Source organism: Streptomyces radicis (assembly GCF_003626575.1).
In the GTDB taxonomy this organism is placed as follows: Bacteria; Actinomycetota; Actinomycetes; order Streptomycetales; family Streptomycetaceae; genus Streptomyces; species Streptomyces radicis.
The window spans coordinates 1-55,433 of the sequence record NZ_RBDY01000035.1 but is presented as its reverse complement, the minus strand read 5'-3'; the positions used below and the strand labels follow the sequence as shown (position 1 = coordinate 55,433).

Below are 55,433 nucleotides of genomic sequence, written 5' to 3'. Positions count from 1 at the left end.
AGCTACCACGGGCGTTCGTTCTCCTCGGTGGGGATCACGGGCAACTCCGCCTGGTCGCCCACGAGTCTGTCGCCGCTCCAGACCCTGTACGTGCACGGCGGGGTGCGCACGCGCGGGCCGTTCGCCGACCTCGACGACGCGGCGTACATCCGGGCGTGTGTGGCGGATCTGCGCGATGTGCTGGCGCAGACGCGCGGGAACGTGGCGGCGCTCATCGCCGAGCCGGTGCAGGGCGTGGGCGGGTTCACCTCGGGCCCCGACGGGCTGTTCGCCGCGTTCCGCCGCGTCCTGGACGAGCGGGGGATCCTGTGGATCAGCGACGAGGTGCAGACGGGGTGGGGGCGGACAGGGGAGCACTTCTGGGGCTGGCAGGCGCACGCGGGGAACGGGCCGCCCGACGTGCTGACGTTCGCCAAGGGCATCGGCAACGGCATGTCGATCGGTGGCGTGGTGGCGCGCGCCTCGGTGATGAACTGCCTCGACGCGCAGTCGATCTCGACGTTCGGCGGCAGCCCGGTGACGATGGCGGCCGGGCTCGCGAACCTGGAGCACCTGCTGGCCAACGACCTCCAGGGCAACGCACGGCGCGTGGGCGGGCTGCTGATCGAGCGCGTCAGGGCGGTGAGCGCGGGCCTCGACCTCGTGCGGGAGGTGCGCGGGCGCGGGCTGATGATCGGCGTGGATCTTGTGGCGCCCGGCACGGACGACAGCTGTCCGCGGGCCGCCTCGCTCGTGCTCGAGGCGGCGCGTGAGGCCGGGCTGCTGCTCGGCAAGGGCGGCGGGCCGGGCGGGAGCGTGCTGCGGATCGCGCCGCCGCTGAGCCTGACGGTGTCCGAGGCGCAGGAGGGCGCGGAGCTGCTCGGGCGGGCGCTGCGCGAGGCGAGGGCGCGGCTCGACGGCTGACGGCTGACCGTTGGCAGGTGCGCGTTGGCAGGTGCGGGTCAGGGGGCCGGGCGGGGCCCGGGGACGGGTCCCGCCCGGCGCAGGACGGCGGCCACGGCGGGGCCGCGCAGCAGCGTGTGCACGGCCTCGGGCTCGGCGCCCATGGCCGCGGCGACCTCGGCCAGCGGATAGCCCAGGAGGTGGCGCAGGGCGACGGCGTCGTAGGCGTCGGGGGCGAGCGCGGCCCACTCGTCGGGCTGACGGCGGGTGCGGCTGGTCAGCGCCCACCAGGCGTATGCGGCGGGGTTGGGGTGGGCCAGCACCCGGCGCCAGGACGTGAACAGCTCGTCGAAGACCGCCGCGACCGCGGCGTCCGCCTCGGCGGGCGGCAGGTGGAGGCGGGCGTAGCGGAGATAGCGGGGGCAGTGCAGCGTGAGGAACGCCTCGCAGTCCGGCGGGAGTCGGCGGGCGGCCTGCCCGGGGGCGGGGTCCATCGTCGTGATCTCCGGGGCATACGGGTTCGGGTGAGCGGGGCGGGGCGCGCGGGCGTGCGGGGTGGGGTGAAGGGGTGCGCGGGGGCGGTCAGCCGAAGGCGTCCGCGGGGAGCGCGCCGGGCGTGGGGCAGCACACGCCGGGGCGTGCCGCGCCCGGCGGGCGCTCGGTCCCCCACGGGGGAAGATACGCCTCGGGGCGGAAGCCGAGCGCCTGCACGAAGCGGTCGACGACCGTCCGGTGCGGCACCCGCTGCCCGTGCAGCAGCCCGGCGATGTCGGCGGTGCTGAGCTGGCCGTGGCTCGCGGTGCGGATGGACTCCAACGGGGGCCGCTGGGCGGCGAGATGGAGCCCGCGCAGCGCGGCGTGCAGGGCGTCGGGCGTCGCGGGGCGCGGGGCCTCGCCCCTGGCCGCGCGCCACAGCGGGAGCAGATCGGCGGGGTCGCCGTCGCAGACCTCGACGATGCGTCTGGTCAGCGGCCACGAGGGGCGGCGCTTCCCGGCGAGCACGCGGGAGACATAGGAGGGCGAGACCCCGGCGCGGCGGCCGACCTCGCTGAGCGAGCGCCCGCTGGAGCGTTGAAGCGTCGCGAGGGCGCGCGCGAGCGGGAACGCGCCGGGAGGGGGAGCGTTCACGACGGGCTGCTCGGGCTGCCCGGGCGCCGGGTCGGGGTGGCGGGCCAGGGCCTCGCGGCGGCGCATGCGGCGTTCGACGGCGGGCGGCGCCAGGCGGGTGCGCAGCTGGGCGGGGGTGAGGCCGATGGCCTGCGCGATCGCCACCGCCCGCACCCCGCGGGTCCTGGCGTGCTGAACGGCCGCCGCGCGCACGTCCCCCAGGGCGCGCTCCGCCTCGGTGACCAGCCGGAGCAGGGTGAGCGACGCGTCCTTCTGCGGCTCGGCGCCATGGGCGGCGACCACGAGGGCGTGGGCGCGCTGGGCCAGGTCCTCGGAGAGCTGGCGGAGATAGGCGGCGTAGCGCTCGGTGTCGGGCGATGGCGTGAGCCGCCCGGCCCGGTAGGCCGCGTCGCGGCACGGCTTGTCGCAGTACTGCCGGGGGCGCCCGTTGCCGTTGCGGAAGACGGGCCGACGGCATGTGGGGTTTTTGCAGCGAGTCATTCCGGATCCGCTCATTTCGTCGCGGGGGCCGGAGGGGTCACCGGGCGAGGCGACGTGCGGCGGCTCGATAAGCGACCGTTGACCGCGGTGGCACACAGGGGATGGGTTTCAACCATCCGGGGGCGCGGGATGCTACGGTCACGCGAGGTCGGTGCCACGCCGTCGCGCGGGCAGCGTCCATTCGATGGCATACGGCTCGGGGGCATGCCTCTCCTGTGCTCGTGTGGCGTTCGAAGGGGAGGGACCCGGCCAACTGGTTTGGCGACCGGCCGGGTTCCTTCGTTCAGCGGGACGCTACACGTCTACCCATCGTGTACGCCAGCATTACGAGATGTAATCAGGATGATGGCGCGTGACCGCGCTGAATCCTGGCATCGGCTGGCCAATCCCCTTCCGTTAATGATCAAAAGCAGTCGGCGCCTGGCCAACTTCGGTCGGAGCGAGCGCCGTTCGGTCTCGCCACCCCCACTCCTCCGCCTCTCCACCGCCCCCGTGGCACGCGCCACAAGGGTGTTCCTCTTCCCGGGGTTGACGGGTCGCGGGTGTGAGTGTTTACTCACACATAGAAGACTGTGAGTGGTCACTCACACATACCCCAGGGAGCCCCGCCATGACCGCCACCACCGCGCTGGAGATCGTGCTTCCCGGCGCCGTCGAGCCCTCCGAACTCCAGGTCGTCCGCAGGGAGTTGCCCGCGCCAGGGCCCGGCAGGGCCACGCTCGCCGTCGAGGCGTCCGGCGTCTCGTTCGCCGAGCAGCAGATGCGGCGCGGGAAGTACTACGACCAGCCCCCGTTCCCCTTCGTCCCCGGCTACGACCTGGTGGGCACGGTGACCGCGACAGGGCCGGGCGTGGACCCGGGGCTCGTGGGGCGGCGGTTCGCCGCGCTGACCAAGACGGGAGGCTGGGCGAGCCACGCGGTGCTCGACGCCGCCGACCTGGTGCCCGTGCCGGACGGCGTCGACCCGGCCGAGGCCGAAACGTTCGTGGTCAACGGGCTGACCGCCTGGCGGATGCTGCACCGGGTCGCCGGGGTGCGGGCCGGGCAGACGGTCCTGGTGCACGGCGCCAACGGGGGCGTCGGCTCCACCCTCACCCAGCTCGCCGTGCTCGCCGGGATCCGCGTCATCGGCACCGCCTCACCCCGGCACCACGAGGCGATCCGCGCGCTCGGCGCCGACCCCGTGGACTACCGCGACCCCGATCTGCCCGGGCGCGTCAGGGAGTTGGCGCCCGGCGGGGTGGACGCCGTCTTCGACCACGTGGGCGGCCCCGGCATCGTCGACTCCTTCGGGCTGCTCGCCCCCGGCGGAACGCTCGTCTCGTACGGCACCGCGGCCACGCGCGACGAGTCCGGGTCGTCGCGGCTGCCGGTGCTCAAGCTGTTCGCGCGGCTGATGGTGTGGAACGCCCTGCCCAACGGCCACCGCGCGACGTTCTTCAACATCTGGGCGGGCAGCCGCCGCAGGTCCGCCTTCAGGGCGCGGCTCGCCGCGGACCTCGGCGCGGTGCTCGCGCTGCTCGCCGAGGGCAGGCTGACCGCGCAGGTCGCCGCGCGGGTTCCGCTCGAACGGGCGGGCGAGGCCCTGGAGTTGGCCGAGTCGGGGACGGTCACGGGCAAGGTCGTGCTCGTGCCGCCCTCGGCGTCGGCCCGTTGAGACGCCCGGTCCCTCGTTCCGACGCGTCGATGAGCGACCTGGGTTTTTTCCGCCATGAAGAGTGAGTGTTCAGCCACTCATAGACTGGGGGGTGGCCGTGCCGTCCTCCTGGTGACCGCCACCGCCCAGTTCCTCGTGGTGGTCGGCACGGCCGTCGTCAACGTCGCCCTGCCCGCCGTCGCGACGGGCACAGGGTCGGCCACGCGCGCGGCTACCACTCGGCGAACGAGCCGTCCGCGTGGCGCCAGACGGGGTTGCGCCAGCCGTGGGGCGAACGGTCGGCCGCGCGGACGGCCTTCTCGTCGACCTCGACTCCCAGGCCCGGGCGGTCCGTTCGGACCGCGTAGCCGTCCTGGAAGCGGAACGGCTCGATGTCCACCACATGGGAGAGCAGATCGGCCTCCTTGTTGTAGTGGATGCCCAGACTCTGCTCCTGGATCAGGAAGTTGGGCGTGGCGAAGTCGACCTGGAGGCTGGCCGCGAGCGCCAACGGGCCCAGGGGGCAGTGCGGCGCGAGGGAGGCGCCGAACGTCTCGGCGAGCGAGGCGATCCGCCGCGCCTCCGAGATGCCGCCCGCGTGGGAGAGGTCGGGCTGGGCGACGGCGATCCCCGCCTGGAGCGCGGGCAGGAACTCCCCCCGGCTGAACAGGCGTTCGCCGGTGGCGATCGGCACGGGACCCGCGGCCGCGGTGAACCCCGCCAGCAGGTGGCCCTGGTCGGGCAGCAGCGGCTCCTCGACGAACAGCGGGTGCAGCGGCGCCAGTTCGTGCACCAGGCGCCGCGAGCCCGCCGCGCTGAACCGGCCGTGGCAGTCCACCGCCACATCCCGCTCGGGGCCGAGCACCTCGCGCGCCGCGGCCACCCGGCCCACCACGCCCGCGATGTCCGCCGCGCTCGGGTGCGGCGGGACGCGGCCCGCCGCGTTCATCTTGACGGCCGTGAAGCCCGCGGCCAGCTGCGCGGCCACCTCGTCGGCCAGCCGCGACGGATCGTCGCCGCCGACCCACGCGTAGACGCGGGCGCGGTCCCGCACCGGGCCGCCGAGCAGCGCGTACACGGGCGCCCCGTACGCCTTGCCCGCGATGTCCCACAGCGCCTGGTCGAGCCCAGCGACGGCGCTCGAGAGCACGGGGCCGCCGCGGTAGAAGCCCGCCTTGGTCATGATCTGCCAGTGGTCCTCGATGCGCAGCGGGTCCTGGCCGACCAGGTACTCGGCGAGCACGTCGACGGCCGCGCGCACGACGTCGGCCCTGCCCTCCACCACGGGCTCGCCCCAGCCGACGACGCCGTCGTCGGTCTCCACGCGGCAGAAGAGCCAGCGGGGCGGGACCATGAATGTCTCGATGCGGGTGATCTTCATATGTGCCGCTCCTTGTGGGCGTTGTCGAGATCGCGGACGGCCTGGTCGAGCAGGGTCCGCATGGCGGCCTCGGCGGCGTCGGGGTCCGCCGCGGCCACCGCGTCGAGGACGGCCCGATGGCTGGGCACCGGGTCGCCCGAGTGGGCGGAGCCGTGGACGAGTTGGTCGCGCTCGGCGAGCCCGGCCGACAGGACGATCTCCATGCGCCGGAGCAGCTCGTTGCGCGTCGCGGCGAGCAGCGCGCGGTGGAAGGCGAGGTCCGCCTCGACGGCGGGCCCCGGGTCGCCGTGCGGGGCCGCCTCCGCCATCGCGGCCAGGGACGTCTCCAGGGCGCGCAGGTCGGCGGCGTCGCGCCGCTCGGCGGCGAGCCGCGCCGCGGCGGGCTCGATGATGGACCGCACCTCGCCCAGGTCGCGCAGCAGCCCGGTGCCGGGCTCGGCGTCGACACCCGCGGCGAACTGCCAGCGCAGCACGTCGGGATCCAGCAGGTTCCAGTGGGAGCGGGCGCGGATGAACGTGCCGCGCTTCTGCCTGGCGTCCACCATGCCCTTGGCGGCGAGGACCTTGAGCGACTCACGCAGAACGGTGAGGCTCACGCCCAACTCGTCCCGCAGCGCCACGAGATCGAGGGTCGCGCCCTCGGGGACGGCACCGCTGACGACGCGCCGGGCCAGGGCCTCGACGGTCTGGCCGTGCACTCCGCGGCGCGCGTAGGAGCTCATGGCCCAAGCCTTCCCGTGGGAGACCCGGGCGTCAAGATTTATTGTGAATTAACGCGGGCCCTGGGCTCCGGTCATCCCCGGGGACGGGAGGGGTCCCGTGCCCAAGGGCGCAGAGTGCGGGATCATGCCCCCACGCATTCATGGAGGCAGCCCGCGTTGACTTTCTCCCCCGCCTAGAGGTGGGGGGTTCCAGCGGTCGCCCGCTGGGGTTCCTGTTTCATCGACGACCGCCGTGTCCGGGAGGACTCCCGTTGAGGTCTTACACCGTCTCCACAGGCTGCTGCCGCCAGCCCGGCGGCCAGGATGGTGTGTGCCGCGTTCACGTCACGGTCGTGCACCGCGCCGCACTCGCACGTCCACGTCCGGACGTTCAGCGGCATCCTCGCCGCGACCGTGCCGCAGGCCCCGCACAGCCTGGAGCTGGGGAACCAGCGGTCGATCACCACGAGTTCACGCCCGTACCAGGCGCACTTGTACTCCAGCGTGGAACGCAGTTCCGTCCAGGCCGCGTCCGAGACGGCGCGCGCGAGACGGCCGTTCCTCAGCAGGTTGCGGACGGCCTCGCGGTTGTTCGAGCCCTTCGCCTTACGGGACAACTCCCGCTGCGCGCGCGCCAGGCGCACACGGTCACGCCGCTCGTACCGGGGATTGGCGATCTTCTCCCCGGTGGACAGGGTCACCAGCGAGGTGACGCCCGCGTCGACACCGACCGCCGCACCCGTGGCGGGAGCCTCGGTAACGGTGTCCCCGCACAGCAGGGACACGAACCAGCGACCCGCCGCGTCACAGGACACAGTCACGGTGGACGGCTCCACTCCCCCGGGCAGCGGACGCGACCAGCGGATGTCCAGCGGCCCGCTCATCTTCGCCAGCGTCAGCTCCCCCTCACGCCATGCGAAGGCGCTCCGGGTGTACTCGGCCGACGCCCTCGACCTCTTCCGCGACTTGTAGCGCGGGTACCCGGCCAGCCTGGCGAAGAAGCTGGCGAACGCCGTCTGAAGGTGACGCAACGCCTGCTGGAGCGGGACGCAGGACACCTCACCCAGGAAGGCGAACTCCCCGGTCCTCTTCCACTCCGTCAGCGCGGCGGACGACTCCACGTAGGAGACACGACGCTGCTCGCCGTACCAGGCGCGCGTGCGTTCCTCCAACGCCTTGTTGTACACCAGGCGCACACAGCCGAACGTCGGCGACAGCTCCGCCGCCTGCCCGTCCGTGGGGTAGAAGCGGTACCTGAACGCCCGCTTGACCTGCCGCGCCACACCTCACAACCTATCAACTCCCCTGTGAGTAGCGGGTGTCGGCCGGTGAGCGGCGCACGCCGCTCCGCCCCGACGGCGAACCGGCTTTCCCCGCCCCGCTCCGCAGGAGCCTCGTTTCCTCCCCGGCCCGAAGACCGGGGTATCCACGAAGGAAAGTCCAGATGAACAGACCGCGCAGCAGCCTCGCCCATGGCGCCCCACCCGCCCGCCCGGGGACGCTCCACGCCCGCTCCCTCGCCGGAACGGTGACGGGCAGCCCCGAGGCGGGGCGGATCATCCGCTTCGGCCGCGGCGGCGGGCCCGACGCCGACCTGCGCGTGGGCGAGGACGATCCGCGCGTCAGCCGCCGCCACGGCGAGCTCGCCTACCGGCGCGGCCAGTGGTGGCTGCGGAACACCGGACAGCAGCTCCTGCGGCTGCCGCGCGGGCAGATGATGCACGTCAGCACCGAGCCGATCCCGCTGGCGGCCGGCTACACGCCGGTGTTCGTCAAGGGCTCGGGCTTCCGCGAGCACCTGGTGGAGCTGCATGTGACCGACCACGGCGCGGCCGGGTCAGGGTCGCGCCGAGGCATCGAGACGCTGCCGCCCAAGCGTTGGTCGCTCGCCGACGACCAACGGCTGATCCTGGTGGTGCTCGGCCAGGAGTACCTGCGGTACGAGCCGCACCCCCGCCCGTTGACCTACCGCCAGGCCGCGGCCCAACTCAGCTTTCTGTGCCCCGAGGAGAGCTGGGGCGAGAGCAAGATCGCACACCGCGTCGAGAAGGTCCGCACCGCGCTCGAGGCCAGCGGCGACTTCCCCTACGACCTGCGCGAACAGGACCCACGCGGCGCCTCGGACAACACCCTCAAGCACAACCTGCTGCGCGGCCTGGTCGAGTCCACCACCCTGGTCCCCCCTGATCTCGACCTGCTCGACAGGGGGTTGGACGAGTTCTGAGCCGGGTGCGCGACACCGGGTCGCGCTCCGGCAGCGTACAAACGCTGGTACCACGGGCGTTGCTTGAGAAGCCGACCGAGGAGCGGTACGGCCTGGAGATGTGCGCGCGGCCCACGCCCGCGGCGGAGGCCAAGCCGCCCGCGGGCCCGCGGAAGTGCCGCCCCCGGCGCACACGGGAGCAGCACGAGCGGAACGGCGCCCATCGGGCCGTCGCCACGCGGAACCGCCACGGGCGACGCGGCGGTCGTGTGCGGCGTCAGGCGCGGCCGGAGCGGCGGCCCGTCGCCGCCGTGGCGCGGCGCTTCCCCTGGCCGCGCGGGCGGGAGGCGCGGGGCCGTTGCCTCGACGGCTGCACCGCGGGGCTCGACGCGGCGGGGGCCGCCGCGACGGGGAGCGTGACCGGGACGCCCGATGGCGTGCGGGCGCCGGTGATGCGGACCAGCTCGGCGTCGTCGGGGCGCACGGCCGCCGTGTGCGCGCTGATGCCCGCGTCCTTGAGCTGCCGCGTCATCGCGCCGCGCTGGCCCGGCAGGACCAGCGTGACGACGCGGCCCGAGCTGCCCGCCCGCGCGGTGCGGCCGCCGCGGTGCAGATAGTCCTTGTGGTCGGCGGGGGGATCGACGTTGACGACCAGGTCGACGTCGTCGACGTGGATGCCGCGCGCGGCGACGTTCGTGGCGACCAGCACGGTGATGTCGCCCGACTTGAACGCCTCGAGCGTCCGGGTGCGCTGCGGCTGCGACTTGCCGCCGTGCAGGGCCGCGGCCCTGACGCCGCTCGCGAGGAGCCGCTTGGCCAGCCGGTTCGCGGCGTGCTTGGTGCCCAGGAACATGATCACGCGCCCCTTGCGGGCGGCCACCCGCAGGACGAGCGAGGGCTTGTCGTCCTCGGTCACATGGAGCACATGGTGCTCCAGGGTGCTGACGGCGCCGGCGGGGGGATCGACGGAGTGAAGCACGGGGTCGTTGAGGAACTGCCTGGTCAACCGCTCGACATCGCGGTCGAGCGTCGCCGAGAACAGCATCCGCTGGCCGTCCGCCGGGACATGCCGGAGCAGCCGCGTGACCTGGGGGAGAAAGCCCATGTCGGACATCTGGTCCGCCTCGTCGAGAACGGCGATGCGCACGTGGTCGAGGCGGCAGTCCCCGCGTTCCACCAGGTCGTTGAGGCGGCCCGGGGTGGCGACCACGATCTCGGCGCCGTCGCGCAGGGCCTGGCCCTGGCGGCTGATCGCGAGGCCGCCGACGACGGTGGCGACCCTCAGGCGCACGGCCCTGGCGTAGGGGCGCAGCGCCTCGGTGACCTGCTGGGCGAGCTCTCGGGTCGGCACGAGGACCAGGGCGAGCGGCGAACGGGACTCCGCGCGGCTGCCCGCGGTGTTCGCCAGCAGCGGAAGCCCGAAGGCGAGCGTCTTGCCCGAGCCGGTCCGGCCGCGGCCGAGTATGTCGCGCCCGGCGAGCGCGTTGGGGATCGCGGCCGCCTGGACGGGAAAGGGAACGGTGATCCCCTGATGCGTCAACTCGGCCGTCAACGCCGTCGGAAGGCCGATCGCGGCAAAGGTGTGCACCGCGGGGAGAACGGGGGTGGTGCTGGGGCGCAGGCGAATGTCGCCACCGCTTTCTGCGCGTGGTGCGCGCCGACGACGCGGCTCCGAGCGGGCCTGACGGGTCACGGGCGGTGCCTTCCTCTGAGCTGCGCCGGAGATCCCGACGTGGGTGGGCGCGGGCCCGGCCCCCCGCCCACCGGGGGGCGGGGGGCCGGGCCCTTCGGCCGCGTGGTTCAGGCGGAGACGATGTTCTCGGCCTGGGGGCCGCGCTGGCCCTGGGTGATGTCGAACGTCACCCGCTGGCCCTCCTGGAGCTCACGGAAGCCCTGGGCGGCGATGTTCGAGTAGTGGGCGAAGACATCGGGGCCGCCGCCATCCTGCTGGATGAAGCCGAAGCCCTTTTCCGAGTTGAACCACTTGACGGTGCCACTGGCCATGATTTTCTCCTTTGACGGGACAGAAACCGGAATCGGCGGTCGCCCATTCCGTCGTTACCGAAATGACCCCATCCGGAAATGGCCGGTGGAAATACAAATGCGCCTGTCGGTCACTACCGTCAGGCGCACACAAGAATCCATGGGTACCAAAACTGCAACGCGCTCCACGCTAGCACAGAGGGTCGAGGTCCGCGTCGCGGGTGGCGGTCGCGGCGGCCGGGCGGCCGCTCACGGGCCGTTGTCAGTGGGGCCCGTTAGGGTCACCGACCATGACAGGCGCGAGTGGAGTGCGACGGCTGCCCCGGGCGTACCGGGTGTGGCTGGGCGGGGCGCTGGGGTCCCTGCTGGGGGACGCGGTGCTCTACTTCGCGTTGGGGTGGGCCGCCGCCGCCCACGGGGGCGCGGCGGCGGGTCTTGTCCTGACGTCGATCACCCTGCCCCGCACGGCCCTGCTGCTGGTGGGCGGGGCGCTCGGGGACAGGCTCGGGGCGCGGCGGGTGATGATCGCGGGCGATGTGGCGATGATCGCGGTGGCGCTTTCGCTGTGCCTGATGGTGTGGCGGGTCGGGGCACCGCTGTGGCTGCTCGTCGCGACGGGCCTGCTGATAGGCGTCGTCGACGCGTTCTACCTGCCCGCGTCCGGGTCCATGCCGCGCCGCCTGGTGGGCACCGAGCTGCTGCCGAAGGCGCTCGCGCTGCGGCAGACCGGGGCGCAGCTGGTGACGATGGCGGGGGGCGCGCTCGGCGGGCTGCTCGTGGCGGCGGGCGGGCTCGGCGCGGCGGCCGCCTTCGACGCGGTGACCTTCGCGTTCATGCTGGGCGCGCTGATGGCGATACGGCCGACGCGGGCCGAGCCGCGCGCGCCGGGCTCGTCCGGGGTGCTGCGGGACGCGGGGGACGGCGTGCGGGTGGCGTGGCGCGACCCGGTGCTGCGGGCCGCGCTGGCGCTGACGGCGTGCGCGGCCGGCGCGCTGCTGCCCGTGGTCTCGCTCCTCGTGCCGTTGCTCGCGCGGGACCGGGGCTGGGAGGCGGGGACGGCGGGCCTGGTGGTGGGGGCGCAGAGCCTGGGGATCGTGTGCTCGGCGGGCTGGGTGGCGCGCCGGGGCGGGGCCAGGAGGCCCGGTCTTGCCGCGGCGCTCGGCCTGCTGGTCGCGGGCTGCGGCGCCGGGGCCCTGGCGCTCGCGGGCTCGTCCCCCGTCGCCGCCGGGGGCGCGGCGCTGCTGGTGGGGCTGGGGAACGGCCTGTTCGCGGCCCACCTCGCGCCCCTCGTCCTGGCGTCGGCGCCCGACACGCACCTGTCACGGCTCCAGGCGCTGATGGCCCTGGTGCAGAGCGGGGCGCTGCTGCTGATGAACAACGTCCTCGGCGGGCTCGCCCAAGGGGCGGGGCCGACCGCCGCGTTGGGGGCGAGCGCCGCGATACTGACCGTCGCCGCGCTGGCCGCGCTCGCCCACGCGCCCCTGCGCGGGCACCGGGGTCCCGAATCGGGGGACGGGCTCGTGCGGGATCCTGTGCTCCATGCGGCTGCGGCGCCGGAGCGGACCGCCGGGGGCGCGTGATCGGTGCGCGGAGCGACAGGCTTGTCGCGATCCTTGGGTGACTCCTAGGATGAATGCGCTTTCATGGGGCACCTGGGAGGACGGTTGAGGAGCACGCCGACGGTTTACGACGTGGCCGAGCACGCCGGGGTCTCGATCGCCACCGTCTCCCGCGTCTATCGCAGCCCCGCCACCGTGCGGGTCGAGACGCGCGAGAGAGTCCTCGCCGTCGCCAGGGAGCTGGGCTATGTGCCGAGCGGCAGCGCGCGGGGGCTCGCCAGCCGGACGACGGGGGTGCTCGGGCTCTGCTTCCCCGACTTCCACGACACGGAGGCGGAGGGCGCGCCGGACGCCGACGACGCGGAGCTGATGCTCTACGTGGACGAGGTGATACGGGGCATGGAACGCGCCGCCAGGCGGCACGGCTATGCCCTGCTGATCGCCGCGTCGGTGGCGGGCGGTCCAGGGCAGTCGGTCTCGGACATGGCCGGGCGGGTGGACGGCCTCGCGGTGCTCGCCCAGACGGTGCCCGAGGACGAGCTGGACGTGGTGGCGCGGCGGCTGCCCGTCGTCATGCTGGCCAACCCCCCCGACCGGGCCAGGGACCATGTCGAAGTCGCCAATTTCGACGGGCAGTTGGCGCTCACCCGGCATCTGATCAAGGACCATGGGCTGCGCCGCCTCGCGTTCGTGGGCGGCCCCGAGGACTCGCCCGACGGCGAGGCGCGGTTCCGCGGGTACCAGGCGGCGCACCTGGCCGCGGGCCTGCCGCTGCCCGACCGGCCCGACGCCCGGTCCGATCTGACGCAGGCGGGCGGGCGGTTGGCGGCCCAGGCCCTGCTCGACCGGCTGAGCCCGCGGCCCCAGGCGTTGGTGTTCGCCAACGACCAGATGGCCGTGGGCGGCCTGCACGCGCTCGGTGAACGGGGGCTGCGCGCGCCGGACGACATCGCGGTGACCGGCTTCGACGGCATCCCGCTGGGGCGGCTCGTCACCCCGACGCTCACGACCGTGCGGCAGCCGATGGGGCAGCTCGGCGAGCAGGCGGTCGCCCTGCTGCTGGCCCGCCTGGCCGACCACGACCGCCCGCCCGAGGCGCGCGTGCTGGCGACCACGTTGACGCGTCGGGCGAGTTGTGGGTGTGCGGATCGGTGAGTTCCTCGCTGCGCTGGCTTCCGCGCTGTGCGGTTCGGGGGCGGCGGCTACGGGCTGGACGTCCTCCCGTTCGCCGTCTGCCGGGTCTCTGCTTTCGTGGTGGGTGCGGGTCAGGGCTTGCACCTACGGGGGAGGGGGCGTCGGGTGTGCGGCCGTCTCGGTAAACGGTCTCCGTTTGGTTGGCCGGGACCGTACGCCGAACGGGCGCGGCCGCCTCCCTCGTTGACGGCCGCCTGGCCGGTGGTCGGTTGCGGTGGCGCGCACCCTTCGGGCCTGCCCTGGCCGCCCGAAGCGTTTTCAATCCTGGCGCACGATGAGCTTATGTAGCGCGCCGGTGTTTATCTGCGGCTTATGCCGGGGCGGGTGGTCTTTTGAAACGGCGCACACTTTGTGTTGAACAGAACGTGCCGCGTTTCAGAAGAGACCCCGACCCCGGGTAAGCGGCGGATAAGGACCGGCCCGCTACCTGAGCTCAACGTGCGCGCGGTGAACGACGAGAGCGGCGGCCAGGGCAGGCCCGAAGGGTGCGCGCCACCTCAGCCGCCCACGCAGAGGTCGGCCACTTTCAAAGCCGTATCCGCCTGCGCCCGTTTGGCGAACGGTCCCGGCCGACGACGAGACCGACCGGTTACCGGGACGGCCGGTCACCCGACGCCCCCTCCCCCGTAGGTGCCAAGCTCTGACCCGCACCCACCCCGAAAGCAGCGGTCGGCGGACGGCGAACGGGAGGACGTCCAGCCATGAGCCGCCGCCCGGTCAACGCGGCGCGGCCGCACACCCCGTTACCGAAACGCAACCTTTCGAGGACTTGAGGGCCAGCCATACCTGGCGCAGGGTGATGTATGCGCTTACAGAGGCGCGTCTTGATGCTGGAGGAGTGACCGATGAAGCTCACCGTCAGGCAATCCGGTGCTCTCGCTGTCGTGTTGGCGGGGTCCATGGCGCTGTCCGCGTGCGGGGACGGGGCCGAGGAGCAGGTCGGGGCCGAGGAGGAACAGACCCTGACCGTCTGGGCGATGGGCGAGGAGGCGCAGCGACTCGGCGCGATCACCGACACCTACGCGGCCGAGCAGGGCAACGTCACCGTCGAGGTGACGCCCGTCAGCTGGGAGAACGTGCACCAGAAGATGGTCGCCGCCTCGGCCGCGGGCGAGCTGCCCGATGTGATGCAGATGGGCACCACGATGATGGGCGAGTTCGTGGAGCTCGGCGTGCTCGACCCGGTGGACACCGAGCGGTTCGCGGCCGACGACTTCTTCCCCGCCGCCTGGGAGAGCGCCGAGGTGGACGGCGAGGCGTACGGCGTTCCCTGGTATGTCGACACGCGGGTGCTCTACTACCGCACCGACCTCGCCGAGCAGGCCGGGATCACCGAGCCGCCCGCCGACTGGGCGGCGATGCGCGAGCTGGCCGCGGCCTACCGGGAGGAGGGCGTGCGGTGGGGCGCCTCGGTGCAGCCGGGCGGCACGGGCGCGTGGCAGACGCTGCTGCCGATGTACTACTCGGCGGGCGGTCAACTCCTCGACGACGAGGGGAATCCGACGCTCGGCTCCCCCGAAATGGTCGAGACGCTCACGGAGTTCGCCCGGTACTTCGAGGAGGGCCTGGCCAACGACAGCGTGCAGCCCGGCTATGACGTGATCCCCGACTTCGGCAACGGCGACGTGGGGATGTTCGTCTCGGGCCCCTGGATGGTGCGCAACATCGCCGACGGCTTCCCCGACCTGGACGGCTGGGCGGTGGCCCCCGTGCCCGCGGACGAGTCGTCGACGTCGTTCATCGGCGGGGCCAACCTGGTGATCTCGTCGGACAGTCCGCGCAAGGAGGCCGCCGCGGCGCTCATCGAGCACCTGACGTCGCCCGAGCAGCAGCGGCTCTGGTACGAGGAGTCAAGCAGCCTGCCCGCCAACCAAGCCGCGTGGGACGGCGGCGAGTTGGCGGACAGCGACGAACTGCGGGTGATGCGCGGGGCGTTGGAGACCTCGCAGGCCGTGCCCGCGCTGCCCGCTTGGGAGGAGCTCGCCGAGGAGATATCGGGCGCGATGGAGAGCGTGAGCAACGGGAACGCCACCCCGGAGGAGGCGGCGTCCGAACTCCAGTCCGCCGCCGAGGACATCGTGGGCTGAGGGCGCGGACGGATGACGAGCGCCCCCACCACGACCATGACGACGACCGAGTCCCATGCCCCAGGCGGCCTGGCCACGCCCCCGCCCGGCCACCGCCCCGGCGCCGCGCGCGGGCGGCTGACCAGGAAGCACCTCGCGGGTTGGCTGTTCTCCTCGCCGTATCTGATCCTGTTCGCCACCTTCATGGCGATGCCGATCGTGGCCACGCTGCTGATGAGCTTCACCGACTTCGGGCTGCGGGACATCACCGACCCGATGGGCGCGGAGTTCATCGGCCTGGAGAACTACCGGGAGTTGGCCCGGGACGACGAGTTCCGCACGGCCCTGGGCAACACCCTGTACTTCGTCGGCGTGGGGGTCCCGCTGACCGTGCTTGCCGGGCTCGTGGTGGCGGTGCTGCTCAACCGCGGCGTGGGCAGGCTGCGCACCTTCTTCCGGGTGGGCTTCTACGCGCCCGTGGTGACGACGATCGTCGCCGTCGCGGTGGTGTGGCGCTTCGTCCTCGACCCCTATGACGGGCTGATCTCCGGGGTGCTGTCCGAAGTCGGCGTCACCTCACCGGACTTCCTCGGCTCGCAGGCGCTGGCGATGCCGTCGCTGATCGCCATGGCGATCTGGCGGAACCTCGGCATGGGGATGGTGATCTTCCTGGCCGGGCTCCAGTCGATCCCCACCGAGGTGCGCGAGGCGGCGCGGATGGACGGCGCGGGCCCGTTCCAGGAGTTCCGCCGGATCACCGTGCCGCTGCTGCGGCCGACCCTGCTCTATGTCACGGTCATCACGACCATCGGCTATCTCAACGTCTTCGAGGAGCCGTTCGTGATGACCGACGGGGGGCCCGCCGACAGCACGCTGACCGTGTCGCTGCTGATGTACAAGGAGGGCTTCGACTTCTTCCACATGGGCTACGCGAGCGCCATGGCGTATGTCCTGCTGACGATCATCATGGCCGTCACCCTGCTCCAGCTCCGCCTCCTGAGGGACAAGACACGATGAGCCGCCGCGCCGAGACCGTTCGCCGGAGCGCCACCCACGGGCTGCTCTCGCTCGGGTTGCTGCTGATGACGGCGCCCTTCCTGTGGATGGCGCTGTCCGCGTTCAAGACGACCGAGGACCTGGCCGCGCGGCCGCCCGTGTGGCTGCCGATGACGTGGACGCTCGAGCACTTCCGCGACCTGTTCACGGTGCTCGACCTGCCGCAGTACTTCTTGAACTCGGTGGTGGTCGCGACGTTTGTGACCGCGGGGAACCTGCTGTTCTGCTCGATGTTCGGCTACGCGCTGGCCAAGCTCCGATTCTTCGGGCGCAGGCCGCTGTTCGGGCTGGTGCTGGCCGGGCTGATGGTGCCCGCGAACCTGCTGCTCCTGCCGCAGTTCGTGCTGATCAGCCGGATGGAGATGCTCAACTCCTACGCGGGGCTGATCCTTCCGTTCCTCGCGGGGGCGTTCGGGGTGTTCCTGATGCGGCAGTTCATGCTGTCGATCCCCGACGAGCTGCTCGAGGCGGCGCGGATCGACGGCGCGAGCGAGTGGTTCATCTTCTGGCGGATCGTGATGCCGCTCCTCAAGCCCGCGTTGGCGACGTTGGCGATCTTCACGTTCCTCGGCTCGTGGAACAACTTCCTGTGGCCGCTGGTCATCACCAACGACCCCGACAAGTACACGCTCCCCGTGGCCATCGCGACGTTCGCCATCGACCCGACCTCGTCGTCGGGCTCCAACGGCATGCTGATGGCCGGGGCGTTGCTCGTGGTGCTCCCGGTGCTCGGCGTGTTCATCGCGCTCCAGCGGTACTTCACCCAGGGCATCGCCACCGCGGGGCTCAAGTAGCGCGCCGACCCCGCCTGTCCCCCGTCCCCCCGCCGTCCCACGCGCCTCATGTATGCGCATTCACCGAGAGGTTGAGCCCATGACCGTTGACCCCAGGACCACGGAATCCCACGCCGCACGCCTCGACTGGGAGCGGCGCATCGGGCGGCCCAGCGACACCCCGCTGGCCGGAACGGCCTCGCTGCCCGCGCCGGTCGGGGTGGTCGCGCGCGGCGGCGTGGGGCATGTGCTGCTGAGCTGGGACCCGGTGCCCGAGGCGCTGGGCTACCTGGTGCTGCGCTCCGACTCGCGCGAGGGCCCGTTCGAGCCGCTCGACCACCTGGGCGGCGATGTCCTCGCGGTGCCGTATCCGCCGTACGCCGACACCATGACCGAGCCGGGCCGCACCTACTGGTACCGGGTCACCACATGGACCGACGGGGGCGCGGGCGAGCCGTCGGCCGAGCCCGTGAGCGGGCGGGCCGGGGAGCCGGTTGGCGGGCCGCCGAGGCTGCGGGTGGCGGTGGACGCGGCGGCCGATCCCGCCCAACTCCCCGATGTCTGGCGGCGGATGATCGGCGCCGAGCACTTCTCGCTGCTGAGGTGGGACGGCGAGGGCCCCGGGGGCGCGGATGTCGCCGCCGAGTACGCCGAGGCGCTGCGCATCGTGCGCGAGGAGATCGGGGTGCGCACGGTGCGGGCGCATGGCACGTTCCTGCCGGAGAACGTGCGGGTGCGCGAGGACGGCTCGTTCGACTTCGGCGGCCTCGACGTGACGTATGACCGGCTGCTCGCGCTGGGGCTCAGGCCGGTGGTGGAGCTGTCGTTCATGCCGCGTGAGCTGGCCGCGGAGCCTGGCTCGACGGTGTTCCAATATGGGGCGATCAACTCGGTGCCCGCGGACTGGGAGCGCTGGGGCGAGCTGTGCCGGGCGGTGACCGTCCACCTGCGCGAGCGGTATGGCGCGGAGGAGGTGGCGGAGTGGGAGTTCGAGGTGTGGAACGAGGCCAACCTCGAGGTCTTCTGGACCGGGACGCAGGCCGACTACCACCGGCTCTACGAGGTGGCGGCGCGGGCGGTCAAGGGCGTGGACGAGCGGATCAGGGTGGGCGGCCCCGCGTCGGCGGCCGCGGGCTGGGTGGGTCCGCTGCTCGAGCACTGCCGGGCGTTCGACGTGCCGATCGACTTCGTCTCGACCCACACCTATGGCAACGCGCCGCTCGACTTCAGGCCGCAGACGCGGTCGTTCGCCGAGGCCACGGGGCGGGCCGAGCCGGAGATCCTGTGGACCGAGTGGGGGGTGACGCCGACCCACTTCCACCGGGTCAACGACTCGGCGTTCGCGGCGCCCTTTGTGCTGCGCGGTATGAAGGCGGCCCTTTCATCGACGGACGCGCTGGCCTACTGGGTGGCCTCCGACCACTTCGAGGAGCTGGGCTGGCCGCCCCGGCTGTTCCACGGCGGCTTCGGGCTGCTGACCGTGGGGAATCTGCGCAAGCCGCGCTTCTGGGCGCTCGCGCTGCTCACCCGGCTCGCCGGGGTGGGCGGGCGCATCCCGGCCCTGGTCGGCGGGGACGGCGCCGACGCCCTGGTGGAGGCGTTGGCCACCCGGTCCCCCGATGGCGCGACGGTCGAGGCGCTGGTGTGGAACGGCACGCTCGACCAGTCCAAGATCGAGGGCGCCAGGGCGCTCGACCGGATCGCCGACGTGGTGGTCTCGGGCCTGGCCCCCGGCGCGCGGTACGCCGTCACCTCCCGGCGCGTGGACCGGGGGCACGGCGACATCCACGCGGTGTGGCGGGACCTGGACGGCGGTGAGTGGCCGGACGGTGAGCAGTGGGAAAAGCTGCGCGCCGCCGACGAGTTGACGTCCGAGCGGCTGCCCGCCGTGGTGGCGGAGTCGGACGGCTCCGTCATCGTGCCGGTCGACCTGCCGATGCCGGGGATCCGTTCGCTCACGTTCACGCGCCTGTCCTGAGGCGCCCGTTCGCACCTGTCGCGCCACCCGCACCGAAGTCCTTCGTCCCTTCGTCCTCTTGGGAGCCGCACGATGAAACGCCGCACCTTTCTGACCGTCTCGGCCGCCACGTCGGGCGCCGTCGCCCTGGCCGCACCGCCCGCGTCCGCGTCTTCCGCCGCGAGACCGGGCGGGGTGGCAACGCGCCCTGCCGGGCGGGGTGTTGAGGATCAGCTGCGCGGCTGGTTCGCGGACACCTACCGCTCGCTCGAGGCCATGGTGGCCGACAGCGGGCTGCCCTGTGACGCCCTGACGCTCTCGGGCGAGCGGCCGACGCGGTCGGAGAACACCTCGGTGACCAACATCGGCTGCTGGCTGTGGTCCACGGTGGCCGCCGCCGGGCTCGGGGTGATCGGGGAGGAGGAGATGCTGCGGCGCCTGTCGGCCACCGTGGCGACCATCGAGCGGATGGAGCGGCTGCATGGGTTCTGGTTCAACTGGTACAACACGTTCACGGGCGAGGTGCTGGACGAGTGGCCGGGGTCGGGCGACCCGGTGGCGCACCTGCTGTCCACGGTGGACAACGGCTGGCTCGACGTGGGCCTGCGGATCGCCGAGGACGCGGCGGACCCGGCCGACCCGGCGCTGAGGGACCGGATCAGGGCGCTGCGGGCGGGCGTTGACTGGTCCTTCTTCTACGCGCCGTTCGACCCCGAAGAGCCGGTGGCGCGCCCCGGGCACATGCACACGGGCTTCCAGGTGGCGGAGGGAAGGCTCGCGCCTTCGTTCTATGGCGCGCTCAACTCCGAGACGCGCATCGCCAGTTATCTGGGGATCGGCGACGGCACCGTACCGAGCGACCACTACTGGCACATGATGCGCACCCAGGCCCCTGGCGTGGAGCAGGAGATGCCGCCGACGGGTGAGTGGGTGACGGTGGACGGGGTGCGGACGTTCCGCGGTCACTATGTCTACCGGGGCCGCAAGGTCGTGCCGGGCTGGGGCGGTTCGATGTTCGAGGCGCTGATGCCGCCGCTGTTCGTGCCGGACGCGGAGTGGTCGCCGCGGTCGTGGCGGCTCAACCACCGGCGTGTCGTGCTCGGTCACCGCGACCACGGGCTGCTCGACGCGGAGTACGGGTACTGGGGGTTCTCGCCGTGCAACGTGCCCGAGGGCGGCTATCAGGAGTACGGCGTGCAGTGGCTCGGCATGTCGCCGACCGGGTACTGCTCCAACACCGACCGCACCTATGTGCCCCATGGCGAGGAGCTGCCGGATCCTTCGGCGTGGACCAACGGGGTGGCGACGCCGCACGCGTCGTTCCTCGCCCTGCCGTTCGGGGCGCGGGACGCGTTCGAGAATCTGCGGCGGCTCGCGCGCGACTTCGACCTCTATGAGGAGGGCATGGGATTCCGCGACTCCGTGAATGTCCGCACGGGGCGGGTCAGCGACGCGATGCTGTCGCTCGACCAGGGCATGACGGCGGCGGCGCTGGCACAGGTGCTCCGCCCCGGGCTGCTCCAACGGCCGTTCCGCACCGGGCGGTTCGCGCGCAGGCTGCGTCCCGTGCTGGCGCGTGAGGACTTCGGCATCGCGTGAGCGGGACGGAATGACCCGCGGGTTCCGCACTCATGGCCGGAGTTCGGCGTCTACCGAGTCGAGACGGGGCTTCAAGATCTCCGCAACGCCGGGGATCTGCGCGAGCTGCTCGCCCGGTACGGGGCGGTGGACGACGAGGTGGATCGACTGCTCGCCATCCAACGCGAGGCGTCGAGCCGGGAGTGGTGGACGCAGTACAAGGGATCCATGTCGTCGGGGATGCCACGGTTCGTCGGCATCGAGTCCGCCGCCCGGTCGATCCAGGCTTTCCACCCGTGCCTCGTCCTGGGCCTGCTCCAGACCGAGGCGTACGCGCGGGCCCTCTACGAGATCGCCAAGCCCATAGACGACACGACGAACGCCTTCATCGAGAACGGCGTCCAACTCAGGATGAAGCGCAAGGAGTCCCTCCTTGACGAGGACGACCCGCTGAGGCTCTGGGTGATCCTCTACGAGCCAGCCCTTCGCTACATCGTCGGCGGCGACGAAATCATGCGCGAGCAGTATGAGGAAATCACTAGGCTTGCCATGCTGGACCATGTGACCGTGCAGGTGCTCCCGCAGTCCGTGCGGGGGTACCTCCAGGTGCACAACTTCAGCATCCTGTACCTCGATGACCCGCTGCCGACGACCGTCCAGGTCGACAACGCGTGGGGCGCTTCGTCGGTCTCCGACACACCTCAGGAGGTCGCGCAGTTCACGCGGAAGTTCAGCGCCATGGTGGCGTCGTCACTGCCGCCCGAGGACACCCCGAAGCTCCTGCAACGACTATCGCGAGAGATCACGGATTGACCCACGACACCCGCCCACTCCTGGCCTCCGAACTCGCCGACGCTGCCGACTGGTACAAGTCCTCGTACAGCACTGGATCAGGCAACAACTGCGTCGAGACGGCCGACTTGACCCACACCGACCACCGTGCCGTCGCCGTCCGCGACTCCAAGAGGGCCAACGGCCCGGCCCTCCTGGTCTCACCGACGAGTTGGGCCTACTTCATCGACGGCCTCCCGGGCCGCTGACGCCGTGAGCCAACTGGTCCGCGCCCCCCGCCCGGGCGCGGACCAGGGTGACGCCCTCCGCCGCGCAGCGGGGGTCGAGGTCGAGGGGGGCCTCCGCGTCGGTGATCAGGGTCCATTCACCGGCGAAACGGGTCCAGGCGGGGGCGTCGGGGAGCAGCAGCTTGGTGGAGTCGGCGAGCACCACGACGCGCCGGGCCCGCGCGGCGATCCGCTCCTTCACGGCCGTCTCCTCGAGCGTCGGCTCGCCGATGCCACGGGCCGGGTCCACGGCGTCGGCACCGAGGAACGCCACCTCGAACGACAGTCGTTCCAGGGCCAGTTCGGTCAGCGGCCCGACCAGCCCATGGCTCAGCGGGCGGATCAGTCCGCCCAGGATCACCACGTCGCGGTCCACCGCCCCGGCCAGGGCCATGGCCGTCTCAAGACCCCGGGTCACCACGGGGCCGGTGCCCCGGGTGTCGGCCAGGTGCCGGGCCAGGGCGGCACACGTCGTTCCCGCGTCGACGAACACCGCCCCTGAGGCGGGCAGCAACTCCCGTGCCGCCGCGGCGATGTCGGCCTTGGCCGCGCGTCGCAGCAGCGCGCTCTCCCCCACGGGCCGCTCGGTGAACGCCTCGGGCACCACGGCCCCGCCGTAGGTCCGTGCGATCTTGCGGTCGCCCGAGAGCCGCCCCAGGTCGCGCCGGACGGTGGACGGCGAGACGCCGAGCGCCTCGGCCAGCTCCTCGACGCGGGTCACCCCGTCGCGCAGCAGCCGCAGCAGCGCGTCGTGCCGCTCCCTGGTGGACCGCCTGACCGACGTCAACGCGCGTCCCCCGAGGGCGCGTAGGTGCGGCGGATGAGCGGCACCGACGGGACGTGGTCGACGGCGGCGCGGTAGGCCGACAGCATCGTTCCGTGGTCGGCGCGCCCGGTGCCCGCGATGTCGAACGCTGTGCCGTGGTCCACGGAGGTGCGCAGGATCGGCAGGCCGACGGTGACGGAGATCGTGCCGTCGAAGTCGTAGGTCTTGGCGGGGATGTGGCCCTGGTCGTGGAAGTGGGAGAGCACGCCGTCGAAACGCCCTGTGAGGCCCTGGTGGAAGACCGAGTCGGCGGGCACGGGCCCGGTGACGTCGAGCCCTTCGGCGCGCGCGTCCTCGCAGGCCGGGCCGATGTGCTGGATCTCCTCGTCGCCGAACGCGCCGTTCTCGCCGCCGTGGGGGTTGAGCGCGGCGACGGCAAGGCGCGGGGCGGGGGTACCGAAGACACGCAGGGCGGTGGCGGCGTCGCGGATGGAACGCGCCACGTTCTCCCGGGTGATGAGGTCGAGCGCCCTGCGCAGCGACACATGCCGCGTGGTGAAGAAGATTCGCAGCTGGTGGCCCTCGACGGCGGTGTTGCGGACGACGAACATCGTGTCCTGGCGGGTGACCCCGGTCAGCTCACCCAGCATCTCGGTGTGCCCGAGGTGCTTCGAACCCGCCTGCCAGATCGCCTCCTTGTTGATCGGCCCGGTGACCACGCCCGCGACCGCGCCGTCGAGCGCGGCCCGGGTGGCGACCTCGATGGCGGTGACGGCGGCGCGGCCGCCGCGGGCGTCGACGGTGCCGAAGTCGGGGAGGTCGCGGCCGAGTTCGCCGGTGTCGACGATGTCGATCGTGCCCGGGCCCGCGGGCTCGGCGGTGAAGTCGCCGAGAACGCGCACCTCGGCGTCCACGCCCGCCGCCCTGGCTCCGCGGCGCAGCGCCTCGGCGTCGCCGACGGCCACGCCGTGGTGCCCGTCCTCCCCGGCGACGGCGGCCAGGGTGCGGGCGGTGATCTCGGGGCCGATCCCGGCGGGGTCGCCGAGGGTGAGGGCAAGGACGGGGCGGGTCATGCGTTCCTCCCTGGGGTGTCGCGGATTGCTTGCGCTGCGGGGACCCGGCGGTGGGCGGCGGTGGCCATCCGCGCGAGGTGGTCGAGGCAGGCGACGGTGGTGGCGGGGTCGCCGACGAGGCCGCCCTTGGTGACCAGGGGCAGCCCCGCCCATGGCCCGCCGACGGCGGTACCGGCGACGGCGAGCGGCACCAGCTCCTCCTCGACGGCGAGCCCGGCGACGTCGAGTGCGCGCAGCAGGGCGGCGGCCATGTCGCCGCCGGTGGCGAACAGGCCGTCCACGCGGTGCCGTTCGAGCGCGTGGCGCACGGTGGCGGCCAGGGCGGCGGGCAGCCTGGCGGCGTCGGCGGGGGCCAGCTCGACGACGTCGGAGCCGTCGATGACGGTGGCGAGCAGCACCGTTTCGCCGGGGCCCGCCTCGGCGAGCGCGCGGGTCAGGGCGGCCGCGGTGGCCGCCGGGTCGGGCAGCGGCCCTGGCCCCGCGGGCACCGGGCGGACGGTGCGCACGGGCCGCTCGGCGGCGAGGCGCGCGAGCTGGTCGCGCGTGAGGCGGGTGGTGGATCCGGAGACGGCGAGCAGGGGCGCGCCGCCGGGGGCGCGCGCCAGGCCGAGCGCCCCGGCGAGGGCGACCGAGGCGGGCCCCGGGTCGACGGAGAGCCAGACGGGCCCCTCGCCGCCCGATCCGGTCAGGGCGTCCCCCGCGGCGACGGCGGCGGCGGCGGAACGGCGCAGGTGGTCGGTCGTGAGGGCGTCGGCGATCAGCACGTCGACGCCGTCGGCGAGCAGCGTGGCGATCAGGTCGCGCAGCGCGTCGGGGTCGCCGGTGACGGCGGAGAGCGGCAGCCCCGCGGTGGCCAGGTGCGGGGCCTGGGCGGCGAGCAGGGCGGCGATGTCGGACGTGGGGACGGGCGAACGCGGGTCGTCGGCCAGCTCGGTCTCCTCGAGGCGGACGCCGTCGAGGAGTTGGCTGCCCTGCACGGTGTGCCGCCGCGCGCCGGGGTGCGCGGGGGCGCACAGCGCGACGGCCCGGCGCCCTGAGAGGTCGCGCACGGCGCGCAGGGCGGCGGCCGTGGTGGCGCCGACGTTGCCACGCAGGGTGGAGTCGATCCGGTTGCAGACGAGGGACGCGGGCCAGCCGGTGCGGATGGCGTCGGTGACATGCGTGGCGGCGTCGGCGGGCGGGGCGTGTCTGCTGTCGGTGCACACGACGACCGCGTCGAACCGCGCGCCGAACGCCGCCAGCGCGTCCGCGTCGCACCCTGGGCCCGCGGTGACCGCCCGCAGCCCGGCCCGCGCGAACCCCGCGGCGGTGGCGTTGGCGCCCGTCAGGTCGTCGGCGACGACGAGGACGCCCGAGGTGCGGGCGGCGCGGGGGGCGTTCGACCGGCTCACAGGAACAGGCTCCCGACCAGCAGGAGCGGCAGCGAGCCAAGCCACACGGCGGTGGTGATGCCCGACCAGCCGCGGATGGCGGCGGTGCCGTCGAGGCCGGTGAAGCGCGTGACGACCCAGAAGTAGGAGTCGTTGAAGTAGCTCAGCACCATCGAGCCCGCGCAGCAGGCGAGTCCGGCCATCAGCGCGGACAGGCCGAGCCCGTCGAGCAGCGGCGCGGTGACGGACGCGGCGGTGATCATGGCGACCGTGCCCGAGCCCTGGGCGACGCGCACCAGGCTGGCGATGAGGAAGGGCACCAGGACGGCGGGCAGGTTCCATGAGGAGATCGCCTCGGCGAGCTCGTCGCCGACGCCCGTGGCGCGCAGCACCGCGCCGAACGCGCCGCCCGCGCCCGTGATGAGGATGATCAGCCCGGCCGACGACGCGGCCTCGGCCAGCCAGCCGCTGACCGCGCGGCGCGGGGTCCAGCGGGGCAGCAGCAGGTAGACGGCGAGGACGATGCCGACCAGGAGCGCGACGATCGGGTCGCCGACGAAGCTGAGCAGCTCGGCGACGCGGGACGGCTCGTAGTCATCGCCGCCGAGCGCGCCCTGCCGTTCCTGGTCGATGGCGGTCGCGGCGGTGTTGGCGACGATCAGCAGCAGCGGCACCAGGAGGGGCAGGAACGCGAGGAACGCGGAGACGCGGTGCGGGCGTTGGCCCTCGGGCGGCTCGCCGAGCGCGGCGGCGGGGCTCTCGGAGGGGCTCGCGGCGGGGCTCTCGGCGCTCTCGGCCGCGGGGGCGTCGGCCGGGGCGGAGCCGCCGCCCGCTGGGACGGTGACCTCGCCGTAGACCTGGGCCCTGACCTCGGGCGACACATGTGCCTCCAGGCGGGGTCCCATCCAGCGCGCGTAGATCACCACGATCGGGAGCAGCAGCACGGAGTACGCGAGACCGGCCACCAGCAGCCCACCGAGGTCCACGCCGAGGATACCGGCCACACCGAGCGGTCCTGGGGTGGGCGGGACGAGGTGGTGCGTCAGGGTCATGCCACAGCCGAGGGCGAGCGCGAGGGTCACATAACCCGCGCCCTTGCGGCGGGCGATGGAGCGCGCGAGCGGGTTCATGATCACATAGCCCGAGTCACAGAAGACCGGGACGGAGACGACGGCGCCCGAGCCCGCCATGGCCCACGCCTCGCGCCCCTTGCCGAACGCGCGGACGAACGTCCTGGCGAGCGCGTCGGCGGCGCCCGACACCTCGAGGATCTTGCCGATGCCGACGCCGAGGCCGATGACGATGCCGATCGAGCGCATGGTGTCGCCGAACCCGGTCGCGATGTGGTCGACCAAATCGGCGGCGGGGGCGCCCGCGACGAAGCCGGTGACCAACGCCGCGAGGAGCAGGGCTATGAACGCGTCGAGGCGGGTGCGCAGCACGACCACGACGATCGTCGCTATGCCGAGGACGAGAGCCGCAAGTAGCTGAAGATCCACGCTGATCCTCCGGTCCTGCGTGACGAAACGGGGGTGATGAGACGTGTCGAGACATGAGTGGGGACATGAGTCGGGACATGAAAAGACGATGAACGGGCGCCATGATGCCGGGCGGGAGTTGCGCGGAACAAGCAGTGTGCAGCACTTAATTGCGCGAATCGCGCGACTTCGAGGCGCCGCTACCAAAGTCGGCGACCCCGGCGCGCGCTGTCGTTCCAAGGTCGCGATCCGCTCCGCCGCCGGTCACACGGGGTGCGAGGCGCCGTACATTCGTGGGCATGGCCCGCACCGCCCGCGCCCTGACCACCGACGTCTGCGCCTTCCTTTTCGCCGTCGGCTTCTCCGTGCTCAGCGCGGACGCGGTGCTGCGTGGCAGGGACCTGTCGGACGGCTGGCTGCTCGTGGACCAGGCGACGGGCGCGGTCGCCTGCCTGTCCGTCTTCCTGCGCCGCCGCTGGCCCGTGATCCTCGCGCTGGTGCTGCTGGTGGCCGGGACGCGGTCGCACTTCGTGACGGGCGCGACACTTGTCGCGCTGTTCACGGTGGCGACGCACCGCCCGCCGCGGACGACGGCGTGGGTGGCCGCGGTCGTGCTCGCGCCGCTGCCGTTCTTCCTGGTCCAGCGCCCCGACCCGGCGGACCCGAGGACCAGCTCGGCGCTGGTGTTCTTCGCGCTGGTCGCCGGGGCGATCGGGTGGGGCCTGTTCGTGCGCTCGCGGCGGCAGTTGATCGCGTCGCTGCGGGACCGGGCCGAACGGGCGGCGGTCGAGGGGCGGCGGCAGGCGAGGGAGGACATCGCGCGGGAGATGCACGACGTGCTGGCGCACCGTCTGTCGCTGCTGAGCGTGCACGCGGGCGCGCTGGAGTTCAACCCGGGGGCGCCGCCCGCCGAGGTCCAGCGGGCGGCGGGCGTGATCAGGGACAGCGCGCACCAGGCCCTCGAGGACCTGCGGGAGATCATCGACGTGCTGCGCGCGGACGGCGACGCGGTCGGCCAGCCGCAGCCGGTGCTGACCGATCTGGAGCGGCTGGCGCGCGAGTCCCGCACGGCGGGCATGCGGGTCGCGCTGCGCCAGAACGTCGCCGACCCGGCCGCCGCGCCGCCGCTCGCGGGGCGGACGGCGTACCGCGTGGTGCAGGAGGGCCTGACCAACGCCCGCAAGCACGCGCCCGACGAGCCGGTCACGGTCACGGTGAGCGGGGGCCCGGGCGACGGGCTGACCGTGGAGATCCACAACCCCGCCCCCGGCGCGGCCCCCGAACAGGCCGTCCCCGGCGCGGGCATGGGCCTGATCGGCCTGCGCGAGCGCACGGGGCTCGCGGGCGGCCGACTCGAACACACCCTGACCCGCGAGGACTTCCGCCTCACGGCCTGGCTCCCCTGGCCCGCTTCCGCCTAGTGCTCTGACCGGATAGGTTCGCCGGAAGCTCGCGGTGTTCGGCGTGGACGGGCCTCGCCAGCCTTCCGTAGGGTGGTGATCGCATACGGAGGGGGCGGGGTGAACGGCAATCCGCTGTACCACTGGATAGTGCTGGCAGTGTCCACGGCGCTCATGCTGCCGATGCCGGTGGCGATTCTGGCGGGGTGGACACCGCCGTGGATGCGCAAGCGACAGGCCGGCATGCGGTTTCGCGCCTACGGCATTCTGTGTATCTACGCCCTCACGCTCGTCAACGGCATCCCCCGGATCGCCGACGCCTCATTCGAGACGATCATGGTCTGCATGTACGTCGGCTTGGGCTTCACCGCCGCCGCCGCGGTCCTGTTTCTGCTCTCGGCACGCAAGGATTCAGGCGCCCGGACAGCTGGCCCAGTCGAACCTCGAGAAGGCTGAGAGACGGTTTGCCGCGCCTACCGCGTCACGGGGTTGGTCAGGCTACTGGTGTGAGGGGGCGTCCGCCCCGTCGGATGCCTTTCTCGCTGCGGATGCGGGCGCGTTCCTTGCGTTGTGCGGCGAGCACGTTCGGGTGGCGGGCGTTGGCGTTGCGCCAGCGTGGACAGCCATGCAGGGCCCGGGTCCGTGCGGGGTGACTGCGGTGGTTGGAGTTGGCCAGGGTGAACTGCCGCAGTGGACCGAAGTGTGCCTCGATCGGGTCGGCCCAGGAGGCGTAGGTCGGGGTGAAGCACAGCTCGACCTTGTGTCTCTTCGCCCAGCGGCGGATGTCCGCTCCGGTGTGGGCGGAGAGGTTGTCCAGGATGATGTAGATCGGGGCGCCGTCGGGCCGGGCGGCACGGATCGACTTCAACGCGGCCAGGCTGTCGGCGGCGCCCTTGCGGCGGTGGTTGACGCCCCACAACCGGTCGTCACCGACGGAGTAGCAACCGTGGAAGTAGGTGACGCCATGGGCGCGGCGGTAGGTCGCCGGTAGCCGGTCGGGTTTGCCTTGCTTCGCCCAGCAAGAACCTGCGGTCGGCCGGATCCCCAGGGGCCCGAACTCGTCGAAGGCGAAGACCCGTTCCGGGAAGCGTTCCAGCACCTGCTCGATGTGGGCGAGCTTGGCGTCGCGATCGGGATCGGGTGACTCCTTCCAGGTCTTGGTGCGCTGGAAGGTGATGCCGCGGCGCAGGTAGGCGGCGAGCTTGCGGATCGACCAACGGGTGAAGGGCCGGCCGAGCCTGGTCGGGCGGGTGATGGCCGTCTGGACGACGAAGTCCTCGTCGTCACGACCGAGCAGGCGGGGACGGCCTCCCGCCCACTGAGGGTCCAGGCAAGCCAGGCCGATCTCGTTGAACCGGTGGATCACGTCCCGGACGGTGTCCTCATCGGCCTGCACCAGCTTCGCGATCACCGGGACACGGTTCCCGCCGGCGGACGCCAGCAGCATCATCGCCCGCCGGTACCGCACCGGGCTGGTACTGCCCCGGCGCACGATCTGCTGCAGCTTCTGCCCCTCCTGATCGGTCAGTCTGCGCACCCGCACAGGCTCGGCCACCACACCTCCAACGGTCGGAACAGACGTCACCGCCCATCAAACCGCCCCAACCGCCAACCCGGCGAACCTATCCGGTCAGAGCACCTAGGCAGGCCGAACGCCCCACACGGCACGTCGCGTCAGGCGCTCAGGCGGCGCGTTCGCCCCATGGGTCTGCCGACCGGGGCACCGCGAGGGTCCCCCAGACTTCGTCCGGGAGGTACCCCCACCCCAGACTTCGTCCGGGAGGTACCCCCACCCCAGACATCATCCGGGGAAGTACCCCCGCCCCGAACATCGTGGGGAGGTGCACCCACCCCGGACTTCATCCGGACGGTGCACCCACCGCATGAGCCACGATCCGGCGCCCCGGTCGACGGGGGACGCCGAACGACGTGGCCTCGTCCACGAGGACCCGAGCGACAGACCACACACGGCCGAGCCCGCCACAAGCGCCCCGCGGCCAAGCCCACACGCGACCAAGCCCACCGCAAGCGCCCCGCAGCAAGCGACCCGCGACCAAGCCCACCGCAAGCGCCCCGCAGCAAGCGACCCGCGGCCGAGCCCGCGGCAGGCGCTACGCCGCGCGGTCGCACCACAGGGGCTCGACCGCCGTCCACTCGCGCTCCCAACGCGCCGCGCGCCGGCGTGCGAGATGGCGCCGCGCCGCCAGGCGCGCGCCCGCGGCGAGAACGCACACCCCCGCCGTGGTGACCGCGCCCAGCAACGTTGCCCCGGCCCATACCTCCGCGGGTCCGGCGGGGGCGTCCTTGATCCGGCCCTGCTCGTCGAGCCAGATGGTGACGCGCGAGCCCTCGTCGGCGCCGAAGGCGACATGCGTGGCGCCGACGCGGGCCGTGCCGTCGTCGTCCGTCCAGCGCACGGCGGCCAGGCCCTTGCCGCCCGGGCCCACGATGCCGGGAACGGGGGCGCCCGTGACGACCACCGCGGTCGTGGCGCGCAGGTCGTCGCCCTCGTCGAGCATCCCTTCGGCCGCGCCGACCGCCATCGCCGCGCCCGCCAGGGGCGCGCCCACCGCCATCGTCAGGCCGACCGCGAGGCCGACCCACGCCTCCGCCACGTCCGAGCCCCGCCGCAGTGGGTTGCGCCGCCAACGCCACAGCCGGACCGCCTTGTCCATAGCCTCGTCCCCTTCACCGCGCTCTCACTCGGACGAGTACCCGGGTTTCGGCCAGATGTTCAGATCGAAACGGAACAGTTTCCTTTCGGTGGCACGGATGTGGCGGCGCCGATCGCGCGGGCGAGCAGCGGAAGCGAGCACGCGAACTCCCGCCCCCAGTACGGCCAGGCGTGCGTCCCCGGGCCGTAGAGGTTGGCGGTGACGGCCACGCCCCGCGCCCTGGCCTCGGCGACATAGGCGGCGGCCATCTCGCCGAAACCCGCCTCGAGCGCGTCGTGTTCGGCGCCCGGCTCGTCGAGCGGGCCGGGCTCGCCGTTGCCGCTTGACACATAGACGGGGAAGCCGGGCGGGAGGTGGCGCGCCAGCGCGAGGGGGTTGTGGCGCGTCCAGATCTCCTCCTGTGCCACCGGGTCGCCCCACAGGGCCAGCGGGTCGAGGCCGAAGTCGGCGAGGCGGTTCATCACCGCGGCGGGATCGGCCTGGGTGTCGAGGCGCCCGCTGTAGGAGGCGGCGGCGCGGAAGAAGCCGGGGTGGCGGGCCGCGTAGCCGAGGGCGCCGGTGCCGCCCATCGAGTTCCCGGCGACGGCGCGCTCCTCGCCCGCGCCCACCTCGTCGGCCAGCAGCGCGGGGAGTTCGACGAGGTGGAACGTCTCCCAGGCCGGGGGGCCGCCGAGTCCGCCGTTCCACCAGTCGCTGTAGTAGCCGACCGGGCCGCCCTCGGGCATCACGATGAGCGCCTCGGTGTCCGCCGTGACGGCGGCGATGTCGGCGGCCCCGGTCCAGTCGAGCCAGCCGCCCGTCGCGTTGCAGCAGCCGTGCAGCAGGTAGATCACCGGCCAGGTGCGGCCCGGCCGGTCGGCGTGGCCTCGCGGCAGCAGGACCCGGGTGGCGACCTCGGTGCCCAACGCGGGAGAGGCGATGGTCAGATCGAGGACGCGCTCGTCGACGCGCTCGCGCGTCACCACGGTCGCGCCCCCCGCCGATGACCCCGCGGCGGCGGGCTGGGCCGCGACGGCGATGAGGGCGGCGAGCACCGAGCAGACGGCGGCGCGACGGGCGCGGAGGCCGCCGCCGAGGGGGCCGAGGAGAGAAGGAGACATCTCATCGACGTGCCCTGCGGAGGGTCAACCATGCACCGGAACAAGCCATTCCGCCCCAAAGCGGCAGCCCGGCGCGCCCCGGCGAACGCGCCCCGTTCACGCCCGTCCCGTTCGCGCCCGTTCCGTTTGTGCCCGTTCGGTGCGGAAGGGGCCGCCCGCGCAACCCGAGGGGATCCCACGGGGTCACTTGGGACACCCGCGTTGCCGTTCATCTTCGATTCACCTGCGAGGCACCTCATGCGTCACCCCCGTGTCGCGGCCGCCGCCCTGGTCGGCGCCCTGTTCTCCGCCACCCTGTTCGCCGCAGGGCCCGCCCTGGCCGCCGCGCCGTCCGGCGGGGGCATCGGTCCTGGCGGCGACCTCGACGCCGAGAGCTGCGCGGAGTTCACCCGCTACGGCCCGCTGGACATCGAGCTGACCGGGATCCCAGAACCCGTGGTGGCGGGCGAGTGGACGGAGTTCACCTACCGCGTCACCAACACCTACGACCACCCCGTGGACCGCCTCTACGCCTTTGTCGAGCTGGGAGCCTACGACACCTCGGGCGGCGCGGACATCGCCGTGAAGGCCCAGCGGTTCGCCCACGGCGCCTGGCGCCCGCTCGGCGCAATCCCCGAAGCGGACCCGGAAGAGGGCCCGCACTTCCCCTACCTCGGGCGGACCGGCGCCCTCGACCCCGGCGAGTCCGCCGAGGCCAGGCTGCGGATCCGGGTCCACGGGGGCGCGCCCGAGGGCGCCCTTGGCACCGCGGGGCTCGCGGCCACATGGGCCGACGACGCGACCGGGGTGTGCGAGAGCACGGTGACCGACCTGGAGTTCGACGTCGCCGCCGCGGGCTGACCGCCCACGCGCGGCGCGGGCCCCGGGTCGCCGCCGCGCCCCGGGGCCCTGACGCCTCACGCCGCGCGGCTCAGGAGCGCGCGGGCGGCGTGGTCCTGGCCACCTGCTCGGGGTCGGTGACCGCGACCGGGGCCACGATCTCGTCGATCCGCTCGAGCAGCCCCGCGTCCAGCTTCACGCCCGCGGCCTTGGCGTTCTCGCCGACCTGCTCGGGCCTCGACGCGCCGACGATCGCGGAGGAGACGTTGGGGTTCTGGAGCACCCACGCGATCGCGAGCTGGGCCAGGCTGAGCCCGGCCTCGTCGGCGAGCGGGCGGAGCCGCTGCACCGCATCGAGGACGTCGTCGCGAAGGAAGCGCGAGATCATGTTGGCGCCGCCCTTCTCGTCCGTGGCGCGCGAGCCCGCGGGCGGCTGCTGGCCGGGCAGGTACTTGCCGGTCAGCACGCCCTGGGCGATCGGCGACCAGACGATCTGGCCGAGGCCGAGCTCCTCCGAGGTCGGGATGACCTCGCTCTCGATGACCCGCCACAGCATCGAGTACTGCGGCTGGCTCGAGACCAGCGGGATCCGCAGCTCGGTGGCGAGGGCGTGGCCCCGGCGGATCTGGTCGGCGGTCCACTCCGAGACGCCGATGTAGTGCGCCTTGCCCGCGTGGACGATGTCGGCGAACGCCGTCATCGTCTCCTCGAGCGGCGTGGACACGTCGAAACGGTGCGCCTGGTACAGGTCGACATGGTCGGTCTGGAGCCTGCGCAGCGAGTTGTCGATGGACTCCATGATGTGCTTGCGGGAGAGCCCGCGGTCGTTCTTGCCGGGGCCCGTGGGCCAGAAGACCTTGGTGAAGATCTCGAGTCCCTCCCGGCGCTCGCCCTTCAACGCCCGGCCGAGCACGGACTCGGCGCGGGTCTCCGCGTAGACGTCGGCGGTGTCGAAGGTGGTGATCCCGGCGTCGAGGGCCGCCCGCACACTGGCCGTGGCGGCGTCCTCCTCCACCTGCGAGCCGTGGGTGAGCCAGTTCCCGTAGGAGATTTCACTGATGAGAAGACCACTACGGCCCAGAAAACGATGCTCCATGAGGACAGGACCCTACGCCCGATTCGGTGATTCTCCTCATGGGCCGTCCGCATGCCGGATGCCCCACCCCTCGACGGGCGCCCGGCCGATGACATGGGTGAACGGTCCCGGCGCGGCCAGGTGACGCACGGGTGCCCACCCCGTTCGCCCGGTGACCGCCGGTGCCGCGGGCTCGGGCGCGAGGGCCGTCGTGCCGCGGGTCGAGGAGGCGATCGGCCCGCGCGCGGCCCTCGGGTCCGCCGTTTAACGTCGTCGGTAGCGGAGGGTCCTCCGCTCATCGAACGTATCGGCGGGCCGCCCCGGGCACCCCAGGGGAGACGAGAGGGAACATGACTGCCACCACCCCCATCACCACGCCGTTCGGGGCGGATTCAACGGCCGCCGAGGTCATCGCCGGGGTCGATCTGCACGGGCGCCGTGCGGTGGTGACCGGCGCGGCGTCCGGGATCGGGATCGAGACGGCGCGGGCGCTCGCGGACGCGGGCGCCGAGGTCGTCCTCGCGGTGCGGGACACCGCCGCGGGGCGGCGGACGGCCGAGGACATCACGGCCACCACGGGGAACGACCGCCTCGTCGTCGCGCCGCTCGACCTGGCCGACCTGCCGTCGATCTCGTCGTTCACGGCCGCGTGGGAGGGGCCGTTGGACATCCTGGTGAACAACGCGGGGGTCATGGCGATGCCGGAGACGCGCACGCCGCGCGGGTGGGAGATGCAGTTCGCGACCAACCACCTGGGCCACTTCGCGCTGGCCACCGGGCTGCACGGGGCGCTCGCCGACGCGCGCGACGCGCGGGTCGTCTCGGTCAGCTCGTCGGGGCACCTGCGGTCACCCGTGGTGTTCGAGGACATCGATTTCCGCGAGCGGCGCTACGACCCGTGGCTGGCGTACGGGCAGTCGAAGACCGCGAACGTGCTGTTCGCGGTGGAGGGGGCCAAGCGCTGGGGGAAGGACGGGATCACCGTCAACGCCCTGATGCCCGGCGGGATCAGTACCAATCTGGGCCGGTACCTCTCCGATGAGGAGATCGAACGCGCCAGGCGCTCGCAGTCGTCCGACGGGGAGGCGCCCACGTTGAAGACACCCGAGCAGGGGGCCGCGACCTCGGTGCTGCTCGCCGCGTCGCCGCTGCTCGACGGGGTGACGGGCCGGTACTTCGAGGACTGCAACGAGGCGGGGCTCAACCAGCCGGGCTCGCGCCGTGGCGTCGCGCCGTTCGCGATCGACCCCGAGGCGGCGGCGCGGCTGTGGGAGGTGTCGGAGCGGCGCGTGACGGAGTGACGCGGGTGCCGGTCTCCCCGCCCACCCGGGTCCGCGGGCGCGGGTGGGCGGGGGCGGACCGTTCGGCCTCGGTCAGCTGAACGCCGCCTCGACGTCGGCGCGTTCGGCCGCGTCGGGGTAGCGGTTGGCGCAGTCGACGCCGCCGGTCGAGCCGGACATCAGGCTGGAGCAGGGGCCCGGCTTGATGTCGGGCAGGCCCAGGATGTGGCCGAGCTCGTGCGCGGCGATGCGGATGGTGTCATAGCCGTCATCGACGGCTTGACGGCCCATCCAGACGATGCCGTTGCCCAGACTGGTGGTCAGGGCGCGGGGCCAGCCGTCGTCGGCGACGATGGTGATGTTGGCGTCCGCGCCGGGGGCGGCGGGTTCGAGGCGGACGCTGGTCACGCTCTCGTTCCACACGGCGGCGCCGCTGTGGACGGCGTCGGTGAGCTCGGCGCTGCCGCTCGCGTCATAGGTGAGAACGGTGGCCTGTGTGGGGGTGGGGGTGGGGGTGGGTGCCGCGCCCGCCGTGGTCTGGGTGCCCACCAGCGTCAGCGTCACCAGGAGCATGGTCAGCAGCGCACGCGCGGCGTTTCGCAGTGTCATCGATCGGCCTCCCGGCCTTGTGTGGGGGAAGTACCCCCCGATCATGCCCATGTCATCGCGCGTCACGCATGGCCCCGCGCGCGAGGGCACGCGGGGCGCGAGGGGCGCGGGCGGGGGCGCGGGGGGCGCGGGCGGGCCGCGGCGCGCGGCGTCAGGACGCGGAGGCCAGCTCCTCGTACTCCGCGTCGGAGAGCTCCAACGTGGCCGCCGCGGTGTTCTCCTCCAGGTGCGCGACCGACGAGGTGCCGGGGATGGGCAGCAGCGCGGGGGAGCGCCGCAGGAGCCAGGCCAGCGCGAGCTGGGAGGTGGAGGCGCCGCGCTCCTCGGCCATCCTGGCAAGCGCGCCGCCCGGGCGGGCGAGCGAGCCCTTGGCCAGCGGCGTCCACGGGATGAACGCCATGTCATGGGCCTCGGCGTAGGCGAGGACGTCGTCGTCGGCGCGGTCGGCGAGGTTGTAGCGGTTCTGCACGGCCACGATCGGGGCCGTGCGCCCGGCCTCGGCGAGCGTCGCGGCGCTGACCTGGCTGAGCCCGATGTGCCGGATCTTGCCCTCCACGCGCAGCTCGCCGAGCACGCCGATCTGCTCGGCCAGCGGCACCTGCGGGTCCACGCGGTGCAGCTGGAAGAGGTCGATGCGGTCGAGGGCCAGGTTCCGCAGGCTCAGCTCGACCTGCTGGCGCAGATACTCGGGGCGGCCGAGCGGCACCCACTGCCCGGGGCCAGGGCGGACGAAGCCCGCCTTGGTGGCGATCACGACGCCCGAGGGATAGGGGTGGAGCGCCTCGCGCACCAGGAGCTCGGCGGTGAACGGGCCGTAGGAGTCCGCGGTGTCGAGGAACGTGATGCCCAGGTCGACGGCGCGGCGCAGCACCCGCACCGCCTCCCTGGGGTCCCGCGCCCCGCCCCACACGCCGGGCTCCACCAGCTGCATCGTGCCGAAGCCCAGGCGGTGGATCGTCAGGTCGCCGCCCAGCCGAAAGGTGCCGGACGCCTGTGCGAGCTGTTCGTTGACGGTCATGGGGTCAGGCTAGCCGCGCAAGGGTGACTTGCCCGTCTTTCATGGCGTTTGCCCGACATGAGCCTCACCGGGGCTCCCTCGTCGCCTCCGTCCCCTCAACACCCTCGCGGGACCCCTCCCTTGGGAGCGCCATAGGCTGTGCGCCCTGCGGCGTGCCCGCCGCCGGACACGTCCTCCGAGCCCCTCCCGCGAAAAGGGAACCGTGCGACCTTCCGTCACCGTCCGCCTCTGTGCGGGCACTCGTGGCACTGGCGGCGCGACCGCGGCAGGCCGGCTCCGCGCCGTTCGCCCTACCTCCAGGAGGCCGACATGACCGACCCCGGCAACGACCGACCCGACGTCCCTGCGCCGCCACCGGAGACAAGACCGCCGACCGGGGCGCCACCGGCCGACGGCGCGCCCTCTGACGCGCCCTCACCCCGGAAGGCGATCCCCGAGCAGGCCGAACCGGCCGACGCCGAGCCTCAGGACGCGCCGCCGCCCTCGGCGGAGCCGCCGACCGTTCCGCACCAGGCAGGCCCACCCGAGGGCCCGCCCGCCGCGCCGCCGGTGGCGCCGCCCGTGACGCCGCCTCCGCCGCCGGGGCCGCCGCCTTCGAGCGAGGCGCGGACCGAGATGCTCCCCGCCGCGCCGCCGCCCGCCACGCTGGCGTTCCCCGCCGCCGCTCCCCCGCCCCCGCCCTCGGTGCCGCCCACGGCGGGCATGCCGAGGGACCCGGGCACCGCGGCCACCGCCGCGCTGCTCAACCTGAGCGGCCTCGGCCTCGGTCACCTCTATCTGCGGCGCTGGGTGCGGGCCCTCCCCGCGTGGCTCGTCACGGGCGCGCTCCTCTTCGTCGCGCTGCCGGTCACCGCCGATGGCATCAACGGCCTGTGGGTCGTGCTGTGGCTCGTCGTCGCCCTGGCCACCGCGGCCGACGCCTACCGGCTCGCGGGCCCTGCCGCGCCGAACCGCCGCGGGCTCTGGATCCCGATCACCGCGGGGGTGCTGCTGCTCGCCCTGCCCGCCGCGGGGGTGGTCCTCTTCAACGACGCGCAGCGCCAAGCCCTCGAGGACGACCTCCAGGAGGTGCTCGCCGCCGCCGACGCGCGGGTCGAACGGGTCGGCGACGAGCCGTTCGGGGACGCGGAGGACACCTACCGCTCGGCGCTCGGCCAGTACCTCGGGGTGCGGGACGACCACCCCGACACCGACGCGGCGGGCGAGGTGCCCGACCGGCTCGACGCGCTGTACGAGGACGCGACGGCCGCGCGCACCGGCGAGGACGACTGCGCGGGCGTGGTGCCGCTGCGCTTCTTCGTGGGCCTGCCCGAGGAGTTCGACGACTCCGAGGCGGAGCGGCTGGCCGAGCGGGCGGGCGGCGCGCTGCCAGGACCGTTGCACGGCTGCGGCGTCTCGCAGATCGCCTCCGACCCCGAGGCGGCCGGGGAGTCGCTGCGCGAGCTGCTCGACGAGCACGGCGAGAGCGAGCAGGCGACCGGGCTGCCTGGCGAGCTCGGCGACCGGCAGCGGACGGCCGTCGACGGCATCGGCGGCGACGCCCCGTGCGCGTCGCTCGACGAACTGCGCTCGCTCAACACGCTGTTCGCCGGGCTGCCTGGCGCGGAGTTCACCCAGCTGGCCGACGACGGGCAGGGGCCGATCCCCGAGGGCCTCTACCAGTGCGGCACCGACAGCTTCCTCGGCGGCTCCTACGACGTCGCCGACACCCACCTCAACGAGCTGGTGACCGACCACCCGGGCCATGAGCGCGTCGACCACGCGCAGAAGGTCCTGATCGCCAGCCAGATCGCGGCCGAATACCCACCCGCGGGCGAGGAGTTGCCGCCGGAGAACGACGGCGGCGGCGCCACGGTGACGGTAGAGGTCCTCAACGACTCCCCGCAGGAGCTGGAGATCCTCTGGACCGGGCCGACCACGGGATCGCAGACGGTGGGCCCGTGCGACGGCTGCTCGGTCTACCCGGTCGACCCGGGTGACTCCTCGTGCTCATCGGGCACCGACTATCCCACCACCACGCTCCAACTGCCCGCCGGTGACTACCACTTCCTGCACCGGTCCCCCGGCCTCTCCATGCGCACCCTGACCGAGACCAGCTCGTTGAACGCGGACTTCATCTACACGTGGTGCTCCTACACCACGGAGGAGGACCTGTTGTTCCCCGATCTGCCCGACCTGCCCGACCTTGAGGGCGGCACGGACGCGTGACCCGCGCGTGAAGGCCCGGGGGCGCCCGGGCCTTCACGCTCAGTGGCTCGGCCGCGCTCAGTGGCTCGGCCGCGCTCAGTGGCTCAGCGCGCGGGAGAGCGACCAGGCGGCCCACAGCTCGGCGTAGACGCCGCCCGCGGTGGAGAGTTCGTCGTGGGTGCCGGTCTCGACCACGCGGCCGCCGTCCATCACCACGATCCGGTCGGCCGAACGCGCCTGGCTGAGCCGGTGCGCGACGATCAGCGCCGTGCGGCCCTCGAGGGCGCGTTCGGCGGCGCGTTCGAGGGAACGGGCGCCCGCGCTGCCCGCCTCCGCGGTCGCCTCGTCGAGCACCGCGACCGGCGGGTCGGCCAACACCAGGCGGGCGAGGGCGAGTTGCTGGGCCTGGGTGGCGGTGAGGCGGTGGCCGCCCTCGCCGACGACCGTGGCGAGGCCCTCGGGCAGCGCCTCGGCCCAGGCCCGGGCGCCGACCCGTTCGAGCGCGGCGAGCAGCTCGGGCCCTGACGCGTCGGGGCGGGCCAGCAGCAGGTCCTCGGCGAGCGGCCCCGCGAAGACGTGCACCTCCTGGGTGACCAGGCCGACGTCGCCGACGACGGTGACCGCGCCCGTGGTGGGCGGGTGGATCCCGGCGATCAGCTTGGCCAGCGTCGTCTTGCCCGCGCCGCTCGCGCCCACGAGGGCGACGCGCTCGCCCGGCGCGAGCGTCAGGTCGAGGCCGTGCAGCACGGGCCGCCCCGGCTGGTAGGCGTAGCCGAGGCCGCTGACGGTGACGGCGGCGCCGGGCACGGGCGTCGCGCGGCGGCCGACCGACTCGGCGTCGTCGGCGTCCGGTTCGAGGTCGGCCACGCCGATCAGGCGGGCGAGCCCGGCCTGGGCCGCCTGCGCGTCGTCCATCAGCACGAGGGCGGCGTTGACCGGGTTGAACAGGCTGTGGAAGTACAGCGCGGCCGCGGTGGCCGTGCCGATCGAGACGGAGCCGCCGCGCACCAGCAGGAAGCCGGTCACCAGGACCGCGGCGAGGCCCGCGTACTCGGCGATGTGCAGGCGGGCGTAGAAGCTGAGGAGCAGCCTGATACCGCGCTTGGTGACGCCGACCGCGACCCCCGAGCGCTCGGCGACCCGGGCGGCGTGCCGGTCCTCGATCCTGAACGCGCGCACGGTGGACGCCCCGCCGATGGTGTCGAGCAGCTGCTGTTGCTGGGCGCCGGTGACGACGCGCTGCTCGGCGTAGAGGGGGACGGCGCGCCCGACGTACCAGCGGGCGGTGTGCGCCTGGACGGGCACGGCGATCAGCGCGGCGAGCAGGAAACGCCAGTCGAGGACGGCGAGCGCGCCCAGGGTGAGGACGATGGCGAGCAGCGAACGGACCAGCTCGGGAAGGGCGTTGCGCACCGCCTGCGCCACGGTGGTGACATCGGCGGTGACCCGCGCGGTGAGGTCGCCCGAGCCCGCCCGCTCGATCCGCGCCAGGGGCAGGCGCAGGGCGCGTTCGAGAAAGCGCTCGCGCAGCCCGGCCAGGGCGGTCTCGCCGAGCCGTGAGAAGAGGGAGAGGCCGAGCGCGGTGCCGATGCCGTGGGCGAAGGCGACGGCGGCGATCAGCAGGACCGGCACGGTGAGCGCGCCGACGGGGCGGCGCTCGGCGACCTGGTCCACGATGTGGCCGAGCAGCGGCTGGGTGAGCAGCCCGACGGCGGTGGCCGCGGTCATGGTGAGCGCGGCGGCCAGGCCCAACGCCCGGTGCGGGCCGATCAGTTCGCGCACGGCCGCGCGGGTGCGCGGCCCGGTGGCGACGGGCAGCAGCTCGCGGGGCTGCTCGGCGGGGCCCGTCATGAGAGAACCGCCTCTCGGTAGGCCGGGTGCCGTTCCACCAGGACATGGTGGGGCGCGGCGTCCACGGTGCGGCCCTCGTCGATCAGGACCACGCGGTCGCTGACGGCCAGCAGGGCGGGGCTCGTGGTGATCAGCAGGGTGGTGCGGTCGGGCCGCCCGCCGCGCAGCGCGCGCAGCCCCGCGGCGATGCGCGCCTCGGTGACGGCGTCGATGGCGGTGGTCGGGTCGTGCAGCACGAGGACGGGCGGGTCGGCGGCCAACGCGCGGGCCAGCGCGAGGCGTTGACGCTGGCCGCCGGAGAGCGACCGGCCGCGTTCGCCCACGGGGGTGGCCAGGCCTCTCGGCAGGGAGCGGACCATCTCGTCGGCGCCCGCAGCGGCGAGTGCGGGGGCGAGGTCCGCGCCGTCGGGCGCGCCCGCGGCGACGTTGGCCTCGACGGTGCCGCCGAACAGGTCGGCGTCGTGCGCGGCGACCAGCACGGTGGCACGCAGCGCCGCGGGGTCGAGCCTGGTCAGCGGAACGCCGTCCAACTCGGCGGCCCCGGACGGGGGATCGGCCTCGCGGCCCAGCCAGCGCAGCAGCTCCGTGGCATGGCCGGGGTCGGTGAGCGCGACGCCGAGCACCTCGCCGGGCGTCGTCTCCAGGTCGAGGTGGCGCAGCCCCTCGCCCGCGACGCCGCGCAGCCGCAGCACATGCCCGGTGGGCGGGGGCCCGGCGGGCGGGGCGCCGCCGGGGATCGCGGGCGGCGCGGCCAGCACGGCGGCGACCCGGGCGGCGGAGGCGCGGCCCTGGGCCAGCTCCGCGTTGATCCACGCGAGCCCGGCCAACGGGCCGAGCAGGAACAGCGCGAGGCCCACCGCCGACACCAACTCCCCCAGGCTGATCTCCCCTTGGACGCCGAGGCGCCCGCCGATGAGGGCGACGACGGCGATGAACACGCCCGTGAGGGCGGTGGTGAGCCCGGTCTGCCACGCCTCTGCGCGCGTGGACCGCAGCGTGGCGGCCAGCGCGGCGCGGCTGCCGCGCCGGTAGCGGGCGACGGCGGCGGGCACGGCCCCGATGCCCTTGAGGACGCGCAGCCCGGCCACCAGGTCGGCGGCGACGCCGGAGGCGTGGGCGGCGCGCTCCTGCTCGGCGGCGCTGTGGCGCTCGAGGGGCTTGCTCAGCAGGTGGCCGAGCCACAGCAGGAGGGGGGTGCCGACGAGGACGAGCAGGCCGAGGGTGAGGGAGATCCGCAGCAGCATGACGGCGCCGACGAGCAGGCCCGCGAGGACGGAGACGCCGAGCACGAGGGCGTTGGCCACGGAGCCGACGCGGCGGGTGTCCTCGGTGGCGATGCTGGTCAACGCGCCCGGCAGATGGCCGCGTTCGGCGCCGCCCCCGGGGTGCAGCACGCGCCCGACCAGCCGGAGACGCAGCTCGTGGCCCGCGTCGAGGGCGGCGTCCTCGCGGGCCTTGGCGCCCCAGCGGAAGCTGAACGAGAGGCCCAGGTAGACGGCGGCCAGGACGCACAGCCAGCGCACCAGCGACGCCCCGTCGCCGCCGTCCACGGCCCGGTCGATGATCACGCCGATGAGCACGGGGACCAGCGCCTCACCCGCCTGGTGCCCCGCCCCGAGCACGGCGCCGACCAGCAGCTTCCGCCAGTGGCCTCGCACCATCCCGCCCAACACCGATCTCCCCGTCGGCCCACTCCCTCGCACGCCCTGCCTCCGAACGGTGTCAACGGTGTATGCGCTCGTAGCTTAGGTGAGGCTCGCCTAAGTGGTCGATGGGGCACGGCCACGGAGGGCCCGGTGCCCCTTGCCGTCGGCCGCCGCTCTCGTCGTTCACCGCGTGCACGTTGAGCTCAGGTAGCAGGCGGGTTCCTTATCTGCCGCTTACCCGGGGTCGGGGTCTCTTCCGAAACGGGGCACGTTCTGTTCAACACAACGTGTGCGCCATTTCAAAAGACCACCCGCCCCGACATAAGCCGCGGATAAGCACCGGCGCGCTACATGAGCTCATCGTGCGCGAGGAATGAAAACGCTTCGGGCGGCCAGGGCAGGCCCGAAGGGTGCGCGCCACCGCAACCGACCACCGGGAGAACGGCCGCCAAGTACCGTAAGCGGCCGCGCCCGTTCGGCGTACGGTCCAAGCCAGCGACGACACCGGTCGTTTACCGAGACGGCCGCACACCCGACGCCCCCTCCCCCGTAGGTGCCAGCTCTTACCCGCACCCACCACGAAACCGACCAACCGGCAGACGGCGAACGGGAGGACGTCCAGCCCGTAGCCGCCCCGCCGCAAACCCACCCCCGCCAAGCGCCGCAGGCACCCCCGTTAAGGTGCACCGATGCATCGTCTCCTCCTCGCCGGTGGCTCCGTTCTCGACGTCAGGACCGGCAAGGTCGCCCCCGCCGACGTGGTGGTCGAAGGGGACCGCATCGCCGACGTGGGCGGCACAGGACTCGACGGGGACGACGCGGTGGACTGCGCGGGTCGGCTGCTGATCCCGGGGCTCATCGACTGCCACACGCACGTGGCGCTGACCCGGACGCCGAACGACCCGCTGGGGCTGCCGCGTTCGGCGCGGGCGCTCTCGATCGTGCCGGTGCTGCGGACACTGCTGCGGCTCGGGGTGACCACCGTCAGGGACGCCTGGGGCGCGGACGCGGGGATGCGCCTCGCCGTGGAGAGAGGGTGGATCGAAGGCCCCGAGATCCTCATCAGCCTGCGGCAGGTGTGCACCACGGGCGGGCTCGGCGACCACTGGCGGGCGCGCAGCGGGCCCCTCGACTTCTTCGGCGACCCGTCCATGCCCGACCCGGTCTTCGACGGCGAGGACGGGGCGCGCGCCGTGGTGCGACGCATGGTGCGGGCCGACGCCGACTGGATCAAGGTGACGGCGACCGGCTCGCTCGTCCTGGGCCGTGGCGTGCACGATGTGCAGCTCACCGATGGGGAGTTGGCGGCGCTGGTGGACGAGGCGGACCGGCAGGGCGGCCGGGGCGTGATGGTGCACGCGCACGGTGCGCGGGCCGCGGAGGCCGCGGCGCGCGCGGGGGCGCGCAGCGTCGAGCACGGCACGTATCTCGACGAGCGGGCCGTCGCCGCGATGGCCGAGGCAGGGACGTGGCTGGTGCCGACGCTGTCGACCACGCAGTCGGCGCCCGACGAGGCCCCCGATGGCGCGCCCGAGGCGCACCGCGCGTCGGTACGCCTCGCGCTGGACGCCGGTGTGACCTTCGCCATGGGGACGGACAACCCCGTGCGCCCGCACGGCGAGGCGCTGCGGGAGATCGCGCACCTGGCGGAGGCGGGACTCGGCGCCGCGGGCGCGCTGCGCGCGGCCACCCTGGACGCCGCCCGCCTGCTCGAACGGGCCGACGACCGGGGCGAGATCGCCGAGGGCAAGCGCGCCGACCTCGTGCTGCTCGACGGAAAGGACCTGGATGTGACGGCACTTGACACCCGCGTCCACGCCGTGTGGCACCGCGGGCGGCGCGTGGCCTGATCGGCCACGCGCCGTTCCGCGCGGGGCCGTTCAGCCGGTGGGGGCGATCGGGGCGATCAACGCGCCGACGGGGGCGGGGCGTTCGGTCGTGTGGGTGACCGGCAGGGAGACGCCCTGCTCGGCCGCGTCGAGGAGCGTCAGCATGGTGTCGAGCACATGGTCGGCCAGCTCGGCCGAGGCCAGATGCGGGCGGCCCTCGGCGAGTGACTCGGCCAAGTCCGCCAGGCCGACGCCCCGTTGGCCCTCCCGGTGGCCCGCCGTGTCGGGCAGCGGCTCCCACTCCCCTCCCCCGCCGCCGTGCAGGGCGGGGCGCCCGCCGAAGCCGTTGGGGTCGGGGACCGAGAGCGAGCCCTCCGTGCCGTGCACCTCGATGCGCGGCAGCCGCGCGGCGTGGATGTCGAAGCTCATGACGAGCGTGGTCAACGCGCCCCCCGCGTGCTCGAGGACGCCCGTCACATGCGTGTCCACCTCGACGGGAAAACGGGTCCCCGCCCGTGGCCCGCTGCCGATCGACCGCTCGGCCCGGTGCCGGGAGGCCGCCCCGGTGACCCGGACGACGGGGCCCAACAGGTGGACGAGCGACGACAGGTAGTAGGGGCCCATGTCCAACAGCGGCCCGCCGCCCCGCCGGTAGTAGAACTCCGGGTCGGGATGCCACCGTTCGTGCCCCGCGGTGGTCATGAACGCCGTGGCCGCGATCGGCTCGCCGACGCGCCCCTCGTCCACCGCCCGCCGCGCGGTCTGGGTGCCGGTGCCCAGCACGGTGTCGGGCGCGCACCCCACGCGCAGGCCCCCGGCGCGCGCCGCGGCCAGGATCGCCTGGGCCTCCTGGCGCGTCGCGGCCAGCGGCTTCTCGCCGTAGACGTGCTTGCCCGCGGCGAGCGCGGCCAGCGCGACGGGGGCGTGGACCGCGGGCACGGTCAGGTTCAACACCGCGTCCACGTCGTCGCGTTCGACCAGCTCGGCGGCCGAGCCCGCCACCGCGACCTGTCCACCGGCCTGTTCGGCCAGGTGCGCGGCGCGCGCCGGGTCCAGGTCGGCGACGGCGGTCAGGCGCAGGGCGGGCGCGTGCGCCAGGGTGCCGAGATAGGCGCCGCTGATCGCGCCCGCGCCGACGATGCCTATCCTCAGCGGCTGGCCCACAGCAGGCCCCTCTCGGTGATGGCGCGGACCTCGGGGACGTCGAAGTCGTCGAGCTTGTGGCCGATCGTGGAGACGAAGACGCGGCCGCCGCCCCACCTCCTGGTCCACACCGCGGGCATGACGACGGGCTCGGCGCGGACCTCGTCGGGCTCGAAGGTGAGGGTGGCCAGCACGTCGTTCATCGGGTCGGTGACCGTCCAGTACTGCTCGGTGTCGACGCGGAAGTCGCCCAGGCCCTCGATCACCGGGTGGTCGGCGCGGTCGGGGACGAGGCTGATCGCGTGGTCGACGAAGCCGGGCGGGTGGCGCAGGAAGGCGCCACCGGTGAGCAGTTGGTAGTCGTGGCTGGCGCGGAAGGCGTCCACGATGCCGCCGTGCCACCCGGCCAGGCCCGTCCCGGCCTGGACGGCGGCGGTCAGCCCGGCGCACTGCGCGGGGCTGATCTCGCCCATGGTCCAGCACTGCACGACGAGGTCGGTCGCCGCGAGCAGCGCGGCGTCCTCGTAGACATCGAGGGAGTCGGAGGTGCGGACGTGGAAGCCCTGGTCGGTGAGGAAGGGGAGGAAGAGGTCCGTGGCCTCGACGGGGCAGTGCCCGTCCCAGCCGCCCCGGACCACAAGGGCCTGTCGGCTCGCGGAGGTCACGGGGTCCCCACGCTCCCCGGGATTCCAGAAATCGTCATCAATCCCATGGGTCACCATTTCAACCCGTGCACACCCGTTCGAGCAAGAGAGGGTGCGCGTGGGGAGTTCACGCCCTCCCGCGCGCCCCTGGGCCCCGCCTACGGTTCCGGATACGCCGCGGCGCCGAACGGATCGGGCGCGGGAGTCCGGGTGGAAGGAGCACGGAGTGCCAGGTCAGCACGGGGACGGCACGGGTGGTCTCGGCGAGGACGGGCTGCCGGGGACGCCCTACGAGCCTCCGGCGCCGACGACGGACGGCAGCGCGCCGACCGGGGACGGGGAGCACCGGGATGACGACGAGGACACCAGGCGCGGCGGCTGACCCCGCGTGGGCGGCGGCGTTCGCGGCCGTGCCGAGGGCGGCGTTCCTGCCGAGGGTGATGTGGCCCTACGACGAGGAGCGCGAGGCGTTCGACGCCCTCGACCTGGCCCGCGATCCGGAGGGGTGGCGGCGGGCGGCCGAGGCGGATGTGCCGATCGTGACCCAGTGGGACGACGGCGCGCACGCCGGGAGCGGGCGCGGGGCGCACGCCACGAGCTCCGCCTCCACGCCCCGGCTCGTCGCCGCGATGCTGGCCGCCCTGGACGCCGAGCCGGGGATGCGCGTCCTCGAGGTCGGCACCGGCACCGGGTGGAACGCCGCGCTGCTCGCCCACCGCCTCGGCGAGCGCTCTGTCACCACGGTGGAGATCGACCCCGGGGTGGCCGCCACGGCCCGACGCGCCCTGCGCCGCGCCGGGTTGCGCCCCCGGGTGGTCGTCGGCGACGGGGCGCTCGGCGTGCCGGACGGCGGCCCGTACGACCGGATCATCGTCACCTGCGGGCTGCGCCGCGTCCCCAGGGAGTGGCTGGCGCAGGTGCGGCCCGGCGGCAGCATCCTGGCGCCCTGGGGCACGGCGTTCCGCGGGCGCGACGCGCTGGTGCGGCTGACCGTGCGCGGCGACGGCACGGCGGAGGGCCCGTTCCTCCAGGTGGTCAACTTCATGCCGATGCGCGCCCATCGCACCGCGCACCCCACGTTCCCGCCGGGGCTGCCGCTCACCGACACGCGCACCGGCGCCTGGCCGCCCCACGGCATGTGGCACCCGTTCCCCTTCCTGGCGGGGATGCGCGTCGAACGGGCCTCGCACGCCGTCCAGCGGCACGACGACGGTCACACGCAGTGGCTCTACGACCTGTCGGGCGCGGGCTGGACCGCGGCGGTGCGCCGGGAGCGCACGGGCCCCGGCGTGGTGGTGCGGCGCGCGGGTGAACGCCCCCTGTGGGACGAGCTGTTGGCCGCGTGGGAGTGGTGGCGTTCGGCGGGCGAGCCGCCGGTCGGGCGCTTCGGGCTCTCGGTCGACGACAAGGGCGAGACACCCTGGCTCGACCGCCCTGACCGGCCCGTTGACGCCACCGTGTGAGCCGCCGCGCCGGGGCGCGTGGGGAGCGGGGGGCGCACGGGGCGGCGGCCGGGGCGACACCATAGGGTCCGGGCATGAACGATGCGATATGGGCCGGCGTCCGGCAGCGCGTGCAGGCGCTGCGGGACCGGCCGGGGCACGACGCGGTGTTCGGCGCGATCGGACACGGCTTCGCGCTCGAAGACGTGCTCGACCCCGCCGAGTTGGCCGCGCTCGAGGACCAGGTGGGCGTCGAGCTGCCTGACGAGTACCGCGGCTTCCTGCTCGGGGTCGGCGCGGGGGGCGCGGGCCCCGCCTACGGGGTCTTCCCGGTCCGCAGGCGGCAGGGGCGTTGGGGGTGGGAGGGCGACGGCGCCACGCTCGTGGAGGTGAACCGGCTCGGCGAGCCGTTCCCGCGCCGCTGCGCCGACCCCGAGCGGCTGCGGGCGCTCCTCGAACAGCGGCCCGAGGAAGAGGACTTCGAGGGGACCGACGGCTTCGACGACGCGATCGAGTCCTGGGAGCGCGAGTGGGAGTCCGTGATGTGGTCGCGCGACCGCACGGTCGGGGCGATCGTCATCGCCCACCTGGGCTGCGCGCTGCGCCACTGGCTGGTCGTGAGCGGCCCCGAACGCGGGCTGATCTGGGCCGACCACCGGGTCGACGACGAGGACCTGATGCCGCTGCTCGACGACGAGGGAACGCCCGTGGGGTTCGCGGCCTGGTACCTGACCTGGCTGACCGAGGCGGAGCGGCGGGTCGCGGAGGGCGGCCACGCGGGCGCGAGGGACCGGCTCACATGCGGCGAGGACTGCGTCTTCGACGAGGAAGAGGGCTTCGCGGAAGGGGGCTTCGAGGAGGAGGACGGGGCCGGGGAAAGGGACGCGGCGGGGACCCGTTGAGGTGAACCCGCCGCGTCCGGCGGTCAGACGGCATCCAGCTCGGCCAACTCGTCGGCGGTGAGCGTCAGATCGGCCGCGTTCACCGAGTCACGGATCGTCTCGGGGCGGCTGGCGCCCGGAATCGGCACGACCACGGGGGACTTGGCCAGCATCCACGCCAGGCTCACCTGCTGCGGGCTCACGCCATGGACCTCGGCAACGCGGGCGAACGGCGCGAACCGCGAGCCGAGCGCGCCCGCGCTCGCGATGCCGCCGAGCGGGCTCCAGGGCAGGAACGCGATCCCCAGCTCGTCGCACAGCCGCAGCTCGGGCTCGCTCGAACGGAAGGCGGGCGAGAACTGGTTCTGCACGGAGACCAGTCGGCCCCCCAGAACCTCGTTGGCCTCCCTGATCTGCCCGGGGTCGGCGTTGGAGATCCCGGCGAACCGGATCTTGCCCGCGTCGAGCAGGTCCCGCACGGCGCCGACGGACTCGGCGTAGGGGACCTCGGGGTCGGGGCGGTGGAACTGGTACAGCCCGATGGCCTCCACGCCCAGCCGGCGCAGGGAGTCCTCGCACGCCCGCTTGATGTGCTCGGGCGAGCCGTCCAGGGTCCAGCTCCCGTCCCCCGGGCGCAGATGGCCGCCCTTGGTGGCCACCAGCACGTCCGCGCCCGCGCCGTGGGAGGCGAGCGCCTTGGCGATGAGGGTCTCGTTGTGGCCGACCTCGTCGGCGTCCCTGTGGTAGGCGTCCGCGGTGTCGATGAACGTCACGCCGGCGTCGAGGGCCGCGTGAATGGTGGCGAGGGACCGTGCCTCGTCGGGTCGTCCCTCGATGGACATGGGCATGCCGCCGAGGCCGATCGCGCTGACCTCGGCGTCACCGATGCGACGAGAGTGCATGTTGTGTCAAGCCCTTCCTCGGCTCCATGTGCCGCTGCCGTGCGGCACAGATGACAGCCTCACGCGCCCATGAACAGAAGTCCAATAGAAGAAACCGAATGCATTGATGAGCTAGGCTTCTCAATCATGGAGCTGCGGCATCTCGAGTACTTCGTCGCGGTCGCGGAGGAGCGCCACTTCACGCGCGCCGCCCGGCGGTTGATGATCTCCCAGTCGGGCCTGTCCGCCTCGGTGCGGGCGCTGGAGCACGAGCTGGGCGCGCCGTTGTTCGTGCGCTCCACCAGGAGCGTGGAGCTGACCGCCGCGGGCCGCGCCCTGCTGGCCGAGGCCACCCGCGCCCTGTCCAGCGTGCGGGCCGCCAAGGAGGCGGTGGCGGCGGTGCAGGGCCTGGTCAGGGGCGTGCTGTCGATCGGCACCGAGCAGTGCATCGCGGGCGTGGACATGCCCGCCCTGCTGGCCCGCTTCCGCTCCGAGCACCCGGCCGTGGAGATCAGGCTGCGGCAGGCGGGCGCGACGGCGCTCGTCGACGACGTGGCCGCGGGGCGGCTCGACCTGGCGTTCGCGGCGGTGTGCGGCAGGCCGCCCGAGGGCGTTCGGCTGCTGCCCATGGCCCGCGCGCCCATGGTCGTGCTGTGCCACCCCGGGCACCGGCTGGCCGAGGCGGGAAAGGTGGCGTGGGACGAGCTGGGCGACGAGGTGTTCGTCGACTTCCACCCCGACTGGGGCGCGCGGGTGGTGACCGACCGGGCCTTCGCCGAGTCACGGGTGCACCGCGGGGTCGCCCTTGAGGTCAACGACGTGCACAGCCTGATCGACCTGGTGCACCACGGCCTCGGCATCGCCGTCGTGCCGCGGCCGCTCGCCCGCAAGGAGCACGCGGCCGGGCTGCGGGCGCTCGACCTGGTGGGCGCGGAGGAGCAGACGTGGGAGGTCGCGGCCGTGCTGCCCGACGAGGACAGGCTGAGCCCGGCCGCCCGCGAGCTGCTCACCTATCTGGCCTGAGCCGCTCGGGCGACGCCGACGCGGACGCCGACGCCCCGGGCCCTGACCGCACGCGGCGGACCGGGACCCGGGGCGTCGGCGCCGCCTCGGAGGGAGGACCCCAGGGAGCGCGACCCGGGAGCGAGACCCCGGAACGCGACTCAGGAACGAACGGTCTTCAGCGCGCGCGTCCAGCTCTCCAGCTGGTCGAACAGCGTCACGACCGCGTCCTCGTGCTGCGGCCCCGGCACGAACGTCGAGAAGTTCTCGAAGTCCGTGAAGAGGGAGAAGCTCAACTGCTGCCGCACATGGGCGATCTGGAGCTCGCTCGTGATGGCCCGCAGGTGCTCGATGGCGCGGGCGCCGCCGAGGGAGCCGTAGCTCACGAAGGCCGCGGCCTTGTTGTTCCACTCGCCGTAGATGTGGTCGATGGCGTTCTTCAGCACACCCGAGGTGGAGTGGTTGTACTCGGGGGTGACGAAGAGGAAGCCGTCGTACGACGCGATCTTGGCCGCCCACTTCTTGGTGTGCTCGCCCTCGTACTGCCCGAACGACGCCGGCACGGGCTCGTCGTAGTGCGGCAGCGGGTAGTCGGCGAGATCCACCAGCTCGTAGTCGGCGGCGCTGCGGGCCTTGGCCTTGTCCAGCACCCAGTCGGCGACGGCCTTGCCGTTGCGGCCGGGGCGCGTGCTGCCGAGGATGATCGCGATCTTCAAGTCAGCCATGTGTGGTCTTCCGTGGAGACGTGGGAGCGGGGAGCGCGCCGGAGCGACCGGCGTCGACGGGGGCCACCCCGCACTGAAAATTGCTTGCGTCAGCAATGCTAGGGGGGCACCCGGCGCGGCGCAAGCGCGACCCGCGGGGCCGGGAGCGGCATACTCTGCCCATTACTTGCTCAGTGAAGCAAGCTACTATGGGCCCATGGGTAACCCCGCCGACGCCCCCCTCCAGCCTCACGAGGAGCGCTTCTGGCGTGCCCTGATGCGGGTCCTTGTCGCCCTCCCCCGGGGGCTCGACGACGACTTGTTGCGCGGGACCGGGCTGACGCTGACCGAGTACACGGTCCTCATGCACCTCTCCGAGGCGGGCAACCGTGAGCTGCGCATGACCGACCTCGCCGCGGCGACGGCGTTGTCCGCGAGCCGGATCACCCGGGTCGTGGACTCGCTCCAGTCGCGCGGCCTCGTCGCCAAGCGGCGTCACGCGGAGGACGCGCGCGGCAACGTCGCGGGGCTCACGGACAAGGGGTTCGAGCGGCTCGTCGGCGCCTGGCCCGCGCACCTGGCGAGCGCGCGGCGGCGGGTGATCGATCACTTGGACTGCGCGGCCCTTGACGGTCTCGCCGATCAGTTCGTCGAGGTGGCCGCCAAGTTGGACCCCGGCGGCCCCACCCGCCCCTGCTGAACGTTCCCTCGTTCAACAAGGGAACGAGACGGCCAGCGGATCCGGCCGACGGGCGACCGCGGCGTTCAGGGGCGATGCGCCCGCGGCGCGCAACCACCCCGGCCCCGAACCCGTCCGAGTACCCACGCCGCGCCGTGCGGACCCCCGGGGCGGCGATTCCGTTTCGAGGGGCGTGGCGAAGGACACTCGTGCCGCGCCACCAGCGGTTTGGGGACGCCTATGAGCCATATCGCCGGAGTCGAGAAGGTCCTCGCTCCCTACCGACACGCGCAGGGGGACATCACCCGGCTGGCCCGTGCCTGCCTGCCGGACGCCAACGGGGCCCTTCTCGAACGGGTGCACGCCTCCGCCCGGGTGAGCCACCGGCACACCGCGCTGCCCCTTGACGCCTACCCGGGGCTCGACGGGTTCGGGGGGCGCAACGAGGCGTTCGTCGCCGCCGCGGTGCGCATGGGCGCCGACGCCGTGTCGGGCGGGCTGCGCGCCGCCGGGGTGGCGCCCGACGAGGTCGACCTGCTGATGTTCGTGTCCACGACCGGCCTCGCCGCCCCCTCGATCGACGCGCGCCTGGTCGAACGGCTCGGGCTGCGCGCCGATGTCAAGCGCCTGCCGGTGTTCGGCCTCGGCTGCGCCGCGGGGGCGGCCGGGATCGGGCGGCTCCACGACTACCTGTGCGGCTGGCCCGAGCACGTGGCGGTGCTCCTGTCCGTCGAGCTGTGCTCGCTCACCTTCAGGCGCACCGACCCCTCCCCCGCCAACCTCGTGGGCACCGCCCTCTTCGGCGACGGCGCGGCCGCCGTCGTCGCCAGGGGCGAAGGGCGCCGCCCCGCCCCCGGCGAGGGGCCAGCCGTGGTGGCGTCCCGCAGCCGCCTCTACCCCGGCACCGAGCGCGCGATGGGCTGGGACGTCGCCGACGACGGCTTCGGCATCGTGCTCGACCCCGGGATCCCCGACATCGTGCGCGCCCATCTCGCGGCGGACGTCGACCAGTTCCTCGCCGACCACAAGCTGACGCGGGACGACATCGGCGCCTGGGTCTGCCACCCCGGCGGACCCAAGGTCCTCATGACCATGGCGGAGACCCTCGCCCTCCCCGACGGCGCCCTCGACATCACATGGCGCTCGCTCGCGGCGATCGGCAACATCTCCTCCGCCTCGGTGCTGCACGTGCTGCGGGACACCATGGACCGCCGTCCACCGGCGGGCACCTGGGGTCTGCTGACGGCCCTCGGCCCGGGGTTCGCCTCGGAGCTCGTCCTGCTGCGCTGGTGAGGGAGGCGACACATGGTCAGATACCCCCTGCTGATCGCGGGCGTCGCGGCGGAACGCCTCGCCGAGCTGCGCGTCGCCCGCCGGAACGCCGCCTGGAGCCGGGCGCGCGGCGGCGTCGAGGCGGGTCGGCGGCACTATCCGCTCCTGGTGGCCACGCACACGGGGCTGCTGGCCGGATGCCTGGTCGAGACCCGGGCGGCGCACCGGCCGTTCGTGCCCGCCCTCGGGTGGCCCATGGCCGCGGTCGTGCTGGGCGCCCAGGGCCTGCGCTGGTGGTGCATCCGCTCGTTGGGGCCCCGCTGGAACACCCGCGTCATCGTGGTCCCCGGGCTGCCGCTCGTCGCGAGGGGCCCCTACCGGTGGCTGCGCCACCCCAACTATGTCGCCGTGGTGGCCGAGGGCGTCGCGCTGCCGCTCGTCCACGGGGCATGGGTGACCGCCGCCGCGTTCACCCTGGTCAACGCGGCCGCCCTCGCCGTCCGCGTCCGCGCGGAGGACGCCGCGCTGGCCGAGGCGAAGGCCGCGCGCCCCGCCTCCGACGGACGCCGCCCGCCGTCGGCCGACGCCTGACCGCCCGCCCGAGCCGCCTTCGACGGCCATGTGCTCGAGACGCCGTGGGACCGGCTGCACGCCGCCCACTCCCCCGTGGGAGGAGGACGGCGAGACCTGGCGCCGCCTCCGGGGCACCTTCCCCGAGCGGCTCGCCGCCCACACGCGCGTGCAGACCTCCTACATCGACGGCAACGGGCTCATCCGCCGCCATGACTACCACAACGGGAAGGACCGAACGCCGCCGACCGGCGGTGCCGGGGCGGGACGTCATGTGCGGGAGCCGTCCGGCGCGCGGTCGCCGCCCGACCCCGTGCCGCCGCCGTCGCGCTGGTGGCCGCGGCGGGCGTCGCGGTCGAAGACGCCCAGGACCTCGCAGGGGCCGCCCTCGGCGCCGATGGCGTGCGGCAGCATGGTGGGGAACTCCGCGGCCTGGTTGGTCTCGACGCGGAGGCGGCGGTGGCCGAGCAGGAGGATCGCGGTACCCGACAGGACGACGAGCCACTCACGGCCCGGGTGGGCGCGCAGGCGCGAGGGGTTGTCGGGCGGCGGCTCGGTCAGGCGCTGGCGTACGACGCTCATGCCCGGGACGCCCTTCATGGGCCAGCGCATCAGGCCGTGCGCGCCGTCGATCATCGGGCTGGTGACAACGTTGTCCGCGGCCGTCTCCACCAGCTGGTCGAGGGACGTGTCCAGGGCCCGGGCCAGGGTGACCAGCTGATCGAGCGCGAGGCGGCGCTGACCGTTCTCGATGCGGGAGAGCGTCGAAGGACTGACGTTGGCGCGGCTGGCCAGCTCATCGAGCGACCAGCCCTGTGCCACGCGCAGGGCCCTGATCCGTTTGCGTACCAGGCCGTCAAGCCCGCCATCGTCTTGCGTCATACGCAACATCGTATGCCTCTGATGCATATCCGGCGTACGGTCCCTTTCAGGTGGCCCGGAACGCCAGGGGCCACGCCCGAGGGAAACAGGGAAAGGGGACGAGGACATGGCCGAGGCGACTTCCGCGTACGCGACCGACGCGCTGCCCGGTGGGACCGTCGATGTCGTGGTGATCGGCGGCGGCGCCGCGGGCCTGAACGGCGCGCTGATGCTGGCCCGTTCCCGCCGTTCGGTCGTGGTGATCGACGGTGGCACCCCGCGTAACGCGCCCGCCGAGGCCATGCACGGCTTCATCGTGCTGGACGGGACCCCGCCGGGCGAGCTCCTGGAGCGGGGCCGGGAGCAGGTGCGCGGGTACGGCGGCCGGGTGGTCTTCGGCGAGGTGGCCTCGGCCGAGCCCGCCGCCCCCTCGCGCGAGGGCGATCCGCGCTTCGCCGTCACCCTGGCCGACGGCCGCGCGGTGACAGCCCGCCGAGTGCTGGTGGCCAGCGGGCTGCGCGATGTGCTGCCGAACGTGCCAGGGCTCGCCGAGCACTGGGGGCGCGGCGTCGTGCACTGCCCGTACTGCCACGGCTGGGAGGTGCGCGATCAGCCCATCGGCGTTCTCGCCACCGGCCCCGCGTCGGTCCACCACGCCATGCTTTTCCGTCAACTGACCGACGACCTCGTCTACTTCACCCGCGGCGGCGAGCTGGACGAGGGGAGTCGCGCGCGTTTCGCCGCCCGGGGCGTCCGCGTCGTCGACACCCCGGTGGGCGAGGTCGCCGCGGCCGAGGGCGGCGGCATCGCGGGCGTGCGCCTGGCCGACGGAACGTTCGTGGCCCGCCGCTTCCTCGCCGTCGCCACGCGGATGCGGGCCAGGACCGAGGGCCTTGACGGCCTGGGGCTGCCGATGGAGGACCTGCCCGACGGCATGGGCCGCCGTTTCGCCTCCGGCATGGCAGGCACCACCGAGGTGCCTGGCGTGTGGGTGGCGGGCAACGCCACCGACCCGACCGCCCAGGTCGGCGCCTCCGCCGCGGCCGGTGCCCTGGCCGCCGCCCACATCAACGCGCACCTGGCCACCGCGGACACCGACGCCGCCATCGCCGCCATCGCCGCGGCGCGGGGCGACGCCACCAGCTGACCCCGGGCCGGATCATGGGCGGTGGCGGTCGGTGGACGAGCGGACCACCAGCTCGGTGGCCAGCTCAAGCCGGGTGGCTTCGAGGTGTTCGCCGCGGCACAGCCGCAGCAGGGTGCGCAGGGCGACCCTGCCCATGCCGGTCAGGGGCTGGCGGACGGTGGTCAGCGGCGGCACGGAAAGGCGCGTCGCGGGGAGGTCGTCGACCCCGACCACGCTGACGTCGTCGGGCACCCGCAGTCCGCACCGGCGCAGCGCCTCCCGCGCGCCCATGGCCATCGGGTCGTTGGCCGCGAACACGGCGGTGGGCGGCTCCGGCAGCCCCATGAGCCGACGGCAGCCGTCGAAGCCCGACGTCGGCGTGTGGTCGCCGACCACGGTGAGGCCGTCGTCGACCGG

At 73.6% G+C, this 55,433-nt stretch carries 51 protein-coding genes (1 of these 51 running past the window's edge); 26 read left to right on the top strand and 25 right to left on the bottom strand.

Annotated features, from left to right (window positions below; translation table 11 throughout):
* Positions 1–903, top strand: the 3' portion of a protein-coding gene (locus D7318_RS28285) for an aspartate aminotransferase family protein (protein WP_120700079.1). 426 nt of this gene lie to the left of the window's left edge; 903 of the gene's 1,329 nt are visible here — the last part of the coding sequence; its start codon lies off the left edge, out of view; its stop codon occupies positions 901–903.
* Between the two features lie 38 nt (positions 904–941).
* Here the strand turns inward: D7318_RS28285 and D7318_RS28280 are convergent, their stop codons facing one another.
* Both D7318_RS28280 and D7318_RS28275 read right to left on the bottom strand, forming a co-directional pair.
* Positions 942–1,376: a hypothetical protein gene (locus D7318_RS28280; RefSeq protein WP_120700078.1), complete on the bottom strand. Its 435-nt coding sequence runs from the start codon at positions 1,374–1,376 to the stop codon at positions 942–944.
* A gap of 88 nt (positions 1,377–1,464) precedes the next feature.
* Complete coding sequence (locus tag D7318_RS28275; protein WP_183091519.1) at positions 1,465–2,490, bottom strand: helix-turn-helix domain-containing protein; 1,026 nt, start codon at positions 2,488–2,490, stop codon at positions 1,465–1,467.
* A 610-nt stretch (positions 2,491–3,100) separates the two neighbouring features.
* Here D7318_RS28275 and D7318_RS28270 point away from each other — a divergent pair.
* The gene (locus D7318_RS28270; protein ID WP_120700076.1) at positions 3,101–4,147 is read left to right on the top strand and encodes a medium chain dehydrogenase/reductase family protein; all 1,047 of its coding nucleotides are present in this window, start codon (positions 3,101–3,103) and stop codon (positions 4,145–4,147) included.
* Positions 4,148–4,358: 211 nt separating this feature from the next.
* On the opposite strand, the gene dgoD is transcribed toward D7318_RS28270, so the two are convergent.
* The 3 genes from dgoD to D7318_RS28255 all read right to left on the bottom strand — a co-directional run bounded on the left by dgoD (position 4,359) and on the right by D7318_RS28255 (position 7,491).
* Positions 4,359–5,507: a galactonate dehydratase gene (gene dgoD / locus D7318_RS28265; protein ID WP_120700075.1), complete on the bottom strand. Its 1,149-nt coding sequence runs from the start codon at positions 5,505–5,507 to the stop codon at positions 4,359–4,361.
* Positions 5,504–6,229: a FadR/GntR family transcriptional regulator gene (locus D7318_RS28260; protein WP_120700074.1), complete on the bottom strand. Its 726-nt coding sequence runs from the start codon at positions 6,227–6,229 to the stop codon at positions 5,504–5,506. Before D7318_RS28260 ends, dgoD begins: the two co-directional genes overlap by 4 nt.
* A gap of 173 nt (positions 6,230–6,402) precedes the next feature.
* Positions 6,403–7,491 carry an RNA-guided endonuclease InsQ/TnpB family protein gene (locus D7318_RS28255; protein ID WP_120700073.1) on the bottom strand — a complete coding sequence of 363 codons (1,089 nt, stop codon included), beginning with the start codon at positions 7,489–7,491 and terminating at the stop codon, positions 6,403–6,405.
* Positions 7,492–7,652: 161 nt separating this feature from the next.
* On the opposite strand from D7318_RS28255, the gene D7318_RS28250 reads away from it, so the two are divergent.
* Entirely contained in the window at positions 7,653–8,432 is a 780-nt protein-coding gene (locus D7318_RS28250) for an FHA domain-containing protein (RefSeq protein WP_120700072.1), read from the top strand.
* Between the two features lie 256 nt (positions 8,433–8,688).
* Here the strand turns inward: D7318_RS28250 and D7318_RS28245 are convergent, their stop codons facing one another.
* Entirely contained in the window at positions 8,689–10,137 is a 1,449-nt protein-coding gene (locus D7318_RS28245) for a DEAD/DEAH box helicase (RefSeq protein WP_408055546.1), read from the bottom strand.
* 74 nt (positions 10,138–10,211) lie between these two features.
* Positions 10,212–10,415: a cold-shock protein gene (locus D7318_RS28240; RefSeq protein ID WP_120700070.1), complete on the bottom strand. Its 204-nt coding sequence runs from the start codon at positions 10,413–10,415 to the stop codon at positions 10,212–10,214.
* A gap of 269 nt (positions 10,416–10,684) precedes the next feature.
* Here D7318_RS28240 and D7318_RS28235 point away from each other — a divergent pair, with 269 nt between their 5' ends.
* From D7318_RS28235 to D7318_RS28195, 9 genes are all read left to right on the top strand, one after another.
* A complete protein-coding gene (locus D7318_RS28235; protein WP_120700069.1) occupies positions 10,685–11,974 on the top strand; it encodes an MFS transporter in 1,290 nt (429 codons plus the stop codon).
* Positions 11,975–12,037: 63 nt separating this feature from the next.
* Positions 12,038–13,108, top strand: coding sequence for a LacI family DNA-binding transcriptional regulator (locus D7318_RS28230; RefSeq protein WP_120700068.1), 1,071 nt, complete (start codon positions 12,038–12,040; stop codon positions 13,106–13,108).
* An 884-nt stretch (positions 13,109–13,992) separates the two neighbouring features.
* Complete coding sequence (locus D7318_RS28225; protein ID WP_120700067.1) at positions 13,993–15,234, top strand: sugar ABC transporter substrate-binding protein; 1,242 nt, start codon at positions 13,993–13,995, stop codon at positions 15,232–15,234.
* A 36-nt stretch (positions 15,235–15,270) separates the two neighbouring features.
* Complete coding sequence (locus D7318_RS28220) at positions 15,271–16,230, top strand: carbohydrate ABC transporter permease (RefSeq protein WP_120700097.1); 960 nt, start codon at positions 15,271–15,273, stop codon at positions 16,228–16,230.
* The gene (locus D7318_RS28215; RefSeq protein ID WP_120700066.1) at positions 16,227–17,063 is read left to right on the top strand and encodes a carbohydrate ABC transporter permease; all 837 of its coding nucleotides are present in this window, start codon (positions 16,227–16,229) and stop codon (positions 17,061–17,063) included. Before D7318_RS28220 ends, D7318_RS28215 begins: the two co-directional genes overlap by 4 nt.
* Positions 17,064–17,142: 79 nt before the next feature.
* Complete coding sequence (locus D7318_RS28210; protein WP_230424159.1) at positions 17,143–19,020, top strand: GH39 family glycosyl hydrolase; 1,878 nt, start codon at positions 17,143–17,145, stop codon at positions 19,018–19,020.
* A gap of 72 nt (positions 19,021–19,092) precedes the next feature.
* Positions 19,093–20,598: a glucoamylase family protein gene (locus D7318_RS28205; protein WP_120700064.1), complete on the top strand. Its 1,506-nt coding sequence runs from the start codon at positions 19,093–19,095 to the stop codon at positions 20,596–20,598.
* 126 nt (positions 20,599–20,724) lie between these two features.
* The gene (locus tag D7318_RS28200; RefSeq protein WP_183091518.1) at positions 20,725–21,390 is read left to right on the top strand and encodes a DUF5753 domain-containing protein; all 666 of its coding nucleotides are present in this window, start codon (positions 20,725–20,727) and stop codon (positions 21,388–21,390) included.
* A complete protein-coding gene (locus D7318_RS28195; protein WP_230424158.1) occupies positions 21,387–21,617 on the top strand; it encodes a DUF397 domain-containing protein in 231 nt (76 codons plus the stop codon). Before D7318_RS28200 ends, D7318_RS28195 begins: the two co-directional genes overlap by 4 nt.
* On the opposite strand, the gene D7318_RS28190 is transcribed toward D7318_RS28195, so the two are convergent.
* The 4 genes from D7318_RS28190 to D7318_RS28175 are packed head-to-tail and all read right to left on the bottom strand — an operon-like array spanning position 21,592 to position 26,343.
* Positions 21,592–22,422, bottom strand: coding sequence for a DeoR/GlpR family DNA-binding transcription regulator (locus tag D7318_RS28190; RefSeq protein WP_120700063.1), 831 nt, complete (start codon positions 22,420–22,422; stop codon positions 21,592–21,594). The two genes, D7318_RS28195 and D7318_RS28190, sit on opposite strands and share 26 nt — an antisense overlap.
* Positions 22,419–23,474, bottom strand: a complete 1,056-nt coding sequence (gene pdxA / locus D7318_RS28185; RefSeq protein WP_120700062.1) for a 4-hydroxythreonine-4-phosphate dehydrogenase PdxA — start codon at positions 23,472–23,474, stop codon at positions 22,419–22,421. The genes D7318_RS28190 and pdxA overlap by 4 nt, the downstream gene beginning before the upstream one ends.
* Positions 23,471–24,865, bottom strand: a complete 1,395-nt coding sequence (locus tag D7318_RS28180) for a four-carbon acid sugar kinase family protein (protein WP_120700061.1) — start codon at positions 24,863–24,865, stop codon at positions 23,471–23,473. Before D7318_RS28180 ends, pdxA begins: the two co-directional genes overlap by 4 nt.
* Positions 24,862–26,343, bottom strand: a complete 1,482-nt coding sequence (locus D7318_RS28175) for a GntP family permease (protein WP_120700060.1) — start codon at positions 26,341–26,343, stop codon at positions 24,862–24,864. Before D7318_RS28175 ends, D7318_RS28180 begins: the two co-directional genes overlap by 4 nt.
* A 278-nt stretch (positions 26,344–26,621) precedes the next feature.
* On the opposite strand from D7318_RS28175, the gene D7318_RS28170 reads away from it, so the two are divergent.
* On the top strand, positions 26,622–27,743 hold the full coding sequence (locus D7318_RS28170) for a sensor histidine kinase (protein WP_120700059.1): 1,122 nt from the start codon (positions 26,622–26,624) through the stop codon (positions 27,741–27,743).
* Between the two features lie 99 nt (positions 27,744–27,842).
* On the top strand, positions 27,843–28,178 hold the full coding sequence (locus D7318_RS28165) for a hypothetical protein (RefSeq protein ID WP_120700058.1): 336 nt from the start codon (positions 27,843–27,845) through the stop codon (positions 28,176–28,178).
* Between the two features lie 37 nt (positions 28,179–28,215).
* Here D7318_RS28165 and D7318_RS28160 read toward each other — a convergent pair whose 3' ends face one another.
* The 3 genes from D7318_RS28160 to D7318_RS28150 form a co-directional block, all read right to left on the bottom strand.
* A complete protein-coding gene (locus tag D7318_RS28160; protein ID WP_329604602.1) occupies positions 28,216–29,277 on the bottom strand; it encodes an IS630 family transposase in 1,062 nt (353 codons plus the stop codon).
* A gap of 556 nt (positions 29,278–29,833) precedes the next feature.
* Positions 29,834–30,397, bottom strand: coding sequence for an Rv1733c family protein (locus D7318_RS28155; RefSeq protein ID WP_120700056.1), 564 nt, complete (start codon positions 30,395–30,397; stop codon positions 29,834–29,836).
* Between the two features lie 59 nt (positions 30,398–30,456).
* Entirely contained in the window at positions 30,457–31,497 is a 1,041-nt protein-coding gene (locus D7318_RS28150; RefSeq protein WP_120700055.1) for an alpha/beta hydrolase, read from the bottom strand.
* Between the two features lie 237 nt (positions 31,498–31,734).
* On the opposite strand from D7318_RS28150, the gene D7318_RS28145 reads away from it, so the two are divergent.
* Positions 31,735–32,337, top strand: coding sequence for a hypothetical protein (locus tag D7318_RS28145; protein WP_120700054.1), 603 nt, complete (start codon positions 31,735–31,737; stop codon positions 32,335–32,337).
* Positions 32,338–32,407: 70 nt separating this feature from the next.
* Here D7318_RS28145 and D7318_RS28140 read toward each other — a convergent pair whose 3' ends face one another.
* A complete protein-coding gene (locus D7318_RS28140) occupies positions 32,408–33,412 on the bottom strand; it encodes an aldo/keto reductase family protein (RefSeq protein WP_120700053.1) in 1,005 nt (334 codons plus the stop codon).
* A gap of 329 nt (positions 33,413–33,741) precedes the next feature.
* On the opposite strand from D7318_RS28140, the gene D7318_RS28135 reads away from it, so the two are divergent.
* Positions 33,742–34,692: an SDR family NAD(P)-dependent oxidoreductase gene (locus tag D7318_RS28135; protein WP_120700052.1), complete on the top strand. Its 951-nt coding sequence runs from the start codon at positions 33,742–33,744 to the stop codon at positions 34,690–34,692.
* A 72-nt stretch (positions 34,693–34,764) separates the two neighbouring features.
* Here D7318_RS28135 and D7318_RS28130 read toward each other — a convergent pair whose 3' ends face one another.
* Together D7318_RS28130 and D7318_RS28125 are read right to left on the bottom strand one after the other, a co-directional pair.
* Positions 34,765–35,280: a snapalysin family zinc-dependent metalloprotease gene (locus tag D7318_RS28130; protein WP_120700051.1), complete on the bottom strand. Its 516-nt coding sequence runs from the start codon at positions 35,278–35,280 to the stop codon at positions 34,765–34,767.
* Between the two features lie 151 nt (positions 35,281–35,431).
* Complete coding sequence (locus tag D7318_RS28125) at positions 35,432–36,298, bottom strand: aldo/keto reductase (RefSeq protein WP_120700050.1); 867 nt, start codon at positions 36,296–36,298, stop codon at positions 35,432–35,434.
* 309 nt (positions 36,299–36,607) lie between these two features.
* Between D7318_RS28125 and D7318_RS28115 the strand changes: the two genes are divergently transcribed.
* Complete coding sequence (locus tag D7318_RS28115; protein ID WP_147437845.1) at positions 36,608–38,506, top strand: hypothetical protein; 1,899 nt, start codon at positions 36,608–36,610, stop codon at positions 38,504–38,506.
* A gap of 75 nt (positions 38,507–38,581) precedes the next feature.
* Here D7318_RS28115 and D7318_RS28110 read toward each other — a convergent pair whose 3' ends face one another.
* Positions 38,582–40,336: an ABC transporter ATP-binding protein gene (locus tag D7318_RS28110; protein WP_120700047.1), complete on the bottom strand. Its 1,755-nt coding sequence runs from the start codon at positions 40,334–40,336 to the stop codon at positions 38,582–38,584.
* The gene (locus D7318_RS28105) at positions 40,333–41,997 is read right to left on the bottom strand and encodes an ABC transporter transmembrane domain-containing protein (RefSeq protein WP_183091516.1); all 1,665 of its coding nucleotides are present in this window, start codon (positions 41,995–41,997) and stop codon (positions 40,333–40,335) included. The genes D7318_RS28110 and D7318_RS28105 overlap by 4 nt, the downstream gene beginning before the upstream one ends.
* A gap of 674 nt (positions 41,998–42,671) precedes the next feature.
* Here D7318_RS28105 and D7318_RS28100 point away from each other — a divergent pair.
* Complete coding sequence (locus D7318_RS28100) at positions 42,672–43,832, top strand: amidohydrolase family protein (RefSeq protein WP_120700045.1); 1,161 nt, start codon at positions 42,672–42,674, stop codon at positions 43,830–43,832.
* A gap of 30 nt (positions 43,833–43,862) precedes the next feature.
* Here D7318_RS28100 and D7318_RS28095 read toward each other — a convergent pair whose 3' ends face one another.
* Positions 43,863–44,975 carry a Gfo/Idh/MocA family protein gene (locus D7318_RS28095; RefSeq protein ID WP_120700044.1) on the bottom strand — a complete coding sequence of 371 codons (1,113 nt, stop codon included), beginning with the start codon at positions 44,973–44,975 and terminating at the stop codon, positions 43,863–43,865.
* Complete coding sequence (locus D7318_RS28090; protein ID WP_230424157.1) at positions 44,960–45,619, bottom strand: ThuA domain-containing protein; 660 nt, start codon at positions 45,617–45,619, stop codon at positions 44,960–44,962. The genes D7318_RS28095 and D7318_RS28090 overlap by 16 nt, the downstream gene beginning before the upstream one ends.
* Before the next feature lie 205 nt (positions 45,620–45,824).
* On the opposite strand from D7318_RS28090, the gene D7318_RS33095 reads away from it, so the two are divergent.
* The 3 genes from D7318_RS33095 (at position 45,825) to D7318_RS28080 (ending at position 47,942) form a co-directional block, all read left to right on the top strand.
* Positions 45,825–45,980 (top strand): hypothetical protein, encoded by a 156-nt coding sequence (locus tag D7318_RS33095; protein ID WP_183091515.1) that lies wholly within the window; start codon positions 45,825–45,827, stop codon positions 45,978–45,980.
* Positions 45,949–47,061 carry a methyltransferase domain-containing protein gene (locus D7318_RS28085; RefSeq protein WP_120700042.1) on the top strand — a complete coding sequence of 371 codons (1,113 nt, stop codon included), beginning with the start codon at positions 45,949–45,951 and terminating at the stop codon, positions 47,059–47,061. The genes D7318_RS33095 and D7318_RS28085 overlap by 32 nt, the downstream gene beginning before the upstream one ends.
* A 74-nt stretch (positions 47,062–47,135) precedes the next feature.
* A complete protein-coding gene (locus D7318_RS28080) occupies positions 47,136–47,942 on the top strand; it encodes an SMI1/KNR4 family protein (RefSeq protein WP_329604601.1) in 807 nt (268 codons plus the stop codon).
* A 23-nt stretch (positions 47,943–47,965) separates the two neighbouring features.
* On the opposite strand, the gene D7318_RS28075 is transcribed toward D7318_RS28080, so the two are convergent.
* On the bottom strand, positions 47,966–48,823 hold the full coding sequence (locus D7318_RS28075; protein WP_120700041.1) for an aldo/keto reductase: 858 nt from the start codon (positions 48,821–48,823) through the stop codon (positions 47,966–47,968).
* A 126-nt stretch (positions 48,824–48,949) separates the two neighbouring features.
* Between D7318_RS28075 and D7318_RS28070 the strand changes: the two genes are divergently transcribed.
* The gene (locus tag D7318_RS28070; protein ID WP_120700040.1) at positions 48,950–49,825 is read left to right on the top strand and encodes a LysR family transcriptional regulator; all 876 of its coding nucleotides are present in this window, start codon (positions 48,950–48,952) and stop codon (positions 49,823–49,825) included.
* 140 nt (positions 49,826–49,965) lie between these two features.
* Here the strand turns inward: D7318_RS28070 and D7318_RS28065 are convergent, their stop codons facing one another.
* A complete protein-coding gene (locus tag D7318_RS28065; protein WP_120700039.1) occupies positions 49,966–50,529 on the bottom strand; it encodes an NADPH-dependent FMN reductase in 564 nt (187 codons plus the stop codon).
* A 196-nt stretch (positions 50,530–50,725) separates the two neighbouring features.
* Here D7318_RS28065 and D7318_RS28060 point away from each other — a divergent pair, with 196 nt between their 5' ends.
* The 3 genes from D7318_RS28060 to D7318_RS28050 all read left to right on the top strand — a co-directional run bounded on the left by D7318_RS28060 (position 50,726) and on the right by D7318_RS28050 (position 53,050).
* Positions 50,726–51,208, top strand: coding sequence for a MarR family winged helix-turn-helix transcriptional regulator (locus D7318_RS28060; protein WP_120700038.1), 483 nt, complete (start codon positions 50,726–50,728; stop codon positions 51,206–51,208).
* A 219-nt stretch (positions 51,209–51,427) separates the two neighbouring features.
* Positions 51,428–52,480: a type III polyketide synthase gene (locus D7318_RS28055; RefSeq protein ID WP_120700037.1), complete on the top strand. Its 1,053-nt coding sequence runs from the start codon at positions 51,428–51,430 to the stop codon at positions 52,478–52,480.
* Positions 52,481–52,492: 12 nt separating this feature from the next.
* Positions 52,493–53,050 carry an isoprenylcysteine carboxyl methyltransferase family protein gene (locus D7318_RS28050; RefSeq protein ID WP_120700036.1) on the top strand — a complete coding sequence of 186 codons (558 nt, stop codon included), beginning with the start codon at positions 52,493–52,495 and terminating at the stop codon, positions 53,048–53,050.
* A 249-nt stretch (positions 53,051–53,299) separates the two neighbouring features.
* Here D7318_RS28050 and D7318_RS28045 read toward each other — a convergent pair whose 3' ends face one another.
* Positions 53,300–53,911, bottom strand: coding sequence for a helix-turn-helix domain-containing protein (locus D7318_RS28045; protein WP_120700035.1), 612 nt, complete (start codon positions 53,909–53,911; stop codon positions 53,300–53,302).
* 106 nt (positions 53,912–54,017) lie between these two features.
* Between D7318_RS28045 and D7318_RS28040 the strand changes: the two genes are divergently transcribed.
* Positions 54,018–55,037 (top strand): NAD(P)/FAD-dependent oxidoreductase, encoded by a 1,020-nt coding sequence (locus D7318_RS28040; protein ID WP_120700034.1) that lies wholly within the window; start codon positions 54,018–54,020, stop codon positions 55,035–55,037.
* Positions 55,038–55,049: 12 nt separating this feature from the next.
* Here D7318_RS28040 and D7318_RS28035 read toward each other — a convergent pair.
* Positions 55,050–55,433 (bottom strand): substrate-binding domain-containing protein (locus D7318_RS28035; protein ID WP_183091759.1); only part of this gene is annotated, 384 nt, incomplete at its 5' end.

What these genes read in the sequence shown, in the direction of transcription:
- D7318_RS28280 (WP_120700078.1), bottom strand. Translation starts at nt 1,376, where the DNA reads ATGGACCCCGCCCCCGGGCAGGCCGCCCGCCGACTCCCGCCGGACTGC.
- D7318_RS28275 (WP_183091519.1), bottom strand. Translation starts at nt 2,490, where the DNA reads ATGACTCGCTGCAAAAACCCCACATGCCGTCGGCCCGTCTTCCGCAAC.
- D7318_RS28270 (WP_120700076.1), top strand. Translation starts at nt 3,101, where the DNA reads ATGACCGCCACCACCGCGCTGGAGATCGTGCTTCCCGGCGCCGTCGAG.
- dgoD (WP_120700075.1), bottom strand. Translation starts at nt 5,507, where the DNA reads ATGAAGATCACCCGCATCGAGACATTCATGGTCCCGCCCCGCTGGCTC.
- D7318_RS28260 (WP_120700074.1), bottom strand. Translation starts at nt 6,229, where the DNA reads ATGAGCTCCTACGCGCGCCGCGGAGTGCACGGCCAGACCGTCGAGGCC.
- D7318_RS28250 (WP_120700072.1), top strand. Translation starts at nt 7,653, where the DNA reads ATGAACAGACCGCGCAGCAGCCTCGCCCATGGCGCCCCACCCGCCCGC.
- D7318_RS28240 (WP_120700070.1), bottom strand. Translation starts at nt 10,415, where the DNA reads ATGGCCAGTGGCACCGTCAAGTGGTTCAACTCGGAAAAGGGCTTCGGC.
- D7318_RS28235 (WP_120700069.1), top strand. Translation starts at nt 10,685, where the DNA reads ATGACAGGCGCGAGTGGAGTGCGACGGCTGCCCCGGGCGTACCGGGTG.
- D7318_RS28230 (WP_120700068.1), top strand. Translation starts at nt 12,038, where the DNA reads ATGGGGCACCTGGGAGGACGGTTGAGGAGCACGCCGACGGTTTACGAC.
- D7318_RS28225 (WP_120700067.1), top strand. Translation starts at nt 13,993, where the DNA reads ATGAAGCTCACCGTCAGGCAATCCGGTGCTCTCGCTGTCGTGTTGGCG.
- D7318_RS28220 (WP_120700097.1), top strand. Translation starts at nt 15,271, where the DNA reads ATGACGACGACCGAGTCCCATGCCCCAGGCGGCCTGGCCACGCCCCCG.
- D7318_RS28215 (WP_120700066.1), top strand. Translation starts at nt 16,227, where the DNA reads ATGAGCCGCCGCGCCGAGACCGTTCGCCGGAGCGCCACCCACGGGCTG.
- D7318_RS28210 (WP_230424159.1), top strand. Translation starts at nt 17,143, where the DNA reads ATGACCGTTGACCCCAGGACCACGGAATCCCACGCCGCACGCCTCGAC.
- D7318_RS28205 (WP_120700064.1), top strand. Translation starts at nt 19,093, where the DNA reads ATGAAACGCCGCACCTTTCTGACCGTCTCGGCCGCCACGTCGGGCGCC.
- pdxA (WP_120700062.1), bottom strand. Translation starts at nt 23,474, where the DNA reads ATGACCCGCCCCGTCCTTGCCCTCACCCTCGGCGACCCCGCCGGGATC.
- D7318_RS28170 (WP_120700059.1), top strand. Translation starts at nt 26,622, where the DNA reads ATGGCCCGCACCGCCCGCGCCCTGACCACCGACGTCTGCGCCTTCCTT.
- D7318_RS28155 (WP_120700056.1), bottom strand. Translation starts at nt 30,397, where the DNA reads ATGGACAAGGCGGTCCGGCTGTGGCGTTGGCGGCGCAACCCACTGCGG.
- D7318_RS28150 (WP_120700055.1), bottom strand. Translation starts at nt 31,497, where the DNA reads ATGTCTCCTTCTCTCCTCGGCCCCCTCGGCGGCGGCCTCCGCGCCCGT.
- D7318_RS28145 (WP_120700054.1), top strand. Translation starts at nt 31,735, where the DNA reads ATGCGTCACCCCCGTGTCGCGGCCGCCGCCCTGGTCGGCGCCCTGTTC.
- D7318_RS28140 (WP_120700053.1), bottom strand. Translation starts at nt 33,412, where the DNA reads ATGGAGCATCGTTTTCTGGGCCGTAGTGGTCTTCTCATCAGTGAAATC.
- D7318_RS28135 (WP_120700052.1), top strand. Translation starts at nt 33,742, where the DNA reads ATGACTGCCACCACCCCCATCACCACGCCGTTCGGGGCGGATTCAACG.
- D7318_RS28130 (WP_120700051.1), bottom strand. Translation starts at nt 35,280, where the DNA reads ATGACACTGCGAAACGCCGCGCGTGCGCTGCTGACCATGCTCCTGGTG.
- D7318_RS28125 (WP_120700050.1), bottom strand. Translation starts at nt 36,298, where the DNA reads ATGACCGTCAACGAACAGCTCGCACAGGCGTCCGGCACCTTTCGGCTG.
- D7318_RS28115 (WP_147437845.1), top strand. Translation starts at nt 36,608, where the DNA reads ATGACCGACCCCGGCAACGACCGACCCGACGTCCCTGCGCCGCCACCG.
- D7318_RS28110 (WP_120700047.1), bottom strand. Translation starts at nt 40,336, where the DNA reads ATGACGGGCCCCGCCGAGCAGCCCCGCGAGCTGCTGCCCGTCGCCACC.
- D7318_RS28105 (WP_183091516.1), bottom strand. Translation starts at nt 41,997, where the DNA reads ATGGTGCGAGGCCACTGGCGGAAGCTGCTGGTCGGCGCCGTGCTCGGG.
- D7318_RS28100 (WP_120700045.1), top strand. Translation starts at nt 42,672, where the DNA reads ATGCATCGTCTCCTCCTCGCCGGTGGCTCCGTTCTCGACGTCAGGACC.
- D7318_RS28085 (WP_120700042.1), top strand. Translation starts at nt 45,949, where the DNA reads ATGACGACGAGGACACCAGGCGCGGCGGCTGACCCCGCGTGGGCGGCG.
- D7318_RS28080 (WP_329604601.1), top strand. Translation starts at nt 47,136, where the DNA reads ATGAACGATGCGATATGGGCCGGCGTCCGGCAGCGCGTGCAGGCGCTG.
- D7318_RS28075 (WP_120700041.1), bottom strand. Translation starts at nt 48,823, where the DNA reads ATGCACTCTCGTCGCATCGGTGACGCCGAGGTCAGCGCGATCGGCCTC.
- D7318_RS28070 (WP_120700040.1), top strand. Translation starts at nt 48,950, where the DNA reads ATGGAGCTGCGGCATCTCGAGTACTTCGTCGCGGTCGCGGAGGAGCGC.
- D7318_RS28065 (WP_120700039.1), bottom strand. Translation starts at nt 50,529, where the DNA reads ATGGCTGACTTGAAGATCGCGATCATCCTCGGCAGCACGCGCCCCGGC.
- D7318_RS28060 (WP_120700038.1), top strand. Translation starts at nt 50,726, where the DNA reads ATGGGTAACCCCGCCGACGCCCCCCTCCAGCCTCACGAGGAGCGCTTC.
- D7318_RS28055 (WP_120700037.1), top strand. Translation starts at nt 51,428, where the DNA reads ATGAGCCATATCGCCGGAGTCGAGAAGGTCCTCGCTCCCTACCGACAC.
- D7318_RS28050 (WP_120700036.1), top strand. Translation starts at nt 52,493, where the DNA reads ATGGTCAGATACCCCCTGCTGATCGCGGGCGTCGCGGCGGAACGCCTC.
- D7318_RS28045 (WP_120700035.1), bottom strand. Translation starts at nt 53,911, where the DNA reads ATGACGCAAGACGATGGCGGGCTTGACGGCCTGGTACGCAAACGGATC.
- D7318_RS28040 (WP_120700034.1), top strand. Translation starts at nt 54,018, where the DNA reads ATGGCCGAGGCGACTTCCGCGTACGCGACCGACGCGCTGCCCGGTGGG.